62 protein-coding genes and 4 pseudogenes (1 of these 66 running past the window's edge) are annotated in these 54,794 nt (G+C 62.5%); 39 read left to right on the forward strand and 27 right to left on the reverse strand.

The features are described from left to right. Positions 1-56: 56 nt before the first annotated feature. Together SM755_RS22385 and SM755_RS22390 are read right to left on the reverse strand one after the other, a co-directional pair. Complete coding sequence (locus tag SM755_RS22385) at positions 57-575, reverse strand: hypothetical protein (RefSeq protein WP_323174647.1); 519 nt, start codon at positions 573-575, stop codon at positions 57-59. Between the two features lie 669 nt (positions 576-1,244). Further along, entirely contained in the window at positions 1,245-1,697 is a 453-nt protein-coding gene (locus SM755_RS22390) for a ferritin-like domain-containing protein (RefSeq protein ID WP_008415522.1), read from the reverse strand. Positions 1,698-1,934: 237 nt separating this feature from the next. On the opposite strand from SM755_RS22390, the gene SM755_RS22395 reads away from it, so the two are divergent. Continuing rightward, on the forward strand, positions 1,935-2,957 hold the full coding sequence (locus tag SM755_RS22395; RefSeq protein WP_323174648.1) for a TFIIB-type zinc ribbon-containing protein: 1,023 nt from the start codon (positions 1,935-1,937) through the stop codon (positions 2,955-2,957). Then, positions 2,957-3,139 carry a transcription elongation factor subunit Spt4 gene (spt4, locus tag SM755_RS22400; RefSeq protein ID WP_008415524.1) on the forward strand — a complete coding sequence of 61 codons (183 nt, stop codon included), beginning with the start codon at positions 2,957-2,959 and terminating at the stop codon, positions 3,137-3,139. Before SM755_RS22395 ends, spt4 begins: the two co-directional genes overlap by 1 nt. A 73-nt stretch (positions 3,140-3,212) precedes the next feature. Here the strand turns inward: spt4 and SM755_RS24580 are convergent. The 5 genes and pseudogenes from SM755_RS24580 to SM755_RS22420 form a co-directional block, all read right to left on the reverse strand. Then, positions 3,213-3,293 (reverse strand): annotated as a pseudogene (locus tag SM755_RS24580) (DUF4396 domain-containing protein); the annotation flags it as partial. 93 nt (positions 3,294-3,386) lie between these two features. Next, positions 3,387-3,521 (reverse strand): hypothetical protein, encoded by a 135-nt coding sequence (locus SM755_RS22405; protein ID WP_323174649.1) that lies wholly within the window; start codon positions 3,519-3,521, stop codon positions 3,387-3,389. Positions 3,522-4,226: 705 nt separating this feature from the next. Continuing rightward, on the reverse strand, positions 4,227-4,472 hold the full coding sequence (locus SM755_RS22410) for a HalOD1 output domain-containing protein (RefSeq protein WP_323174650.1): 246 nt from the start codon (positions 4,470-4,472) through the stop codon (positions 4,227-4,229). 3 nt (positions 4,473-4,475) lie between these two features. Continuing rightward, a complete protein-coding gene (locus SM755_RS22415) occupies positions 4,476-5,066 on the reverse strand; it encodes a DsrE/DsrF/DrsH-like family protein (protein ID WP_006111092.1) in 591 nt (196 codons plus the stop codon). After that, complete coding sequence (locus SM755_RS22420) at positions 5,066-5,311, reverse strand: sulfurtransferase TusA family protein (protein WP_006111093.1); 246 nt, start codon at positions 5,309-5,311, stop codon at positions 5,066-5,068. The genes SM755_RS22415 and SM755_RS22420 overlap by 1 nt, the downstream gene beginning before the upstream one ends. A 242-nt stretch (positions 5,312-5,553) precedes the next feature. Between SM755_RS22420 and SM755_RS22425 the strand changes: the two genes are divergently transcribed. Genes SM755_RS22425 through SM755_RS22440 form a run of 4 tightly spaced genes read left to right on the forward strand, consistent with a single transcriptional unit; the run spans position 5,554 to position 8,954 of the window. After that, complete coding sequence (locus tag SM755_RS22425) at positions 5,554-6,747, forward strand: MBL fold metallo-hydrolase (RefSeq protein ID WP_323174651.1); 1,194 nt, start codon at positions 5,554-5,556, stop codon at positions 6,745-6,747. A gap of 20 nt (positions 6,748-6,767) precedes the next feature. Next, positions 6,768-7,265 carry a YeeE/YedE family protein gene (locus SM755_RS22430; protein WP_323174716.1) on the forward strand — a complete coding sequence of 166 codons (498 nt, stop codon included), beginning with the start codon at positions 6,768-6,770 and terminating at the stop codon, positions 7,263-7,265. Between the two features lies 1 nt (position 7,266). Continuing rightward, positions 7,267-7,728 (forward strand): DUF6691 family protein, encoded by a 462-nt coding sequence (locus SM755_RS22435; RefSeq protein WP_049904790.1) that lies wholly within the window; start codon positions 7,267-7,269, stop codon positions 7,726-7,728. A 53-nt stretch (positions 7,729-7,781) separates the two neighbouring features. After that, entirely contained in the window at positions 7,782-8,954 is a 1,173-nt protein-coding gene (locus SM755_RS22440; protein WP_323174652.1) for an inorganic phosphate transporter, read from the forward strand. A 93-nt stretch (positions 8,955-9,047) separates the two neighbouring features. Here SM755_RS22440 and SM755_RS22445 read toward each other — a convergent pair whose 3' ends face one another. Continuing rightward, positions 9,048-9,392: a DUF393 domain-containing protein gene (locus SM755_RS22445; RefSeq protein ID WP_323174653.1), complete on the reverse strand. Its 345-nt coding sequence runs from the start codon at positions 9,390-9,392 to the stop codon at positions 9,048-9,050. Between the two features lie 92 nt (positions 9,393-9,484). Here SM755_RS22445 and SM755_RS22450 point away from each other — a divergent pair, with 92 nt between their 5' ends. Then, positions 9,485-9,757 carry a hypothetical protein gene (locus SM755_RS22450; protein ID WP_006667144.1) on the forward strand — a complete coding sequence of 91 codons (273 nt, stop codon included), beginning with the start codon at positions 9,485-9,487 and terminating at the stop codon, positions 9,755-9,757. A gap of 41 nt (positions 9,758-9,798) precedes the next feature. Here SM755_RS22450 and SM755_RS22455 read toward each other — a convergent pair whose 3' ends face one another. Next, positions 9,799-10,338, reverse strand: a complete 540-nt coding sequence (locus SM755_RS22455) for a DUF1684 domain-containing protein (protein ID WP_006667145.1) — start codon at positions 10,336-10,338, stop codon at positions 9,799-9,801. Positions 10,339-10,454: 116 nt separating this feature from the next. Continuing rightward, positions 10,455-10,895: a thioredoxin gene (gene trxA, locus SM755_RS22460; protein WP_049903979.1), complete on the reverse strand. Its 441-nt coding sequence runs from the start codon at positions 10,893-10,895 to the stop codon at positions 10,455-10,457. 528 nt (positions 10,896-11,423) lie between these two features. Between trxA (SM755_RS22460) and SM755_RS22465 the strand changes: the two genes are divergently transcribed. Then, positions 11,424-11,705 (forward strand): DUF1641 domain-containing protein, encoded by a 282-nt coding sequence (locus SM755_RS22465; RefSeq protein WP_006667147.1) that lies wholly within the window; start codon positions 11,424-11,426, stop codon positions 11,703-11,705. Between the two features lie 747 nt (positions 11,706-12,452). On the opposite strand, the gene SM755_RS22470 is transcribed toward SM755_RS22465, so the two are convergent. Further along, the gene (locus SM755_RS22470; protein WP_006667148.1) at positions 12,453-13,298 is read right to left on the reverse strand and encodes a universal stress protein; all 846 of its coding nucleotides are present in this window, start codon (positions 13,296-13,298) and stop codon (positions 12,453-12,455) included. Positions 13,299-13,662: 364 nt separating this feature from the next. On the opposite strand from SM755_RS22470, the gene SM755_RS22475 reads away from it, so the two are divergent. The 7 genes from SM755_RS22475 to SM755_RS22505 all read left to right on the forward strand — a co-directional run bounded on the left by SM755_RS22475 (position 13,663) and on the right by SM755_RS22505 (position 21,274). After that, on the forward strand, positions 13,663-13,809 hold the full coding sequence (locus SM755_RS22475; protein ID WP_006667149.1) for a hypothetical protein: 147 nt from the start codon (positions 13,663-13,665) through the stop codon (positions 13,807-13,809). Next, positions 13,810-14,847 (forward strand): sulfite exporter TauE/SafE family protein, encoded by a 1,038-nt coding sequence (locus SM755_RS22480; RefSeq protein ID WP_006667150.1) that lies wholly within the window; start codon positions 13,810-13,812, stop codon positions 14,845-14,847. 103 nt (positions 14,848-14,950) lie between these two features. Beyond that, positions 14,951-15,355 (forward strand): helix-turn-helix domain-containing protein, encoded by a 405-nt coding sequence (locus SM755_RS22485; RefSeq protein WP_006667151.1) that lies wholly within the window; start codon positions 14,951-14,953, stop codon positions 15,353-15,355. 178 nt (positions 15,356-15,533) lie between these two features. Then, a complete protein-coding gene (locus SM755_RS22490) occupies positions 15,534-16,667 on the forward strand; it encodes an MBL fold metallo-hydrolase (RefSeq protein ID WP_323174654.1) in 1,134 nt (377 codons plus the stop codon). A gap of 127 nt (positions 16,668-16,794) precedes the next feature. Then, positions 16,795-17,739 carry a ZIP family metal transporter gene (locus tag SM755_RS22495; RefSeq protein ID WP_006667153.1) on the forward strand — a complete coding sequence of 315 codons (945 nt, stop codon included), beginning with the start codon at positions 16,795-16,797 and terminating at the stop codon, positions 17,737-17,739. Between the two features lie 79 nt (positions 17,740-17,818). Next, entirely contained in the window at positions 17,819-19,315 is a 1,497-nt protein-coding gene (locus SM755_RS22500; RefSeq protein WP_323174655.1) for a dihydrolipoyl dehydrogenase, read from the forward strand. A gap of 174 nt (positions 19,316-19,489) precedes the next feature. Then, on the forward strand, positions 19,490-21,274 hold the full coding sequence (locus SM755_RS22505; RefSeq protein WP_323174656.1) for a carbamoyltransferase C-terminal domain-containing protein: 1,785 nt from the start codon (positions 19,490-19,492) through the stop codon (positions 21,272-21,274). 38 nt (positions 21,275-21,312) lie between these two features. Here the strand turns inward: SM755_RS22505 and SM755_RS22510 are convergent, their stop codons facing one another. Continuing rightward, entirely contained in the window at positions 21,313-21,681 is a 369-nt protein-coding gene (locus SM755_RS22510) for a thioredoxin family protein (RefSeq protein WP_323174657.1), read from the reverse strand. Positions 21,682-21,809: 128 nt separating this feature from the next. Between SM755_RS22510 and SM755_RS22515 the strand changes: the two genes are divergently transcribed. Continuing rightward, entirely contained in the window at positions 21,810-22,301 is a 492-nt protein-coding gene (locus SM755_RS22515) for a nucleoside deaminase (protein WP_323174658.1), read from the forward strand. Positions 22,302-22,637: 336 nt separating this feature from the next. Continuing rightward, positions 22,638-23,561 carry a sulfite exporter TauE/SafE family protein gene (locus tag SM755_RS22520; RefSeq protein WP_323174659.1) on the forward strand — a complete coding sequence of 308 codons (924 nt, stop codon included), beginning with the start codon at positions 22,638-22,640 and terminating at the stop codon, positions 23,559-23,561. Here the strand turns inward: SM755_RS22520 and SM755_RS22525 are convergent. From SM755_RS22525 to SM755_RS22560, 8 genes are all read right to left on the reverse strand, one after another. Continuing rightward, complete coding sequence (locus SM755_RS22525) at positions 23,558-24,223, reverse strand: cytochrome c biogenesis protein CcdA (protein WP_323174660.1); 666 nt, start codon at positions 24,221-24,223, stop codon at positions 23,558-23,560. The genes SM755_RS22520 and SM755_RS22525 overlap by 4 nt on opposite strands. After that, positions 24,220-24,798, reverse strand: a complete 579-nt coding sequence (locus SM755_RS22530) for a TlpA disulfide reductase family protein (protein WP_323174661.1) — start codon at positions 24,796-24,798, stop codon at positions 24,220-24,222. The genes SM755_RS22525 and SM755_RS22530 overlap by 4 nt, the downstream gene beginning before the upstream one ends. Further along, positions 24,799-25,485: an SCO family protein gene (locus SM755_RS22535; RefSeq protein WP_323174662.1), complete on the reverse strand. Its 687-nt coding sequence runs from the start codon at positions 25,483-25,485 to the stop codon at positions 24,799-24,801. Between the two features lie 112 nt (positions 25,486-25,597). Continuing rightward, positions 25,598-25,861, reverse strand: coding sequence for a hypothetical protein (locus tag SM755_RS22540; RefSeq protein WP_006667163.1), 264 nt, complete (start codon positions 25,859-25,861; stop codon positions 25,598-25,600). Continuing rightward, positions 25,861-26,223 carry a helix-turn-helix domain-containing protein gene (locus tag SM755_RS22545; RefSeq protein WP_323174663.1) on the reverse strand — a complete coding sequence of 121 codons (363 nt, stop codon included), beginning with the start codon at positions 26,221-26,223 and terminating at the stop codon, positions 25,861-25,863. Before SM755_RS22545 ends, SM755_RS22540 begins: the two co-directional genes overlap by 1 nt. A 100-nt stretch (positions 26,224-26,323) precedes the next feature. Then, positions 26,324-26,788: a response regulator gene (locus tag SM755_RS22550; protein ID WP_323174664.1), complete on the reverse strand. Its 465-nt coding sequence runs from the start codon at positions 26,786-26,788 to the stop codon at positions 26,324-26,326. An 80-nt stretch (positions 26,789-26,868) separates the two neighbouring features. Further along, positions 26,869-27,363: a hypothetical protein gene (locus tag SM755_RS22555; protein WP_323174665.1), complete on the reverse strand. Its 495-nt coding sequence runs from the start codon at positions 27,361-27,363 to the stop codon at positions 26,869-26,871. Beyond that, on the reverse strand, positions 27,360-27,908 hold the full coding sequence (locus SM755_RS22560; RefSeq protein WP_323174666.1) for a hypothetical protein: 549 nt from the start codon (positions 27,906-27,908) through the stop codon (positions 27,360-27,362). Before SM755_RS22560 ends, SM755_RS22555 begins: the two co-directional genes overlap by 4 nt. Positions 27,909-28,024: 116 nt before the next feature. Between SM755_RS22560 and SM755_RS22565 the strand changes: the two genes are divergently transcribed. After that, positions 28,025-29,920 (forward strand): polysaccharide deacetylase, encoded by a 1,896-nt coding sequence (locus SM755_RS22565; protein WP_323174667.1) that lies wholly within the window; start codon positions 28,025-28,027, stop codon positions 29,918-29,920. Here the strand turns inward: SM755_RS22565 and SM755_RS22570 are convergent. Continuing rightward, positions 29,871-30,707, reverse strand: a complete 837-nt coding sequence (locus SM755_RS22570) for an HAD family hydrolase (protein WP_323174668.1) — start codon at positions 30,705-30,707, stop codon at positions 29,871-29,873. The genes SM755_RS22565 and SM755_RS22570 overlap by 50 nt on opposite strands. A 587-nt stretch (positions 30,708-31,294) precedes the next feature. Here SM755_RS22570 and SM755_RS22575 point away from each other — a divergent pair. Further along, a complete protein-coding gene (locus SM755_RS22575) occupies positions 31,295-33,082 on the forward strand; it encodes a bifunctional metallophosphatase/5'-nucleotidase (RefSeq protein ID WP_323174669.1) in 1,788 nt (595 codons plus the stop codon). 171 nt (positions 33,083-33,253) lie between these two features. On the opposite strand, the gene SM755_RS22580 is transcribed toward SM755_RS22575, so the two are convergent. Continuing rightward, on the reverse strand, positions 33,254-34,111 hold the full coding sequence (locus SM755_RS22580; RefSeq protein ID WP_323174670.1) for an MBL fold metallo-hydrolase: 858 nt from the start codon (positions 34,109-34,111) through the stop codon (positions 33,254-33,256). A 272-nt stretch (positions 34,112-34,383) separates the two neighbouring features. Between SM755_RS22580 and SM755_RS22585 the strand changes: the two genes are divergently transcribed. After that, entirely contained in the window at positions 34,384-35,109 is a 726-nt protein-coding gene (locus SM755_RS22585) for a DsbA family protein (protein ID WP_323174671.1), read from the forward strand. A 157-nt stretch (positions 35,110-35,266) separates the two neighbouring features. Next, positions 35,267-35,809 (forward strand): DUF2243 domain-containing protein, encoded by a 543-nt coding sequence (locus tag SM755_RS22590; RefSeq protein ID WP_323174672.1) that lies wholly within the window; start codon positions 35,267-35,269, stop codon positions 35,807-35,809. Positions 35,810-35,846: 37 nt separating this feature from the next. Here SM755_RS22590 and SM755_RS24585 read toward each other — a convergent pair. The 3 genes and pseudogenes from SM755_RS24585 to SM755_RS22605 form a co-directional block, all read right to left on the reverse strand. Then, positions 35,847-35,954 (reverse strand): annotated as a pseudogene (locus tag SM755_RS24585) (multicopper oxidase domain-containing protein); the annotation flags it as partial. A gap of 22 nt (positions 35,955-35,976) precedes the next feature. Continuing rightward, the gene (locus SM755_RS22600; RefSeq protein ID WP_323174674.1) at positions 35,977-36,534 is read right to left on the reverse strand and encodes a class I SAM-dependent methyltransferase; all 558 of its coding nucleotides are present in this window, start codon (positions 36,532-36,534) and stop codon (positions 35,977-35,979) included. 2 nt (positions 36,535-36,536) lie between these two features. After that, a complete protein-coding gene (locus SM755_RS22605) occupies positions 36,537-36,974 on the reverse strand; it encodes a DUF302 domain-containing protein (protein WP_323174675.1) in 438 nt (145 codons plus the stop codon). 116 nt (positions 36,975-37,090) lie between these two features. On the opposite strand from SM755_RS22605, the gene SM755_RS22610 reads away from it, so the two are divergent. The 6 genes from SM755_RS22610 (at position 37,091) to SM755_RS22635 (ending at position 42,273) form a co-directional block, all read left to right on the forward strand. After that, a complete protein-coding gene (locus SM755_RS22610; protein ID WP_323174676.1) occupies positions 37,091-37,303 on the forward strand; it encodes a hypothetical protein in 213 nt (70 codons plus the stop codon). A 204-nt stretch (positions 37,304-37,507) separates the two neighbouring features. After that, positions 37,508-38,854: an FAD-dependent oxidoreductase gene (locus SM755_RS22615; RefSeq protein ID WP_323174677.1), complete on the forward strand. Its 1,347-nt coding sequence runs from the start codon at positions 37,508-37,510 to the stop codon at positions 38,852-38,854. Positions 38,855-38,861: 7 nt separating this feature from the next. Next, complete coding sequence (locus SM755_RS22620) at positions 38,862-40,166, forward strand: ArgE/DapE family deacylase (RefSeq protein WP_323174678.1); 1,305 nt, start codon at positions 38,862-38,864, stop codon at positions 40,164-40,166. A 25-nt stretch (positions 40,167-40,191) separates the two neighbouring features. After that, positions 40,192-40,404: a YgaP-like transmembrane domain gene (locus SM755_RS22625; RefSeq protein ID WP_323174679.1), complete on the forward strand. Its 213-nt coding sequence runs from the start codon at positions 40,192-40,194 to the stop codon at positions 40,402-40,404. A gap of 7 nt (positions 40,405-40,411) precedes the next feature. Next, positions 40,412-41,041, forward strand: coding sequence for a class I SAM-dependent methyltransferase (locus SM755_RS22630; protein ID WP_323174680.1), 630 nt, complete (start codon positions 40,412-40,414; stop codon positions 41,039-41,041). A 98-nt stretch (positions 41,042-41,139) separates the two neighbouring features. After that, positions 41,140-42,273: an aminotransferase class V-fold PLP-dependent enzyme gene (locus tag SM755_RS22635; RefSeq protein ID WP_323174681.1), complete on the forward strand. Its 1,134-nt coding sequence runs from the start codon at positions 41,140-41,142 to the stop codon at positions 42,271-42,273. Positions 42,274-42,306: 33 nt separating this feature from the next. Here SM755_RS22635 and SM755_RS22640 read toward each other — a convergent pair whose 3' ends face one another. Further along, positions 42,307-43,041 (reverse strand): helix-turn-helix domain-containing protein, encoded by a 735-nt coding sequence (locus SM755_RS22640; RefSeq protein ID WP_323174682.1) that lies wholly within the window; start codon positions 43,039-43,041, stop codon positions 42,307-42,309. Between the two features lie 86 nt (positions 43,042-43,127). Between SM755_RS22640 and SM755_RS22645 the strand changes: the two genes are divergently transcribed. The 5 genes from SM755_RS22645 to SM755_RS22665 all read left to right on the forward strand — a co-directional run bounded on the left by SM755_RS22645 (position 43,128) and on the right by SM755_RS22665 (position 47,668). Then, a complete protein-coding gene (locus tag SM755_RS22645) occupies positions 43,128-44,237 on the forward strand; it encodes an MBL fold metallo-hydrolase (protein WP_323174683.1) in 1,110 nt (369 codons plus the stop codon). 3 nt (positions 44,238-44,240) lie between these two features. After that, positions 44,241-45,536, forward strand: coding sequence for an MFS transporter (locus tag SM755_RS22650; RefSeq protein ID WP_323174684.1), 1,296 nt, complete (start codon positions 44,241-44,243; stop codon positions 45,534-45,536). A 186-nt stretch (positions 45,537-45,722) separates the two neighbouring features. Then, positions 45,723-46,871: a rhodanese-like domain-containing protein gene (locus SM755_RS22655; RefSeq protein WP_323174685.1), complete on the forward strand. Its 1,149-nt coding sequence runs from the start codon at positions 45,723-45,725 to the stop codon at positions 46,869-46,871. Positions 46,872-47,001: 130 nt separating this feature from the next. Further along, positions 47,002-47,253: a hypothetical protein gene (locus SM755_RS22660; protein ID WP_323174686.1), complete on the forward strand. Its 252-nt coding sequence runs from the start codon at positions 47,002-47,004 to the stop codon at positions 47,251-47,253. Positions 47,254-47,290: 37 nt separating this feature from the next. After that, positions 47,291-47,668: a universal stress protein gene (locus tag SM755_RS22665; protein WP_323174687.1), complete on the forward strand. Its 378-nt coding sequence runs from the start codon at positions 47,291-47,293 to the stop codon at positions 47,666-47,668. A gap of 100 nt (positions 47,669-47,768) precedes the next feature. On the opposite strand, the gene SM755_RS22670 is transcribed toward SM755_RS22665, so the two are convergent. Next, positions 47,769-48,152 (reverse strand): DUF302 domain-containing protein, encoded by a 384-nt coding sequence (locus tag SM755_RS22670; RefSeq protein ID WP_323174688.1) that lies wholly within the window; start codon positions 48,150-48,152, stop codon positions 47,769-47,771. 109 nt (positions 48,153-48,261) lie between these two features. Between SM755_RS22670 and SM755_RS22675 the strand changes: the two genes are divergently transcribed. From SM755_RS22675 to SM755_RS22705, 7 genes and pseudogenes are all read left to right on the forward strand, one after another. Continuing rightward, on the forward strand, positions 48,262-48,924 hold the full coding sequence (locus tag SM755_RS22675; protein ID WP_323174689.1) for a methyltransferase domain-containing protein: 663 nt from the start codon (positions 48,262-48,264) through the stop codon (positions 48,922-48,924). Between the two features lie 223 nt (positions 48,925-49,147). Next, on the forward strand, positions 49,148-49,507 hold the full coding sequence (gene trxA, locus SM755_RS22680) for a thioredoxin (RefSeq protein WP_013881878.1): 360 nt from the start codon (positions 49,148-49,150) through the stop codon (positions 49,505-49,507). Beyond that, positions 49,504-50,547, forward strand: a complete 1,044-nt coding sequence (locus SM755_RS22685; RefSeq protein ID WP_323174690.1) for an FAD-dependent oxidoreductase — start codon at positions 49,504-49,506, stop codon at positions 50,545-50,547. The genes trxA (SM755_RS22680) and SM755_RS22685 overlap by 4 nt, the downstream gene beginning before the upstream one ends. Before the next feature lie 161 nt (positions 50,548-50,708). After that, positions 50,709-51,728: an NAD(P)/FAD-dependent oxidoreductase gene (locus SM755_RS22690; protein WP_323174691.1), complete on the forward strand. Its 1,020-nt coding sequence runs from the start codon at positions 50,709-50,711 to the stop codon at positions 51,726-51,728. 113 nt (positions 51,729-51,841) lie between these two features. Next, positions 51,842-53,008: an ISH3 family transposase gene (locus SM755_RS22695; protein WP_323174692.1), complete on the forward strand. Its 1,167-nt coding sequence runs from the start codon at positions 51,842-51,844 to the stop codon at positions 53,006-53,008. Positions 53,009-53,201: 193 nt separating this feature from the next. After that, positions 53,202-53,676, forward strand: a pseudogene (locus SM755_RS22700) (transposase); the annotation flags it as partial. Positions 53,677-53,816: 140 nt separating this feature from the next. Beyond that, positions 53,817-54,794 (forward strand): annotated as a pseudogene (locus SM755_RS22705) (transposase); its annotated part runs 204 nt beyond the window's last position; the annotation flags it as partial.

The raw sequence follows: 54,794 nt of genomic DNA on the forward strand, positions 1-54,794 counted from the left end.
TCATCGGCGGTTTCCCGCTTCATCTTCCAAATTCTACCGGTCGAAACCGACGCTGTCTAGTGATTCACCAAAGCCAAGGTGAGGAACTCGGAGAGAGTTCCGAACCGTCCGCGGTGTTTCTCGTAGGTCTGGAAGAACCGCTCGATCTTCCCATTCGACTGCGGTCGGCCGACTTTGCAGAGCGTGTGGTCGATGTCATTATCGTGGAGAAAGCGTTCAAACTCGTGATCGAGACACGGTCGATCATCTCGACGAGGATTGACGAACTCCGATCCGTGGTCGGTGATGACCTCCTGGATCGGGACAGTTTGGCTCGCCGAACTGCTGTCGGTCGCGATCGTATTAAAGACACCCCGCGAGGCGTCGTCTTCGACCGCCAGCACCTGCTGGCCACGGTTATTGCGGTACCAGTCCAGATGGACCGTCACCGCCGCATGCTCGCGTTCGAAGCGCACCCACGGCCGCTTGCGGCCCTGCTTGGTAGGATTCTCGGTCACGTGGTCGTGCTCCTGAAGGATCTCGTGAACGCGCTTGTTGGCGACCGAGAGACCGTCTCTGACGCGGAGTACGTGCACGATGACGACTGCGCCAGCGCCGAGGCGCTGACGTACGTCGAGTACGCGGTCTTCGAGATCGTCGGGATACTCTGCGTAGGGTCTGCGTCCTGGCGTCTCCAGCTGTGGAATCTCACCGCTTTCACGGTAGCTTTGGCGAGTTGCTGCACACGCCGCCGACTGACCTCGAACTGCTCAGCAACCACCGCAGTGTCCACGCCGTGATCAACAACTCGCTTACAGATCCGGGTGGCGTCATCCTCAGCAAGTTTCATCTCACCTGGTTGATCGGCGGGCAAATAGAGCCGACGAAATCTTTGGCGGACACTACATGCGGTCGCCAACGGACCAGTAGTATGGATAAAGCCGAAGGTGGCGAGGTGACTCGGTTTTGCAAACGAACCAATCCTGTTCACCGAACACGGCGTGACGACGGCCATCGAAGCAATACTGCTGTGAGAACATTGAAACGCCCTATTCTCCGGATTATACTGTCGGACAGAGTCGCGTACGGATTAGAATGGAATATCTATCTGCTGTCCGGTGATTCACCGGCGTCTGATATTCAATCACCTCTGTCCGACAGTATAGAACGCTCTCGACCGATCCCGTGAACCAGACCGAGATACCGTCTCCGCTCGACCACAGAAGTACACAGTTACGACCCAGAAGGCGTGACAGAGACGTCGTTTAATCGTAGCCTTTCCGGAAGCTGCGAAACTCGCTCCGATGGGATTCCTCGTCGCTGAGGATATCAATAGCGAGGTCTTCGGTGACCGGGTCGTCCGCCTCTCTGGCAGCTTCCATGAGCGACCGGTACGTATCGATTGCGTCTTCTTCGTATTCGATCACCCCGTCGATGACCGAGAGTACGTCGGCCGTGTCTTCCGGTGGTTGGAGTGCCTCTTGTTCCGGCTCAAATTCGAATGAAGCCGGGGGCTGGGCATCGAGTTCCTTTAGTCGCTTCCCGATTCGCTCAGCGTGAATGAGTTCTTCCTGCTTCGCGTCGGCTCGGAGGCTCTCTTTGACCTCTTCTGCGCTGACCCCATCGAGGACGGTCGCGTTCGTCAGGTAGTTCATTACGGTCTCGATCTCGTCGTTGTAGGCGCTTCGGAGCAGCTCTATCACCTGTTCGTTTGTCATATGATCCCGCTACTCAATGCAGAGTATTAGAGATATGGGTTCCTTTCGATTGGGGTCTGGAGCGCGAGCTGCTCCACCACAACGCCCGTAATCGACGAGCATGACGCATCTATAGGCCAATTTTCGTCGACTTCAGACGAGGATTTAAATAGCTTCGGTTCCTATCTACTGATGTAGCAATTCGTTGTATCGCCGTCGCAATCAACCCAGTGAGCATGCGCTCACTCGTACGTCATCTTGGAAGGCAACACAACCCGCATCCGTACGCACGAATCGAACGAACAAACCACTGAAGACACACGCGAAGAAACCACTGACGAAACCGAACGCGTCTGCCCCGAGTGCGGTGGCCGACTCGTGAACGACGCCGAGCACGGCGAAACCACCTGCGCCGAGTGTGGTCTCGTTGTCAAGGAGGACGAGATCGATCACGGCCCCGAGTGGCGCGCGTTCGACTCGGCCGAACGCGATCGAAAGAAACGCACCGGCGCACCCACCACGAAGCTGATGCACGACAAGGGGCTGTCGAGCCAGATCGGCTGGCAGAACAAGGACGCCTACGGCAACGCCCTGAGTTCGCGCAAGCGCCAGCAGATGAGTCGCCTCCGCACGTGGGACGAGCGCTTTCGCACTCGCAACTCGAAGGAACGCAATCTCAAACAGGCGCTCGCCGAAATCGAGCGCATGGGGAGCGCGCTCGGCGTCCCGGAGGATGTCCGCGAGACCGCGAGCGTCATCTACCGACGGGCGCTCTCGGAGGATCTCCTGCCAGGGCGCTCCATCGAGGGCGTCACGACCGCCGCGCTGTACGCCGCGATTCGCCAGATGGGACTTCCCCGAAGCGTCGAGGAGGTCGGAGCGGTGTCGCGCGTGGACGAGATGGAGTTCAAGCGCGCCTACCGCTACATCAATCAGGAACTCAGCCTCGAAGTCGGGCCGCCGGCTCCCGACCAGTACCTGCCGCGGTTCGCGTCCGACCTCGATGTGAACGACGAGACCGAAGGCCGTGCTCGTGAACTCATTCAAACGGTGATGGAAGAAGGAGCACACTCCGGCAAGAGTCCCGTCGGCCTCGCCGCCGCTGCGCTGTACGCTGCTGGTATCCTGACGAACGATGGACTGACGCAGGACGAAGTCAGCGAGGTGGTCGGCGTCAGCACCGTCACGATCCGGAATCGATATCAAGAGCTGCTCGAAGTCGAAGGGAAGCGTCAGCAGGCTGAACAGCGAGAATACACCGAGACGGAGGCAGCAGTCTAATGACGGATCGACTGGCCTGCCGGGAGTGTCACAGTCTCCACGAGGCGAGCGTGCAAGCCTGTCCCGTCTGTGGCTCGTCAAGCCTCAGCGATGACTGGGCGGGCTGTGTCATCGTTGCCCACCCGAACCAAAGCGATGTCGCAGGGGCGATGATCGTCACCCAGCCGGGACATATGCCCTAAAGGTTATAACAGCGCGAAAATCGGCTTCTTATGACGCCATGCTTGCCGGATTTGCCATCCCTTCTTTCACACCTCACTTGATGAGGAGGACGTTGACAGGGTACGCTGCGATCACCCCCATCGAAAGCGAAAATACGAGCGCACTCCAGAAGAGCTGAAGGCAGGCAGGTGGTTTTCTCATGCATGATGGATATCGGAATCAATTGATGATCTAAATTCCACATAGGACTATGCATAATGAATCGACCTAGCCGAGTTCAGTTGTACTCACAGTTACAACTCGGCTGAGCATGAAAACGTCCAGTTGATCTCTCGAGAGCAAGCGCTCGAGATCCTCCGTAGTACCGATGAACTGGCCCTCGAACCCGAGGACGCGACCCATGCACTTACTCGGTTGCTCGAACGAGGTTATTTCTATGAGGTTGACGGTGAACTTCGCGTGACCATGCCGGAAAACTGACTTCGTCGGCTTTAGTACACTAGTAGCTACTCGTATATTTTATCAGGGTCAAAGATTTTCTCGCCGACTGTTCGCGTCACGCCTCGGCGCTCAAGGTCGACGTGTAGGAACGTCTAACCCAGTAAGCGCGAACCATCTCGCTAATACTCACGAATGCTCCACTGCGAACACCGAGACGACAACTGCCCCAAACTGGCCGCGAAATGGATGCTTATGTACTTCCGCGAGATCGGATCGCTGAATGAGGAGTACTACTGCGAGGATCACGCCCTTGAGCGACTGCTTTATCTCGAATACGATGACTTGGTGAACGTGTGGGCGCTCGACGACCACAATACGGGTGGCTGGTCCGGTTTCGATCCATCCGTTTCGTGTACGCCATCTAGAGTGTGTCTGACGTTGGTTTTCGATCGATTTATATATAGTGGACACAACCTCGGAGGATAATTTTGATGCGCGGCTTTGTTTCCCCTTAGCCAGAAGAGAAACTGACAGCAAGTAGGAGTACGAGTCGCTCAGTAACTAATCGATTCCAGACCCTCTACGTCGCGTGATTCAACCGAAGGGAGTAGTAGTGCATGAAAATGACAATAGCCGAGGGTCGTGGAAGCGAATCCCAAACTCTTCTTACGACAGTTTGATGGTCCCATCCGAAGATATTGTTACGTCATACCCTCGGTACCGGAACGAAACGTGTCCCCTTCGGACCGAGTCGTCAGCAGCGGTCGGTTCAAACAATCGGTCCAGCGCAGCAGGATCCACAACGTCGTTGAGCGGTGGCTCGAGGGTAATCGGGGAGACATCTTCCGCGTCGGCAATCGCTTCAAGGACGCGTAGGCTCGGCTTTGAGCGCGTTGACTCGGTGGCAGTCATGGATTAGACGAGGAGCTGAATGTCGGATTCAGCCATGTGTTGCAGCGCGGTGGCCGCACCGACGCCGGTGGTGACGCCGTCGTAGAAGTCGTCCTCATCATAGTCCATCAGTTCGATCGTCATCTGACACGCCTGCAGATCGACGCCGCTCTCGAGCGAGAGGTCGATCAGTTCCTCGATGGTGGCAGTCCCGTTGTCGTCAATCTTCTTCTGCATCATCTTCGTGGCCATCTTGTCCATGCCTGGCAGAGCAGCGACGGCGTTCGGGACCGGCATATTCGGGTTGCCGACGGCGCTCAACTTGAGGTCCTTCGACTTCTCCTCGTGGAGGATATCGAGCCCCCAAAACGTGTGGAAGACGACAACCTCCCAGCCGAAGGCGGCCGCAGTGCTCGCGAGGATTAACGGTGGATACGCCATGTCGAAGCTCCCCTGTGTCGCGACGATGGTCATCTTCTTCTGATCGTCGCCAGTGTCCACCGCTGCCATCGATTCTTCCAATTCCTCGACGCGCTCGCGCAGCGCCTGTAACTCGGCGGCGTCGACGTCCGAATCGGCGTCGTCGACTGCCGTCGTTGGGTTATCCGTGCTCATTATTCCGTTTTCTTCACGTAGTGAGTGTACAAATCGTCCTCCTCGACCTGCTCGAGGAGTTCGACGCCGTCGGTGCCGTCGGCCCACCCCTGAATGTCGCTCATGCTGCCCGAGTCAGTCGCGACGACCTCGAGGACGTCGCCGGCCTCGAGATCGTCGATCGATTGCTTGGTCTTCACGATGGGCATCGGGCACGACTGTCCTTTCACGTCTAGCGTCTCCGTGGTCTGGTATTCCGAACTCATAGTTTCGTTCTGGCCCCGTATTGGAGCTATCATACAATATTGGATGCTCCCATATAAGGCCTCCGGTTATTGCACAATACACGAACACCCCCAATCCTGAGGAGGGCAAAATAACTAGTTAGTACCTTGCATACGCGCATATAGAAATCTAGAGGCTGTATTGGGCTAGCTTGTATTGTAGATAATAGGAAATACTACACAAACCCTTAAGTGCCAGTAGCCGATACTGGGAACTGTACAACATGGACGATATGGATCTTCCAATGCCGGACGTCGAGATCGAATCGGTCAGTCCAGACGAATTGAAGGGGCAAATCGACGCGGGCGAGGACGTCACGCTCCTCGATACCCGTATGGAATCGGAGTACAACGAGTGGAAGATCGACGGAGAGACCGTTGAATCGATCAACATCCCGTACTTCGAGTTCCTGGACGACGAAATTGACGACGATGTCCTTGCACAGATTCCCGATAGCCACGAAATCACGGTTCTCTGTGCGAAGGGTGGATCGAGCGAGTACGTCGCCGCACAGTTGAGAGAGCGCGGCTACGACGTTGACCACCTCGAGGACGGGATGAACGGCTGGGCGCGCATCTACGAGCGCGTCGAGGTCGAGCGCTACGACGGTGCGGGGACGCTCTACCAGTACCAGCGTCCCTCGAGCGGCTGTCTCGGCTACCTCATCGTTGACGGTGACGAGGCGGCCTTGATTGACCCACTGCGTGCATTCACCGACCGCTATCTCCAAGATGCGAACGAACTGGACGCCGACCTGAAGTACGCAATCGACACGCACATCCACGCGGATCACATCTCGGGCATCCGCGACCTCGCCGATGAGGGCGTCGAGGGCGTCATCCCCAAGGCGGCGGTCGACCGCGGTATCACCTACGCCGACGAGATGACTCTCGCAGCAGACGGCGACGAGTTCGAAGTCGGTGCTGCCACGATCGAAACCGTCTACACGCCCGGACATACCTCCGGGATGACCTCGTACCTGATCGACGACTCGCTGCTTGCGACTGGCGACGGCCTGTTCGTCGAGAGTGTTGCCCGCCCTGACTTAGAGGAGGGCGACGAGGGCGCAGAAGACGCCGCACGCCAACTCTACGAGTCGCTTCAGGAGCGCGTGCTGACCCTGCCTAACGACACGCTCGTCGGCGGGGCTCACTTCAGTGACTCCGCCGATCCCGCCGACGATGGCACCTACACGGCACCGATCGGCCAGCTCGAGGCGGAGATGGACGCACTGACGATGGACGAAGACGAGTTCGTCGAGCTGATCCTCTCGGATATGCCGCCCCGTCCGGCCAACTACGAGGATATCATCCTCACGAACCTCGGACAGCAGGAGGCCGACGACGAGGAGGCGTTCGAACTCGAGCTCGGCCCGAACAACTGCGCGGCCAGCCAAGAATCGCTGGCGGGTGACTGATCACCGTGCTCGAGATCGCAATGATCGCCGAACTCGCCGCCCCGGGTCAGGTAGTGTCCGCCGAGCTGTTCCCTAATGGCATCTCTCGGTACGCTATCGGTGGACTGCTCGTCGGCCTCGGCGCGGTCGTCATCTACCTCGGGACAGGGATCGCCGCGGGCGCGAGTACGTTCCTCGAGTCGACGCTGTCGTACGTTTCGGATCAGTCGCGGTTCAAGCAGTACCGCGGCTCCCGGGACTGGCGCGTCGTCTTCACGCTCGGAATTATTCTGGGAGCGGCGGTCTACGCCGTCTTCTGGCAGGGCGGGACGTGGACAACCGACGTCCAGCCTTGGCGGTTGCTGCTCGGTGGCGTCCTCGTCGGGATCGGGACGCGCGTCGGGAAGGGTTGCACGTCGGGCCACGGCGTCTGCGGCGTCGGCTCGGCCTCGAAAACGTCGATCGTCGGCGTGATCACGTTCCTGATGGTCGCGATCGTGACCGCCCAAATCGTCCAAGCGATGGGGGTGAGTCCGTAACATGAGCAGAAATCGACATCCCCTGTTCATGCCGCTGATCCTTGTCGGCGGCCTGATCTTCGGCTTCGGACTGGCGTACAGCCACATGGCCCGGCCGGAAGTCGTGCTGGACTTCCTCCAGTTCGACGACCTCGGCCTGCCGTTCGTCATGTTTGGCGCCGCGATCGTCTCCGGGATCGCCTTCGCGATCATGCCCCGGATTCGCGACAGCGCACCGCTGACGGGCGACGTGTACCGTCGACGGCTGAAATCGTTCGATCGAAACGTCCTGATCGGCGGCGGGATCTTCGGTGTCGGCTGGGGGCTCTCGGGGATCTGCCCTGGCGCGGCCTACGCCAGCCTCGGGATCGGAAACGTCGCCATCCTGTGGGCGCTCGTCGGCATGTTCGCCGGCGCCTACCTGCAGGGGGTTTGGCGCAGCAAGCGCGCCGCGGCTGACTCCGGTCCAGCGAGTGCTGACTAACACCGTTCGAATTTCGCACCTCGAGAACTGAAACAGAGGATTTTCGTACACTAATGGAACCCACAACGATATTCCTGTTCGCAGCGGCCGCGGTCGCGAGCCTCTTCATGGCGTGGGTCATCGGCGCCGGCTCGAGCGGCGCGACCCCGTTCGCCCCGGCCGTCGGCGCGAACGCGATTCCGACGATGCGCGCGGCGTTTCTCGTCGGCATTCTCGGCTTCGCTGGCGCGGTGACGCAGGGCGGAAGCGTCTCCGAAGCCGTCGGTAGCGGCCTCGTCGACGGGATTAGCCTCCCGGTCAGCGGCGTCATCGTCGTCCTGCTGATCGGTGCCGGGCTGATGGCGATCGGGATCTACACGGGGTATCCGATCGCGACCGCATTCACCGTGACCGGGTCGGTTGTCGGTGTCGGCCTCGCACTCGGCGGCGATCCGGCCTGGGGGAAGTACGCCGAAATCGGCGCGGTCTGGGTCCTTACACCGTTCGTCGGCGGGGGCATCGCATACGGTATCGCGAGTGTTCTTCCGCGACCGGACGTTCCCGAGGACGTCAGCGTTCCCTTCCTCGCTGGAATCGTCGGCGCGGTCGTCGCGAACCTCGAGTTCGCATTCCTCGCATCGGTTGGCGGAACGCTCGCCGCCGGCGGCGCCACCGCGATTCCGTTCGACGGTACCGCCGCCACGGTCGCAGTCTCGCTGGGTTTCGGAGCCGTCACTGCGGCCGTCGTCCGCTGGGACGTCAGTCGCGACGAGGCCGGCGGTCTGCGCCGGTTCCTCCTCTCGCTGGGCGCGCTCGTGGCGTTCTCGGCGGGCGCGAGTCAGGTCGGTCTGGCTGTCGGACCGCTGTTCCCGCTACTCGAGGAGCTGCCGACGGTGTCGCCGATCGTGGTCCTGCTCGGCGGCGGCGTCGGAATCCTCGTTGGCTCGTGGACGGGCGCCCCGCGAATGATCAAGTCGATCTCCCAGGAGTACGCGTCGCTGGGGCCGCGTCGCTCGATCGCGACGCTCGTCCCTTCATTTCTCATCGCACAGAGCGCGGTTCTGCTGGGAGTCCCGGTCTCGTTCAACGAGATCATCGTGAGTGCGATCGTCGGCAGCGGGGCCGCGGTCGCCGGCGGAGCCGGCATCAGCCCCCGAAAGCTGGGACTCACCGTCGCCGCCTGGATCGGATCGTTCATACTCGCGTTCGGTCTCGGCTACGGGTCGATGCTTCTTCTGGACCTCTGAAGCTGCAGGACGCGTTCGGCCCTTCTTCGATCACCGTCCGTTTTCGATCGAATCTCGGTCGGAATAGCGGGTTGCCTATACGCTTTCGAGAAGCTATGGTAGCAATCGGCCGATCGACGGCCGGTTCGATGCGACGACGCGATAGACGAACTCGCGGACGGGTGCATATCCAGGAACGCGACGAAACAGCGGAAAAAGCTGCGATGGCAGAAGGCCGGTCCGTTCGTAGGCGCGTTCCATCGCTGCCCCACAGGAGTAGGTCGTCTCGTCGGTAACCAGATGCGCACACGCCTCGTAGTCGAGCGGCAAGCGCGCTCGCAGGTCGTCCGTGAGTTCCGAAAAGCCGACGATGTCAATCGCCGCGCGGCGGTCCACGAACCGCGCTGCACGAGTACAGACCCCGCAATCGTCGTCGTAGACGAGCGTCGGTGGTGACATTCTCGAGCCGAAGGCGTGGATACCGATGAGGTTCTCAAGCCACTAAACTCTCAACCCCAACGACTACCCTTACGCTTCTCGTTTGGGTTCTCATGCCATCGGAGTCGGCCGACGTTCGCGTGTGGCTGGTCGAGCGCGATTACGACAATCGAGACCTCATCATCCTCACCTATGCGACTCCCGACGGAACTCGAACCTTCCGAAAGGAACTCGCAGCGCAGGCGGTCGACCTGGACACGGTCACTGCCGCAAAGGACGTCGCTCCCGATGATCTCGCGACCGTCGAGGACCCAGACGTCCGCGACCGGTACGCCGACGAAGCAGCGCGAATGGCGGACGAACACGACCCAGCAGACACGATCTAACTCCAGGGACGAACCGGTCGTCCCGTGTGGTCGAACGGAACTCAGTGATATGCCTTTTCGCCGGCCTCGATCGGGACCTCGAGCCAGTTTTCCGTCGGCGGGAGCGGGCACTCGTACCGATCCGAGTACGCGCACGTCGGATTGTAGGCCTCGTTGAAGTCGAGGATCCAGTTTCCGTCGTTCGTACGGTGGGCGTCGTCCTCGAGGTCGAGGTACCGACCGGCGCCGTAGGTCTCGTCGCCGCTGGTCGCGTCCCGGAACGGGACCCAGAGCCGTTCGTCGTCCGGATCCCCCTTGTAGGCCTGCAGCGCGACGTCTTCGCCGTCGACGGTGAACCGGAACTCGCCCCACCGAAGGTACTCCCGCTCGCCGTCGGTGCTCGTCCCCACGGTGACCGGTTCGGTGTCGTCGTACTCGTGCAGCGGCAGTTCGAACCGGTAGTCCTCGTCGATCGGGTAGTACTCGAGGCCGTCGAACGACTCGCGCTCGTCCGGCGGAATCGGCGAGTGCGGATCGCCGCCGAAGTACCGGTCTTTCTCCTCGCGTTGCGTTTCGATCGCGCGTCTCCAGTCAGTGGACATAATTGAATTGAAAGCGGTCGCGGTGTGGTCACGGCACAGTCACGCCGTCGGTCCATCCCAGGACAACCGGTCGCGGCCGAGTCCCGCCGCTCGGCGTGAGTACGGAACTCGAGGTGTTACGCGTGTTGCTCAATCAGGCCCTGCAGCGTCCCGTGGTCCTGGGCACCGACCATGCGCTCGACCGGCTGGCCGTCGGCGTAGAGTACCAGCGTAGGGACCCCACGGGCGCCCAGTTGCTGGGCGATTCGCTGGTGTCGATCGACGTCAACCTTCGCGACCGCAGCGTCGGTCTCCGCGGCGAGCGCTTCGATCGTCGGCTCCATCATCTGACAGGGGCCACACCAGTCAGCGTAGCAGTCCACGAGGACGAGGTCATGCTCCGTGACGACTTCGTCGAGGTGACTCTGGCCCGTGATCGCGATCGGCTCGTCGGGTGCGTCGCTCGCCTCGACGGCGTCAGCTGCGTCGAGGCTCCCACCGTTCTCGAGGCGTTCCTGCAGCTCTCGCTTCTTCCGTTCGCGGATCCTTTGTCGTTCGTCGTCGATGGACTCGCTCATGGTCGACGGTACGGTCTCCATGACCATAATGATTTTGTGTATTTAGGACAATATTGGGGCGGCAAAGCGTCTGGGGTTCCTCGCCGCGGCGACGTGACCAACTGGTCGATGCTCGCGGTGGCCGTCCCGAGCAGCCCCGAACGGAGTGGGATACTCCTCCTCCTCCCGATATGAATCCTATTGGGGACGGTTGCCCAATCCGATCGATCACTACGGATCCGTTACGGCCCGGTTCGGTGAGCGGGAACCCGCTCGAGGCCGGTCGCCTGAATATATATTTATCACCTATTCGTGCACAAATGGTTTTCGATAGTGGGATTAATATACAATACTACTCTCCGAGTGTGATCGAACGATGACCGATCCACACGAAACGATCGGACGGCATGCGAGCCGAGCGACGGGCTGGCGACGCCCGAGGCCGCGCGACTCGGCGAGGCGACCGGCGAGAACGCCGACGATCTGGCCGACGCGATCGAGGGACTCGCCCGCCTGCAGCGGTCGGGGACGCTCGACGACCTGCTAGCGATGGCGGACCTGCTCGCACCTGCCTCAAACGCGATGGACGACGACATGGTTACGGGCCTCGCGTCGACCGGAACGCGCCTCGGCGAGGTGGCCAACACCGCGACCGACGACGACGTGGCCCGAACAAACGAGTCGCTGCTCGAGGCAGTCGGTGAGGCCGGTTCCGAACCGACGGAACCCGTCGGTCCGATTGGCGTCGCGAGGGCGCTGCGCGATCCGGACGTCAAAACCGGGATGGGATTTCTGCTCTCGCTCGCGAAGACGATGGGCAAGACGATCTGATCCCCGGCTGATTGGTCGTATAGTTCCAGTGAGGGAATTTCGCCGAAGGACACGATCACATCTGCTCCTAACCGAACTTTTGTGCTGCGGGCCGGCGAAGCTGGCTCGCGACAAAATATTTAAACCGTACACATCCATCTCCTCTGCGTCGGGTGTTACAATGGTTGTAGATATGTCTGGGCTAAGGGATTTGTCGCGGAAAATGCTTCGTAGGGAAGAGTTTTGGAAGTTATCTGTCCTCAGATGTCGTCCCTTAAAGCATCCATGCAAAGGGCAGGCTAATGACTATGTCGTTGACTACCAAACTCCCATCTGACCTGCCTTCCGTGCGGTCCCATGATTCGAAGGCAGGTCTCACCCCTCTCGAAGGGTATGAACAGACCCACAATACCCTTCACTTTGGTTGCTCTTTCAGTAACCGGAAATAATATCGGGTTGTTATAAATAATCCTATGTAAGCGGCGACGTCGCTTTGTGTCGATATCGGACACTCGTCAATACGGTCAACGACGGATATTTCCGCGGGAATTCGTCGACGAACATATCCTTGAGTCGGTAAAGGCGTCGTACGACGATCACACGCATTCTCGACGAACCCCGACTCTTCGAGGTCGTGAGAGCCGATGGGATGATAGGTGAGTATTCCGACCTTGATCGATTCCTCGAGACGGCGACGCGATGCGAGACGGATGGTTCTCAAATCCACTTCAAGTCGGATCCGATTGGCTATGTCGATTCGCTGCTAGGTCACACCGTCCGGTCTGGTGGAGCGAGCATGACGTTTCCGTTCGCCCGCGCAACGACGTCTTCGGAGACGCTCCCGAGCAACAGTCGACGGAGCCGGCTGTGTCCACGCGAGCCGATGAGAATTGTCGTCGGTTCGTACTCGTTCTCGGCGGCGAGGATTTCGTCCGCCGGATCGCCCTGCCGGACTGCGGTCCGCGTCTCGATCTCCCAGTCCTCAAGCTTGGTCGCCAACTCCGCCAGTCGCGCTTCGGGGTCAGCGCCCGCTGGAAGCGCCGGATCCTTCGCCGTTTCAACGTGGACCAGCGTCACCTCCCGCGTCGCGTGACGGAGGTACGAGAACGCCTCGAAGGCTCGTTCGGCGTTCTCTGAGAAGTCCGTCGCGAACAGCATCCGCCGAAACAAGTGTTCGCGGACGACGGATGGCTTATCCGCTCCGCGTTCGATCCGGTTGACCAGCAGTGGGACGACCGTCGTCCGCGCGAGGTTGCGTGCAGTCGATCCGATAACGCGGTTCTCGAGCGGACTCTTTCCCCGCGAGCCGACGACCGTGAGGCTGGCGCCGACCGCTTCGGCGACCCCGTTGATGCGCCGGTGGGGCGTGCCGCGGACCACGTGCGCCTCGACGTCGAAGCCCGCGTCTTCGATGACGCGGCGGTATCGCTCGAGCGCCCGCTCGCGTCGCTCCTCGAAGTCGAGGCCGGGCATACCCGCGTGAACGTTCGACGGGATCACGGTCACGAGGTGGATCTCTTCGACGCCGATCCGGCCGAGGCATTCGAGACAGGTCTCGCTCTCGATCGTCGCCTCGCTGGCGGCGGAGAGGTCGGTCGCACAGATCGCTTTCATACGACTCGTAGGGCCGATGGCATGATATTGTTTCCGGTTACCAATACTGTTACCGGCCGATCGGTTGCGGACAGTGCGGACTGCGACCCGGACACCGGCGACCGTCAGCCGGGAAGACGTCACCAGAGTGATCGTTAGAACCGCTCGAGGCGAGCGCCCCGACCGCGCGCGAACTCTGCAGACGCCTCGCCGCCCGAACCGAATATCCTCGTAAGTTATTCGAATATCTTCGTAGGATAGCCGTGAGATTGATTGCAGTAATATTGTGTGCTATTCCCAAAAGCGTTATAGCCGTCCTCCGGGTAGACGATACCGAGCAGAAACCCATGAGATACACACAACCGAACGGTGGTGGTCGATCGCGATGATCGACTTCACCGCATCTTCGTCAGCAGTACAGTCAGGCGCCCTCGTCGGCGCCGTCCTCCTCGAGGCGGTCGTCCTCTACGTCGGGTACGGCGCACTCGAGCGAGTCGCAACGCCAATCGTCGAGAAAATCACACGCGCATAGATGGAGCCATTCGGAATCGCACTGACGACGCTGGCACTGTTCGTGAGCTTCGGCTTCATGGTCGGCGTGCTGTTCGGCTTCTTCGGGATGGGCGGCTCGTTCCTCGTCACGCCCGCGTTACTCGTGATGGGGTATCCCGCCAGAGTCGCCGTCGGGAGCGGCATGGCCTTCGTGTTCGGGACGGCCACGATCGCGACGTTGAAACACCGCGACCTCGGTCAGGTCGACTACAAACTCGGCGGGTTAATGATCGTCGGGACGACGAGCGGCATCGAGGTGGGTAGTCGAGTGGTGTACTACCTCGAGGAACTGGGACTCGCCAGCGGTGCCATCGGCGTCACGTACGTCGTCCTGTTGGGTGCGGTCGGGCTGTTCGTCACCCGAAACGCGCTCGTAAACGACGATGGAGACGATTCGGATGACAACCACCACGAGTCCGACGAGGAGTTCGACCCGGACGCGATTCCACCCCTCGCGAAGCGGATTCAGTCCTACCGCATCCCGCCGATGATGACGGTCGCCGGCGGAATCCAGGTCTCGCTCTGGTTGATACTGGCCGTCGCGTTCGCCACGGGTCTGCTGTCGGGCTTCCTGGGTGTCGGTGGTGGTTTCATCAAGATGCCCGCGATGGTCTACCTCATCGGTGTCCCGGTTCCCGTCGCGGTCGGGACCGACCTCTTTGAGATCGTCTTCTCGGGTGGATTCGGCGCGTTCACCTACGGGCTCAACGGCGGCGTCGACCTCTCGATCGTCGCGCCGCTGCTTGTGGGGAGCGCGCTCGGCGCCCGGATCGGATCGGCCGCGACCAGCGTCGTCGACGAAGACGATATCAAGATCTACTTTGGACTGATGCTGGTCGGTGGCTCGATCGCCGTTGCGTTCCGTCAGGCGGGCGACTACCTCGGGATGGACGCACTGAATACGGTCAGCTTCGCGCTGATCCTGCTCTCGGCGTTCATGGTCAGCGGGGCCGTGATCTACAGCACGATCAGAACGATGCGCGCGGAGGCCAGGGCGTCCGCACCGTCAGCGGACTGAGAACGCCCTACGCCGCTCGCTGGGCCCCGCTCGCGGCTCATTGGGATTGTACAATATTCACACAACCCTTATACCGGTGCAGTCCCTACCGGATAGTAGTACAATGGCTAATTCGATGGCGGAGCAACTACAGCAGGACATGGAGTGTGAAGGGCTGCTGGAGTGTATCCACGGGCTCAAGCAACTCGACAAGGACTGTTTCCGCGTGATGGTCGAGAGCGAGGAAGCGCTGACGATCGACGAGGTCGCCGACCAAGTCGACCGCGAGCGCTCGACTGCGTACCGATCGATCCAGCGATTGCTCCAGAGCGGCTTCATCCAGAAGGAGCAGATCAACTACGAGCAGGGCGGCTACTACCACGTCTACTACCCGACGGATCCGACTCAGATCGCGAACGACATGCAGCGGATGTTAAACGACTGGTACGCGAAGATGGGCCAGCTCATCCAGGAGTTCGAGGACAAGTACGAACACGCCGAGGCCGGCACCGAAGTCCCCGCCCAGTAACGGTTCGGACGTCGGTAACCTCGAGGTGACTCTCGCGTCTCTACTCCGGAATACGTTTCGACAGCGCTCCCGTTTCAGCGTCTCTTCTCACGTCCATCCCTCAGTTCCAACGGGAACATTAATCGGCGCACAGTCCGGCAACGAACTTAAGAGATAGTATCGTGTATAATTGGGTGTTATGAGCAATACCGACTTGAGTCCGGCGGAGGTCGCACGGCGCATCGACGAAGACGATGCGTCGAACCTCTTCGTCCTCGACGTCAGGAACGAGGACGACTACGAGGAGTGGCGGATCGACGGGAGCACGAACGTCCCGATCTACAACGAACTGCTGGAGTACGACTACTCCACGCTCGAGGAGCACCTCGACGAACTCCCGAAGGATACGGAGATCGCGGTCGTCTGCGTTGCCGGTATCACGTCCGCGCGAGCGGCGGAGTTCCTCCGCGAACACGGGTTCGACGCGAGATCGATCGACGACGGCATGAATGGCTGGGGTCGCGTCCACCGCCAGTACGATCTCGAGGACGCAGACGGCGTCGAAGGGGTCGTACAGGTCGTCCGTCCCGGGACGGGCTGTGTCTCGTATCTCACCCACGACGGCGAGGCGGCCGTCGTCGTCGACCCGAGTCAGTACATCGATCAGTACCTAAACGTGGCCGACGAGCGCGACCTCGAGATCGTCGGCGTCGCGGACAGCCACGCTCACGCCGACCACGTCTCGGGCGCCCGCCGACTCGCCGGCGAACTCGACGTCCCGTACTACCTCCACGGGGACGACGCCGGCGACCTCGAGAACGTCACGACACTCGAGGACGGCGAGACGATTCCCGTCGGCGACCGCGACCTCGAGGTGCTCCACACGCCGGGACACACCCCAGGCAGCGTCTCGTTCCGGTTCGGTGACGCGCTCCTCTCCGGAGACACGCTGTTCCTCCGCAGCGTCGGCCGTCCCGACCTCGAGGACGGCGATGAGGAGGCCATCCGGGAGGCCTCGAGTCAGCTCTTCGACAGCCTCGAGCGGCTGACGGACCTCGCGGACGAGACCGTCGTCCTTCCGGGCCACTTCAGCGACGAATCGGTCCGCCCGCTCGCGACCGAACTCGGTGAACTTCGGGAGGAGACGACCAACGAACTCCTGAGTTACGTCGAGGACGGCGACGAGAGCGCGTTCGTCGAGACCATCGTCGAGAGCCTCGCAGACGAACCGGCCAACTACAACGAGATCAAGCAGATCAACTGGGGCAAGGAGCAGCCGGACGCCGACGTCGAGGCGCTCGAGCTGGGCCCGAACAACTGCGCTGCCAACTAACGTCGTCGATACCGACGGGGCGCACAGCAGGCGACTTCAAACGCTCTCGATCGCGTTCGCTTTATGCTAGCCGAAATATATTCCCAGTTTTAAAAAGATACTTTGGTGCCATGCTCATACGATAAGTATGTCACTCGCGGAAAACCTCGTCATCGTGTTGGTCGCGGGATTGATCACCGCGCTGGCGACGGGAATCGGCGCATTGCCGTTCTTCTTCGTCGAGGACTTCAGCGACCGATGGAACGTGGGGCTGTGGGGGATCGCGTCGGGAATTATGGTGACGGTCTCCGTGCTCGGCCTCGTCGACGAGGGGCTTGCGTACGCCTCGAGCGGGTTTCCGACGCTGATGGTCGGCGGCCTGTTCGCGGGCGTCGCGCTGGTCGAGGTCTCCGACAGAGTGCTCGGTCGCGTCGATCTCGGCGGGAGCGCGGATCACCGACGCGAACGCGACCGCGACGATGAGCACGAACACGGTCGCGAGGCGACCGAACTCGACGAGGTACGGGCCAACGGCGCCGGTCACGGATACGGGCACGGCCACGACGGTCCGCCGATCGAGGCGGCGGCGTTCGCCGAGGGAGACCTGAAGAAACTCGTCCTCATTCTCGGCATCCTCACGGTCCACAGCTTTCCCGAGGGCGTGGCGGTCGGCGTCTCGTTCGCCGAACTCGGACTGGGGGGCGGCGTGTCGATACTCGGGGTTTCGATTCCGCTGCTCGCGGTGTTCATGACGATCGCCATCTCGATCCACAACGTCCCGGAAGGGACCGCCATCGCCATTCCGATGCGGGCGATGGGGCTGTCTAACTGGCGGATGGTCGGGGCGGCGGTCTTCTCGAGTCTCCCCCAACCCATCGGTGCGGTCATCGCGTTCGCGTTCGTCTCGTGGGCCGAGGCGTTCCTGCCGTTCGGCTTCGGATTCGCCGCCGGCGCGATGGTTTACCTCGTCGCGACGGAGTTCATCCCCGAGGCGCTGGAGACCGGCGCGGACTTGCCCAATCGCGGGCGCCGCGAGCTTCTCGTCGGATTCGCCGCAGGCGCCGTGGCGATGTTGCCCGTCGTGCTCGTCTGAACCGTCTTTTCCGCTCTCATCGACGACGAATCGATTCGTCGGTGTGGGTTTAATCGGATTGGCCGTGGACGATCGATGCATGGACGCAGGCACTGCGGAATTCGACTTCCTCGTTATCGGCTCGGGATCGGGACTCGACGTGGCGAGCGCCCTCGCGAACCGCGGCCAATCGGTTGCGGTCGTCGAGAAGGGACCGCTCGGCGGGACCTGTCTCAACCGCGGCTGTATTCCGTCGAAACAACTGCTGTACCACGCGGAGGTGATGGAGACCGTCGAGCGCGCAGACGAGTTCGGCATCCACGCCGACGTGACCGGCGTCGACTTCGCCGACATCATTCGCGAGGTGAACGACGACGTCTCGAGCAGTTCCGACTCGATCCACCACGGGTTACGCACGTCGGCTCAGCACACGCTGCTCGAAGGAGAGGGCCGGCTCATCGACGATCGAACGGTCGAGGTCGTTGACGGCCTCGATGCCGGCAAGAGGGCCCGGGCCGACACCGTCCTCGTGGCAGCGGGGACGCGGCCGGCGATTCCGCTGATCGACGGCATCGAGACCGTTGACTACCTCACCAGCCGGGAGGCGCTCCAGTTAGAAACGCCGCCGGACGACCTCGTGATCGTCGGCGGCGGCTACATCGCGGCCGAACTGGCGCACTTCTTCGGGACGTTCGGCAGCGACGTGACGATCGTGGGCCGTCGGCGATACCTCCTCCCGACGGCCGACGAGGACGTCGCCGCCGCGTTCACCGAGCGCTACGCCGATCGGTTCGACGTCTACACGGGCTACGAGGCCGTCGCGGTCTCGGAGTCCGGCGGTGAGGTGGCCGTCGAGGCTCGGTCGTATCCGCCCGCGTGGGACGACGCGTCCGGACGCGGGGCCGAGGGTGCGGGCGACGACCTAACCGTGACCGGCGATACCCTGCTCGTTGCGGCGGGCCGGCGACCGAACTCCGATCTCCTGAACCTCGAGGCCACCGGCGTCGAGACCGACGAGCGGGGATTCGTCGAGACCGACGAGTACCTGCGCACGACGGCCGACGGGATCTGGGCTCTCGGGGACATCGTCGGCGAATACCTGCTGAAACACAACGCGAACCACGAGGCGCGAACCGTCGTCCGGAACCTGCTCGGCGACGACCTCGAACCGGTCAACTACACCGCGATGCCGTTCGCCGTCTTCGGGTCGCCGGAGGTCGCCGGCGTCGGCACGCGGGAACAAGAACTCCGCGAAACGGATCGGGAGTACGCTACGGCGACCTACCGATACGAGGACACGGCTCGCGGCAAGGCGATGAAAGCGGAGGGGATCGTGAAGGTCATCATCGAACCGGACGGCGAGATCCTCGGCTGTCACATCGTCGGCCCCGACGCGTCGAACCTGATCGAAGAGGTCGTCGTCGCGATGAAGGCGGGCACGGGAACCGTCTGGGACATCCGCGAGTCGGTCCACGTCCATCCCGCGCTGTCGGAGGTGGTCGATCGGGCGTTCTCCGGACAGTTCACGCGCCGCGGCGCGGGCGCACACGAGCATCACCATCATCACGACCACGAGCACGGTCACAGCCACGAGTAACGAGAGCGGCGTTCGCTCGATGGTTCCGTTCCCCCTCGGAAACGAATCGCGCTCGGATGCGATGGATCGAGCGGCCGCGCGGTGACGTCGCCGACGATTTGCTGACCCAGCAAATCGTCAGCGTCGTTTTGCCGTCTCCCGGATTCGGATTACGGTACGTTACTTTCACGAGCCATGACTGACTATCGACTTGCGTTCAAACCCGCGATCGGACTCTACGGCCAGCACGATCCGAGCGCCGTCCTCTTCGAAGACGGGACGCCCGTCTTCGGCGTCGAAGAGGAGCGATACACGCGGGAGAAACACGCGACGGACACCTTCCCCGAACGCGCGATTCGAGCCTGTCTCGATCACCGCGACCTGACGCTTTCGGATATTGATCGAGTCCTCCTCCCGTACGAGCCGCGACTGCGAAGCGAGATCGCCTCTCACTACGTCACCGACGCGCTCCGGGCGCCCGGCGTCGCGCGGAAACTCTCCGCGCTCGAGAACGCGCTCGTCACGCAGGTCCGGAGTCGGGTCGTCCCGACCCGACAGATCGAGCACCGCCTCGAGTCGATCGGCGCGCCGGTGCCGCCGATCGAGACGATTCCCCACCACCGCTGTCACGCCGCGAGTGCGTTCCACCCGTCGGGGTTCGACGAGGGTATCGTCCTCACGGTCGACGCGAAAGGCGAGTATGATTCGACGGTCGTCTGGCGCGCCGACGAGGACGGGCTGACGCGGGCGCACACGTACGAACACCCGAACAGTCTCGGCCTCTTTTTCGCGGTCGTCACGGAGTACCTCGGCTACCGGATGTTCAACGGCGAGGGGAAGGTGATGGGGCTGGCACCCTACGGCGAGGACAATCCCGAGATCGAGGACGTCCTGCGCGAGTTGATCGACACGGGCGCCGACTACGACGTCACCGAACTGACGAAGCGCTGGGGAACCGGTCACGGCGTCGAAACGCTCGAGGACGCGTTCGGCCGCCCGTGGTCGGAGACGCCCGGCGAGTTCGACCAGTGGGAGAAGGACCTGGCACACACCGCCCAGAAGCTACTCGAGGAGACGGTCGTCGACATCGCGGAGACGGCCGTCGAACGACTGGACACGTCGAACGTCGCGCTCGCGGGCGGCGTCGCGCTGAACTGCAAACTGAACAAGCGCATTCGCGAGTCGCCAGTGGTCGACGACGTCTTCGTCCAGCCGGTGGCCCACGACGCGGGGCTCGCGCTCGGTGCGGGGTGGGCTCAGCAGCGGCCGGCGGCCGTCGATCGCCAGACCGATGTCTACCTCGGCACCGAGTACGAGACCGACGAGATCCGATCGATTCTCGAGACGAACAAACTCGCGTACGCACAGCCGGACGACCTCGAACGGTACGTGGCCGAACGGCTCGCCGACGGCGACCTGGTGGGCTGGTTCCAAGGACGCATGGAGATGGGGCCGCGGGCGCTCGGGGCCAGGAGCATCCTCGCCGATCCCCGTACCGCCGCGTCCCGCGATCGAGTCAACCGCTTCGTCAAACACCGCGAGGAGTGGCGCCCGTTCGCGCCGTCGATGCTCGAGTCGGCCGCCGAGGAGTACCTGATCGACGGCGGTTCGGCACCGTTCATGATCGACGCCTACGACGTTCGGCCCGAGAAGACCGCGGATCTCGAGGCCGTCCTGCACCCGGCCGACGACTCGACGCGTCCACAGACCGTCCGCGAGGACCAGCACCCGCGCTACCACCGACTCATCTCCGAGTTCGCCGACCTCACCGGCGTCCCCGTCGTGTTGAACACCTCGTTCAACGATCACGCCGAACCGATCGTCCGAACGCCGACGCAGGCGATCAAGGACTTCTACGGGATGGGACTCGACGTGCTCGTGCTCGAGGATCTCGTGCTCGAAAAGGAAGCGACAAAGACCGATCGCGATTCGAAACTGGCGTTCGAAGAGCGCGACGTAGCGGCTGCGGGTCCGCAATAACACCGCGATCCACTACGCTCGGATCGCGAGCGACGTCCTTAGCGCGTTGCGTGCGTCTCGAGCGCGTCCACGAGCGTTTCGGCGGGCTGGAAGCCGTCGTCGAAGCGGACGACCTCCTCGTCGTCTCGCAGGACGACGAGCGTCGGGACGCTCTGGACGTCGAACTCGGCGGCGAGCTCGGGGACGAGACCGGCGTTCACCGTCGCCACGACGCCCGGAGCGCTGCGAGCGACGACGCCGAGTACCGGCTCCATCGACCCGCAGATGCCACAGCCGGACGTGACGAACTCGAGCAGGACGAGGTCGTGGCTCGCGATCAGGTCCTCGTAGTCGTCGACGTCGTTCAACTGAACGGGTTTTCGCGGCGGCTGGCCGTCGGTCGGCTCCGAAGCGGTCGTTTCGGTCATTATCGTCGATAGGGCTCGAGCGCATTTGAGTGTTTTGTGTGGATTGTACAATATTCTCCGTTCGCGGTCGATCGGCGGACGCGATGACGGCTCTCTAGTCGGTCTCACGCGTCGTTGCACCACGGTTTATGGGGCTACTCGAATCACGTACGGACGTGTCCGCACCCACCGTCGACGATTTCGATCACGAGACGCACATGCGACGGGCCGTCGAACTTGCTCGCGAGGCTGCCGACCGCGGTGACCGCCCGTTCGGAACCGTGCTTGTCCGTGACGATACGGTCATCATGGCCGATTCGAATCGGGTGATCACGGAGAACGACATCCGTCGCCATCCGGAACTCCACCTCGCGTATCGGGCGTGTCGCGAGCTCGAGCCGGACGATCGCGCCGAGACCGTCATGTACACGAGCACGGAACCGTGTCCGATGTGCGCCGGCGGGATGGTCGAAGCCGGGTTCGAACGGGTCGTCTACGGCGTGGGCAGTGACGAACTCGCGGAGTTCACCGGCCGCGAGCCGTCAGTCCGATCGAGGAAGATTCTCGACGGCGTCAGCGATGTTACCGGCCCAGTACTGAACGAGGAGTGTCGTCGGCTCCACCGCGAGTTTGACTGGTAACGCCGACAGGATCCGACTGCGGCGGTGATGATTCGAAACGCCCGCTGAATACGACTGCTACACCGATCGAGCGACCGCGATCGAATGAAACGTCGTGTACGAACTGCTATCACGTCACTGTGGCGCATACCGGCCGCTATTACTGCTATCTGTGACGTATCCGTTTTACGATCTAATCCACTCGAGTGACGTGAACGGTCCTCAATCGCCGATACTCCGACGTACGGGTGACTCGAGCCGGGATGATTCTCGCCGAATCACGTACTGAAATACGGGCGCCGCCACAAGGGCATCGAAACGGCGACGTCGCGTCGCCCCTCCTCTCGTTCGAACTACATGAGTGCCCCCGAATCCAGAGTCGACGTCGAACAGTTCCTCACCAACCTCCTCGAGTTTCGCTACCGCGAGGTGACGATGGTCGGCGCGACGCTGGTCGTCCTCGTCGCCTCGATCGCGTTCTTCCCCGGGTTCGAGAACGTCGGAGACGGCGTCCAGTCCGATCTCTCGATCGGCTTGCTCGCCGTGCTGAGCCTGGTCGCGATCGTCGCCGGCGTCGTGAAGGGGATGACTGGCTTCGGCTACTCGCTCATCATGACGCCGATCTTCGCCACGGTAATCGATCCGACCGTCGCCGTCGTCGTCCTGGCGATTCCGCCGTGGATGCTCAACATGTTCCAGATCGCCGAAACCGGGACGGGACGAGCGTTCGTTCGCGAGGAGTGGTCGCTCCTGTTGCTCGCTGTCATCGGGACTGTCATCGGCGTCGCGGCGCTGGCGACGTTCAGCGCCAGCCCGATCGTCGCGTTCGTGATCGGCCTCGTCCTCCTCGGCTACGTGGCCTTCCAGGTCGTCCAGAACTTCGTCACGGTCGAGGAGGCACATCACCCGTTCGCCCTCGGCGCCGCCGGGTTCTCTCAGGGATTCCTTCTCGCGTTCGCCAATCTCGGACCGCTACTTCCGGCGTACTTCCACACCTTCGAACGGGACACGGAGCGATACATCGGCGGATTGGCGATGGTACTCGGGACGATCTTTACGGTCCGGATCGTGCAGATGGCGCTGTTCACCGACCTCCTGACGACCTACCGGCTCTGGCTCGGTTCGGTCATCGCAGTGGTCACGATCGTCGGCCTGCTGCTGGGCACGTACCTCCGACGCCTCGAGTTCGACGAGCGGACGTTCAACTGGTTCGTCGTCGGACTCCTGTTCGTGATCTCGCTCAACATCTTCCGAAACACCGTGCCGGCGCTGTTCTTTTAGTAAACGATCAGCGCCAGATAGAGCTGTCCGATCCCCGCGAGGAGCATCACGCCGCCGGCGAGTCGCTTCAGGTGTTCCGAGTAGGCCGCGAACCGACCCGCGCTCGCGACCAGCCCCATCCCGGTCGCGACCGTCACCGCGATCATCAGGACGACGACGCTACCGACGTAGGTCGCGAGGACGAGCGCCGCTGCATCGGTCGGCAGGGACAGTGAACGGGCGACGACCGCGAGGAAGACCGGTGCGACGCATCCGGCTCCCGCGAGCGCGTATCCCGCACCGAAGACCCCGAATCCGAGGACGCTCGAGCGCCGCTTGGGAAGCGGAATCGACAGCGAGGGGGCGCGACCGGCGAGAACGAGTGCGCCGAAGATCACTAGCAGTCCGCCGATGAGCGACTCGAAAATCGTGAGATTCGACAGCGTCGATCGACCGAGCCAGAACGTCGCGCCAATGAGGGCCGCGAACGTCCCCAGGACGCCGAGACCGGCGACGACGCCCCGGAGAGTCGCCCCGCCGAGCGACGCGTCCTTCCCGTCCGTTCGACTCACGTAGAACCCGACGTATCCCGGCAACAGCGGATACGCGCAGGGGCTGAAGAAGGTCGCGACGCCGGCGGTGAGCGCGAAGCCGACCGTCGACAGGTCCGTTGCCTCGATCACGCGTCGGCCTCCGCCTCGAGCGCTCGTTCGATTCCCGCCACGAGCTCGTCGGCGGTCTTGACGCCGGAATCGGACCACTGGACGCGCCCGTCCGCGTCGATCACAACGGCGGAGGGATAGCCGCCCGCGAGGTACCGCGCGGTCAGTTCGGCGGTCGGATCCAGCCCGAGGAGCCAGTTGCCGCCGTGTTCGTCCCACCAGCCGACCAGCACCTCCTCAGTCACGGACGAGCCGACCGCCTCGCTCGTGACCGAGAGGAACAGCACGTCGTCGCCGATCCGGTCGTTGGCTTCGGCGAGCGCCGGCATCTGTTCGATACACGGCGGACACCACGTGCCGAAGAAATCGACGAACGTCGCCCGGTCGGACGCCGGAACGCGAACCTCGCCGGCCTCGCTCCCCGGCGCGTCGACCGTTTCGATCGTGAGCGGATCGGGAGCCGTCGATGCCGAGCCGTTCGAGTTCTCCGGGTCGTCGGTTCCGTCGAACGACGGCGGGCCGCGAATCGCCAGCACGCCCGCGGTCCCAATGACGCTCAGGCTTCCGATGCCGGCGAGGACGTCCCGTCGCCGCATCTACGCGGTCACCACCGTTTCGAAGTCTTCGACCACCTTCGACGTCGCGATGGTCGCCCCGTCCGGATACACGCGTTCGACCAGCCCACGTTCGTTGACGAGGAAGATGTACGAGAAATGTGGGAACATGTATTCTAAGTTCTCGTACTCGTCGGCGTCGCGCTTCTCGATCGGGAGTCCGTAGCGGTCGTCGACGATCGATTTCGCGTCCTCGTAGCGTTCGGGCCGCAAGAAGTGCCAGTTTCCGGCCTCGAGGCCGACGCCCTGCTGGGCGGCGTACGTTCGCAACGCGTCTTCGGTGTCGCGTTCGGGGTCGAACGTCATCGCGAGGAACGCGGCGCCGTCGCCGTACCCCTCTTGGGCCGCGACCTCCTGTGCGCGTCGCAACCGCAGTATCAGCGCGGGACAGACGCCGTCGGGACACGACGTGTAGAAGAACGTCACCAGCATCGCCCGCTCACCCTCGAACTGGTCGGTCGAAACGGTCTCACCGGTCAGGGGATCCGGAACGCTCGTCGCGGGAAATTCGTCGCCGTAACTCGGATGCGTCGCCTCGCTCAGATCGTTCTCCGGCGGCTCGAGGACCAGTCCGTCGTCGCTCCCCCCGCGGGAGAGGACGTCCAGACAACCCGCAGTAGCGGCGACGCTCGAGGCGGCGAGCGACCGGAGATACAGCCGTCGGTTCATAGGTGGGCGTTTCGGCGCCACGCCTATATCCGGGACGGCGATTCCCCGAGTCGGAAAAAGTACCAGCGGTGAAGGAAAAACGGGACGGCGGTGGGCCCGAGGGGACGCGGAATCACTTCGTCAGCGAGATGAGAACGAGCACCATCCCGCTCGAGACGATGGCCGCCTGTACGAGTGCGGCGGACGCGATGGTCGTTCCGAACACATGGTAGATGAGTCCCTCGCAGATCGCGCCGGCGCCGATGAAGATGAACCCACCCGAGACGTACAGCATCGGCGTCTGTCCGCTCCGGCGATAGCCGTGGTACGCCAGATACGCGACGACGAGACTCAGGACGAGCGTGATCAGTTTGGCGAGCAGAAAGGACGCTTCCATCACTCGTCACCTCGGAGTCCGCTCCAGAGCGCCGTGAAGTTGTCTGCGAGTTCGTCGCGGGTCTCCATCGTCAGCGAGAGTTGACCGTCGGTGATGTCGACGTGGAGCTCCTCGAGCGCCGTCTGGAACTCGCTCCGATGGGAGCCGTCCGAGTCGACGGTTCGACGTTCCTCGATGAGGCCGTGTTCCTGCAGCGTCGAGACGCGGCGGTAGATCGTCGTGAGCGAGGCGTCACACTCCTCGCTGAGGGTTTTCGCGGTCTTCGGCCCGTCTCGATCTGCGGCGAGGAGGATCTTCCGCGCGTAGTCGTCTGCGAGGATCTGGAAGATTTCCGCCGAGTTCGAGGAGCCTCCGTGTTGCACACGATATACCCCGTCGTTAGGCGACAAATAGGCCACGATTTGCTGATCCAGCAAATCACCGAGATCGTCTTGTATTCGGGACTCTGAGGGCCGTCGGTACCTACCGATCTTCCGCACTCGTTCCGTCCCTCGGCGGTAACCAGACGGTATCGATCCAGCACGTCTCGATCGTCCGGACGACATCGACGAACTCGTCTCGATCGCTCGGCTTTCGGACGTACGCGTTCGCGAGATGTGCGTACGACTGTGCGATCACGTCCTCGTCGATGCGGTCGGAAAACACGAGCACGGGGATCCCCCGCCAGTCGGGATCGGTGTCGAATCGATCGAGGCGCGTTTGCCAGTCCATCCCCGGAAGGTCGATGTCGAGTACGACGAGATTCGGCCGGACGCAGTCGGGCTCTTCCACACACCGTCGCAGAAAATCGAGCGCTTCGGTTCCGCTGGAGACGATCGAAACGCCGTTCGCGGTCGTCTTGTTCTCGAGCGCGTCGAGAAAGAGCCGAGCGTCGTCGACGTTCGAATCGATTACGAGCGGGTACGCCTGGGGTCGGTCCGTTCTCATGGAGGTCTGGGGACGTTTACAGGATATTGTGTGTATGTGTGCTTAAAGTACAATGATCTGTCGTCTCAGGGAGAGACCGGTCACGGTGCACAGGTCGGACACGACCGACTGTGGCGAACGTAGATCAACCCCGCTAGCAGTGCCACGGAGAGCAGGCCAAGGAGGGGCCGGAGCGGATCGAAGTACGTCATGAGCGCGGACGAACTGAACAGGGCGAGCAGGACGACGTTACAGATCGGACAGCCGACCGCCAGAAATCCGCCGACGAGACCGCCGAGCATCCAGCGGTCCTCGCCCGTCGCGTCGTCGGTACCGCTTCCCTCGGCGTCTTCGAAGTCGGGATCGACCACCTCGGTCGCCAGCCGCTGGGCGACGTAGACGCCCGCCAGCAGCGCGGTCAGCGTCAGGAACAGGTAGTCGACGGGCGTCCGCGGGACCATCCGGACGTACAGCGGATTCGGGATGAGGCCGGTGACGAGTCCGAACAGCAGGAACACGCCGGCGCCGGCCACCCCACCCGAGGCCATTGCGCGCCGATCCGACCGGATCGATCGGAGGACGTCACGCGCCGTCATTTCGTCCCCTCCGTCGCGATGGCACACCGTTCGGGATGACCCGCCCGTCCGAGAAAGAACAGCAACAGCGCGAGACCGCCGACGCGAAGCAGCGCGCCATCGTACGGGAGTGCCGCGAGCCCTCCGGCGAACCCGAGAAAGCCGAGGAGACCGGCGCCACAGCTCGCACACCCCGATGCGAGGAGTCCGGGGACGACCCCGGAGAGGTCGATGAGACTCGAGAGACCGACGATTCGCAGTTGTGCGACGACGTTGACGACCGCGATCCCCGACAGTAGCGCGTAGAGAACGATGATCCCGAGCCCGGTCCAGCCGTCGGTGCGGTACACCGTCTCCGTGAGCGAAACGACGACGTACTCGAACCAGTGGAGACCGTCACCGAGCATCTGGAGCGAGAACTCCGGCATCGTACTCACGATCAGGAGGGCGTAGGTGGCGACCGTCACGAGCACCAGACCGATCGTTCCTCGCCACGTCTCGAACGGGTACGAGGCCGCTTCGAAGAGGTTCGTCAGGTACCCCCTGAGCGAGTCGCGCGTAAACATTCGGTCGAACCGACGCGGGGACGACTAAAATCTCCAACTCCGATTTGCTGGCTCAGCAAAACGGAATTGGCTTATCTACACAATAATGACGGGGGTAGCATGAAACCTCTCGATCGATGGTAACCGAACGTGACGCGGACGGTGGTCGGTCTCGACGGCAACTACTGACCGCACTCGGGGTTGCATCGACGACGATCGCCGGCTGTACGGACATGCTGTCGGACGGCAACTCCTCAGGGACCAACGACGGACCCGATTTCGCCGAAAGCAAAGGCGCCGACCAGTGGCCCGGGATCGACGCGGGCCTCGTGCTCTCGGACTTCGAGGACCTCGAGGAGTGGACCTCCCGGTCCGACTCCGCCGAGATCGCGCCGGCACCCGACGAAGCGCGGATCGGATCGCAGGCGGCGGTCATCGAGAGCGACGAGGGGACGGCCGGCGCTGAGTTCCGGTTCCCTGATAAACTCGACCTCACGGGGTGGGACGTGTCGCTGGCGGTCAAGCCCGAGTCGGTCGATCGAATCGCCGTCGAGTTCCTCGCGCCGACGCGGAGCGAGCGCCTCACGAGCGTTCGACCCGTTCCGGACGAGTTCGACGGCTGGTTCCGGCTGGACTGTGGCTACCAGCAGAAACCGGGAGACGATCCCGATCTCTCGAACGTCACCGGGATCAACGTCATCGCACACGGCCCCGACAGCGGGCCGACCAGACTACTGGTCGACGACCTTCGGCAGACCGAATCGGCCGCCAACGGCGCGGTGATCCTCGCGTTTCAGGGCGGACATCAGTCGCACTACGACGTTGCGGCCGAGATGCTCGCGGAGCGCGACTGGGCGGCGGCGGTTCCGGTCACCCCCGAGCGGATCGGCGAGGCGGGACGGATGGGACTCGACGAACTCCGGGACCTCCGCGACCGCGGGTGGGACGTCTGTTCGCTTCCGACGGTATCGACGCCCCTTCCGGAACAGCCCGCGGATCGCCAGCGGCAGGTTCTCGAGAGCGCTCGAGACGCGCTCGCGAGCGAGGGCTTCGAAGATGGGGCACGCCACCTGTTCGTTCCGGACGGTCGGATGAACGCGGACACCTACGACGTCGCCCGCGACGTTCACGAATCGGCGTTCCTGTACAGCGCCGGGACGACCGCCGTTCCGCCGACCGACCCGCACGTGATTCCGTACATCTGGGGGCCCGCGCTTCACACCGGCGTTCGGCGCCACACTAATCTCTCCGATCAGTACGGGTTGTTGACCGTCGTGCGCGTCCCCCGGATCGTCGACGAGGACGACGTGGGCGTCGACGAGAACCGGATGTCGCTCGACGACTTCGGACTGCTCCTCGATCACCTCGAGCACCGCGGTCTCGACGTCGTCACGCCCTCGGACCTCGTCGACGGGGAGTTCGAGCGCGCCGGCAGCGACGACGAAACCGCGCACTGGGAGCGGCCCAACGGCGTCGTCCTCGAGGCGGGGCGGTCCCACGCGTTCGAGGGCTCCGGAGCGGAGACCACGCCGACGTTCGACCTCGACGACGGCGTCGTCGTCGCTGACGTCTCTCACGACGGGGCGGCGATCGCCGTCGACGTGACCGACGTCGACGGACGCGGCCGCAGCGAGAACCTGCTGACGACGTCCGGGAACGCGACCGGCGAGTCGATCGCGTCCGTCGAGAGCGGGACGTACGAACTCGAGGTCGACGCCGACGGCGCGTGGTCGATCGAGCTCTCCCAGCCGTCGGTCCGCGCCGACGACCTCTCGGAGCTCCCGGTGCAGGCGTCCGGGACGGGCTCGGCGTTCGTCGGTCCGCTGTGGACCGAGGGCGACGTCAGGATCGAGGCGACCCACGACGGCGACGGCCAGTTCGTCGTCGACGGCCACGGCGGCGACGGCAGTCGCGAGATACTCGTCCACCGGACCGGGTCGTTCGACAACTCGCGGTCGTACAAGGCGGGCGGCGTGGTCTGGCTCAACGTCGAGGCCGACGGCGACTGGACGCTCGAGATCGTCGACTCGTAACGATCGCGCGAGGCAGTAGGCTCGATCCCTGTCTGCCGCGAGGGTCTCGGACCGCGTCACTGCGTCTCGTTCCGGCGTCCGATTCCGAGGAGCAGCCGGTGCTCGAGAGCCGCAGGAGAGCACCGATTTCGCCGATCGGCTCGATTCGGTACGTCGGCTCGTATCCCCCCGTCTCGGCGCAGTCCGAGAGCCAGACGGACTCGAGTCCGGCGGCGGACGCGCCGGCGACGTCCGTCTCGAGGGAATTACCTACGTGGATCGCCGTCGTCGGCGTCGCGTCGAGAGCGCGGACCGCTCGCTCGAACCGTTCCGGCTCCGGTTTCGGCGGCGCGTCGTGACCGGCGACGACCGTATCGATCCACCGCTCGAGGCCGACGGCGTCGATCTTTCGGTGCTGTGCGTCCCGTGTTCCGTTGGTAACGACGGCCAGTCGGTGCTCCCGGCCGAGTTCCTTCAGTGCGCGAGCGGCCCCCGGCAGTAGTTCGACGTTCGACTGGTCGCGCTCGTCGCTGAACGCCGCCGCGACGACTCGACCGAGCCGTCGCGCGTAACCGTTCTCCGCGGCGAGTACGGCGAAGCAGTCGGATCGGAGGTCGTCCATCGAATCATTTCGCTCGGCGAACTCGTCGTAGCGGGCGTAGTACTCGTCGGCGGAAAAGAGCGGGTCGACGCCCGCGCGTTCGAAGGCCACCTCGAGGACCGTTCCGGGAGACCGTTCGTATCGAAGGAGCGTTCCGTCGAGATCCAGGGTAACCGCCTCGATCGCACCCGGCGAATCGGTTCTCATCTCGATTCGTCTGTGGTGTTCGTCTAGTGAGACCGGTAAAACCGTTTCCGAATCGGGCTCCGCTCTATCGACCGACTCAGTTGTATTATACCATATTGTATATAATGCAAAAGACTCATGTGCGACGATCCGTATTGCTAATCCGAGTGCGGAGTGTACCGAAGGGGAACACACCGCGCTCTGTCAGAGGCATATCACCCACCGTTCCGGTCCGGAGACGAGGATCGAACGCTCGGACGGTGCACGAATCGACGGCGGCCGATTGACCGATCGCTACCGCCGATTGGGCATCTCTTTGACACCCGGAATCCGGCGGTTCACGTGTAGTATACGATCGCTGCGATTGTCGTTCGATTCCACACGGACCGTTTTTCGTCCGATCCGTGTATCGTTCAGTGACCCAGTGACATCCTCGCCCGTCGTGAACGGCGGGGCTTCCTATAAGGGACGTCTTACGACGCGAATCGCCACGGTCGCCGACAGGTACCGACTCGAAAATCAGACCCGAGAGCGATGGTCGACGGCGGGGCGAGTAATGCAGGGAAACGACTTGAGCGCCCGCTCGCGTACGACCCGGTAGAATCAGCATGGACCTCGATCCGGAGTACATCGGTGCGTGGAAACGACTCGACGGGTCGGACGGAACCGATCCGGACGGAGAGACCGACCTCGTCTGTCTCCACGTCAGCGACCTGCACGGCCAACTCGCCCCCGAACATCACGTTTACTACGACAATCCCGAATCGCGTCCGGACTTCGACTTCGGCGATGACGACCGGATCCTCCGACGCGGCGGCGGGATCCCGCTTCTGGCGGCGAAACTCGAGGAGATTCGCTCTGCCGCCGACGAGACGCTCACGCTGATGAGCGGCGACACGTTCCACGGGAGCGCCGAGACGACGTACACGGAGGGCCGCGCGATGCTTGAGCCGGTGAACACGCACGTCGAACCCGACGTGTACGTCCCCGGAAACTGGGACTTCGGAAACGAGGGCGCCGAGGACGGCAGCGTCCGGGAGCTGATGGACGAACTCGAGGCGCGGGTACTGGCGAACAACCTCTACGGATCGGACGCCGACGAGTTGCTGTTCGAGCCCTATACGATCGAACGCGCGGGAGACCTCGATATCGGAATCGTCGGGATGACGAACGTCTACGTCGATCGGATGGCACCGGCGTTCCACGAGGGGAAGTACCGATTCGGAAAACATCCCACACTGCTCGATGAAGCCGCTCGAGACGCGTGCGACGACGGCGCCGACGTCGTCCTCGCGGTCACCGAGATCGGACTCCAATGGGCGGTACAGGCGGCGAAAGATCTCGAGGATATCGACGTCCTGTTCAGCGCACACACGCACGAATACACCCACGATCCGATCCTGATCGACGAGACGGAGACGCTCGTCGTCGAGTCAGGGACCGGCGACGGACTCGGTCGCGTGGACCTCCGCGTCGAAGACGACGGCGTCGCATTTCGCCACATCCTCTATTGTCTCGCTGAAGACCACGGCTACACGCCTGACCCCGATCCGGCGGCCGAACGGACGGTCGAGCGCGTTCGATCATCGTTCTTCGGCGACGACGTCCGCTTCGAGCGTGGGGACGGCTCCCTCGAGCGGCCGCTGGATACGGTCGTCGGTCGGACAGAGACATCGCTCGACCGCCAGTCGTTCCTCGAGAGCGGGTGGAACGTCCTGTTCGCCGACGCGCTGCGAGAGTACTTCGGGACCGAACTGGCGGTCACTCACGGCTTTCGCTACGGACCGGCGATTCCCGCGGGCGAGATCACGCTCGAGCACCTGTACCGAGCGTTCCCGATGACCTCGCCGGTAGCTCGCGGCGAGGCGTACGGGCAGCAACTGCTGAATCACATGGAGGCCTTCCTCGAGGACAACTTCACGCCGTACGTCTACCAGCAGGAGGACGGCCGCGTCCGGAACTACTCGTCGAACGTCGAGGCGATCGTCGATCCGACCGCGAAACGCGAGCGCCGGCTCGTCGATCTCGTCGTCGACGGGGAATCGGTCGATCCCGAAGCGCGCTACTCGGTCGCGACGTTCACCCGGCCCGGCGATCCCGAACGGGACCTCGGTAACTGCGGCTTCCCCTTCCGGGACGTCCGCGTCGAGGACGGCGTCGTTCCGACCGACGTCATCGTCGACTACCTCGAGGAGCATTCGCCGATCGAGTACGGGGAAACGGAATTCGTCCGGACGCCTGACGACGGCGGAGCCGTACAGAACACGCCCGGCGACGGTCCGTACCCGTACGTCCAGCCCGGCGTCGATTACGCCGACGGCGAGGCGTACTGTGAGACGCGATTGATTCCGACCGGGAATCGGTTTCCGGAGGCCGGCCGGAATCGGTTCCGATAGCAGTAGCTGGCAACACCGTTCAGTCGTTCGAATTGCGGGATAACACTCGTGACTCTGGAGATAACGTGGAATATGCGCCTCAGTTGCCCCCATATCGACTTCCCCCGTTACGACTGTTAGCTACGTATTCAACAGTCCCTACGTCGCTATTAAACCTCGAATTTTGAACCGTTATGGTGAGAGAGTTCGTCCATCTTCAGCCACGATCACGTCTCCGTCAAATACTGACTCGGCGTCTCGTCGCATCGATTCGAGATCGCGGTACGGCATGATGTGTGTGAGAACAAGTGTCTGGACCCCAGCGTCCTGGGCGATTTCACCCGCGTCAGTGGCATCACAGTGATTGCCCGTCAACGTGGACGTGTTCAAGTCCCGTTCTCCTTCTGCATGCTGGTGCCAGACGAACTGTTCGTCCTCATCAGGTACGCGGTCTTCGTCGACCGGGGCGGTGTTGCAATCCTGAACGAGGACGTCTGCATCGGCGGCGAACTCGGCGAGCGACGGGATCTTCCGCGTATCGCCGGAGAAGACGAACGACGAATCCGTGTCGTGTTCCTCGAAGCGGTACGCGTACGTCTCGATGGAGTGTTCGACCGGGAGTGCGTCGACGTCCCAGCCATCCATCCGACGATTGAAGCCCTGTGTCACGAGTTCAGTTTCGATGTTCGAGATGCCATCGGTCGGGTATATGTCTTTGCGGTACTCTATGTCCTCCGCGTAGACGTCGTACAGTGCGTCGACGAGGCGGTCGGTGCCGTCGGGTCCGTAGACGGTGAGCGATTCTCGGCCGCCCTCGGTCCAGCTCGTGAACGCGAAGTGGAAGAACGACGCGTTGTGGTCCATGTGGTGGTGGGTGAAGAACATCGTCTCGATCTCTCCGAAGGGAATCCCCGCATCCATGAGGCCGTAGACTGTCTTCGGCCCACAGTCGATCAGCACGCGCTCGTCGGCGATGTCGACGACGATACTCGTGGCACCACGCTCGGGAATCGGGACGGGACTTCCAGTACCGACGAGGGTAATCTCCATGGTCGTTCTACGGGATAAACCCGTTTGTAGGTTCGTACCGTTGCGCGGATTCCGCGTTCGTTAGAGACACTCGACGGTCCGGACCGTTCGACGGACACTACCTCCGCTGCAGTCGGTCACGCTTCGCCGGGACGACCCCCATCGATGGGTAACTCGTATTCGGACGATCGCGTAGCGGGGACGTCGATCCCGCGCCGAGAGCCGATTTGCTAGGTCAGCAAATCGGCGATTCCGTTACGGACGCGGGCCGGAAACGTTCGCGGCAACAGCCAATGTCGATCGATCAGCCATCCCGTCGCGCTTTCCTCGCCGGCTCAGTCGTGACGGTCGGCGCCGGCGGCGCGTACGTTCTCACGCGATCCGACGAGACCGCCCACGACATCTCCCCCTCGATTCACTCGAGCGACGAGACGACCGCGTTCGGCGTCGATCTCGCCGGAAAGCCGATCGTGGGCTCACCCGATGCGCCGCTCGAGATCTACTACTGGACGGACTTCCAGTGTCCGTTCTGCGAACGATTCGAGCGGGAGACGTTCCCCGATCTGATCCGGAACTACGTCGAACCGGGCGACGTTCGCGTCGTGTTGATCGCGCTCCCGTACTTCGGCGCGGACTCGATGACCGCCGCGGTGGCGAGCAAGTGCGTCTGGGAGCAGGTCCGCGACGACGACCCGTTCGCCTACTGGGACTGGCACGCCGCTGTGTTCGACGAACAGGGCGAGAAGAATTCGGGCTGGGCGTCGACCGAGAACCTCCTCGAGTACACCCGCTCCGTCGACGCCGTCGACGCGGACGCCCTCGAGTCGTGTCTCGAGGACCGACGGCCGGAACTCGAGGACGCGGTCGAGACCGACGCGGATCGAGCGCGCTCGATCGGCGTGACGGGGACGCCGACGTTCATCGTCTTCGATCCGGACTCCGAGGCCGCCGGATCGCTCGTCGGTGCACAGCCACTGGAACGGTTCGACAAGGCGATCGATCGGATCAAGAACGCGTAACTGCACGAGTGTCTCGAGGCTGCCCGGTACTTCGAATGAGATGGCCTGCCGGACTGACTCGGAGCGGCGACCCCGATCGCCGGCAGCGACGGTTCCGTCGGATAGCGCTTGCACCAGACAGCAGTGTTTGCTTTTCTCTCAGCCGCGAAGATCCGGTATGGCCAGCGACGGAGAGACGTGGATCGGGTTACACGAGCGAGTGAAACCGCTCGTTCGAGCGGGTATCGTCCTCGGAATCGGTCTTGGAGGTTTCTTCGACGGAATCGTGCTCCACCAGCTCCTGCAGTGGCATCACATGCTGTCGGCCCGGACGGATCCGACGGTCCTTGCAGGCCTGCGGCTGAACGTGGTCGCCGACGGCCTCTTCCACGTCGGCACCTACCTCTTCACGATTGCGGGGATCGTCCTCCTGGTTCGCGCGTGGCGACGGACCGACGTTCCTCCCTCGGGACGAGCGCTCGTCGGGTCGACGATCGTGGGCTGGGGCGTCTTCAATCTCCTCGAGGGACTCGTGAACCACCACCTTCTCGGGATCCACCACGTCTGGCCGGCGGGGCCGGGGAGCGTCCTCCTCTGGGACGTCGGTTTTCTCCTTTCAGGCGTGGTCTTCATCGTCGGCGGGTACGCCCTGATCCGGCTCGACGAGCGGGTTGTCTCCGGAACTCGAGGCGAGCCCGCCACGGACGACCGCCCCGCGTGATCGGGTAATCGGCTACCGATCGCGCCGACGGTGTCGTTCACTCGTATTCGAACGCGCGGGCCGTCCCCCGTTCGAGGTGGTAGACGGTGTGGCAGTGGAACAGCCAGTCGCCAGGATCGCCCGCCAAGAAGTCGAAGGTCAACCGCCCCGCGGGAATGCGAGTCCGATTACTCGAGCGTCGCGATGAGCAGGAACGTCTCGGGTCGAACGGCTTCGTGCTCGATAGTGAACCCGGCATCACGAAGGGCATCTATCGCCTCGTCGGCGCTGTACCGTTCGTCGACTGGCGGCCCGTCCTCGCCGGAGCCGGTCGCCGCCCAGTCGATGATCACGAGTCGGCCCTCCGGAGAGAGGACCCGCCGGATCTCGGCGATCGCCTCATCGCTCGCGAACTCGTGGTAGGTCATCGTCGAGAACGCGGCGTCGAGTGCGTCGTCGAACGGCAGGTCACTCACGTCGCTGGTCACGAGGTCGACGTTCTCCGGGACGCCCTTCTCACGGTAGTACTCGTGCATCTCCTCCTGAACGTCGACCGCGAAGACCTCGCCGGCGTGGGGCGCGACGTCGTCGGTGAAGAAGCCGGTCCCGCTACCGAGGTCGGCGACGGTGTCGTTCGGCGAGAGCGACAGCGCCCACAGCAGTTCCTCGGCCGAGACGAACCGGTATCGCTGCCCGGCGTCCTCTAACTTGTCCGCTCGCTCGGCATCGAACGTGTGGTATCCCATGGTTACAGTTCCTCGAAGGCGGTATCGACGAGTTCGCCGGTCTCGGCGACGATCTCCGCCATCTCGTCGTCGTCCGGTGCGATCCCGACGAGTCGCGAGATGCGCATGATCGAGACGTGGTAGACGCGCTGTCGACCGGGCTCTTCCTCCCAGACGACGACGTTACACGGGAACAGCGCACCGAGTTTCCCGTCGGTGGCTTCGAGCGCTCGGTCGGCCACTGCCGGGTTACACGCACCAAGCACGTAGTAGGGATCGCGATCAGCGTCGACCTTCTCATTGAGCAACTCCGATGGGGAGAACTCGACGGGGACGCCGAATCCGGCGTCGGTGAACACCTCGCGAACGTGTTCGATCGCCTTCTCGTGGTCCATCTCGAGGGTCGTCTGTTTCGCACCGATATCGTTAGGATCGATCTTCGCGGGATCGATAGGTAGCATTGTTCGTGAGTAGTATTGGGACGCATACGAAAGTCACTTCGGATCTCACCGTTACCGTTTCGCCGACCCGGAAAATCGGCCGAACACATAACCGTCTCGTTTACGGAAATTCACCCATGGATTCGGACGCTGCCTCTCGACGGTCGCTCCTGGGCGTCGCGGGGCTTGCGAGTCTCTGCTGCGTCGGACCCGGAACGATGGCGGTCACCGGTGGTACTACCGTCGGACTGGTCGCAGGTCTCGTAGAGGGACTCGTCGTACTCACCGTGCTCGGTATCCTCGCGCTGTTGTTCCGACTGCGGTCCGGCTGCTCGGCTTGCGATACGTGACTGCGCTAGACGGCCGTGGAGAACGTTCCGTCCGTCGTGTCGCCAGTCGACAACGACGCGAGGAACTGGCTGTATCGAGTTCGGCGAAACACGTCGAATAGCGTTTGTTGTCGGCCGGCGAAGCGTTCTTCATGGCCGTTTTTGAATGTGCAATATTGGGAATTGTGAGAAATACTTTAGGCGAGAGCGTGCCAATCTACACGTATGACCGATACGTTCGTCGTCATCGGCGGTGACGCCGCGGGAATGAGCGCCGCGAGCAAGGCGAAACGCGAGGACCCGGACCGGAACGTGATCGTCTTCGAGAAGGGCGAGTGGGTGTCCTACGCCGCCTGTGGGATGCCCTACTACGTCAAAGGCGAGGTCAACGAACTAGACGATCTCGTAGCCGTAACGCCCGAAGAGTTCAGAGAAGAGCGCGGCGTCGACCTGCGTACGGGCGCAGAGGTTGTCGACATCGACCGTGAGGCGAAACTGGTGACGGTCGAGACCGACGACGAAACGTACGAACAGCCCTACGACGACCTGCTCGTCGCGACCGGCGCGAGCGCGATCGAACCGCCGTTCGAGGGGCTCGACCTCGAGGGTGTATTCACCATTCACGACATGGACGAAGCCGACGCCATCGAGGACTACGTCACTGCCCACGGACCCGAGACGGCCGCGATCGTCGGCGGGGGCTACGTCGGCATCGAGATGGCCGAGGCGCTGTCGGCCCGCGGAATCGACGTGCACCTCTACGAAATGCTGCCTCACGTCCTCCAGCCGTTCGGCGAGGCCGTCGCCGAGGTCGTCGAGGATCACCTCCGCGAGCAGGGGATCGAGCTGCACCTCGAGACCCCTGTGTCGGGCTTCGACGGCGCCGAGCGGGTCGAAACCGTCGAACTCGAGGGCGAGACCGTCCCCGCGGACGTCGCGATCGTCGGCGTCGGGGTGACACCGAACACTGACCTCGCCGAGCGCGCGGGCATCGAACTCGGACCGACTGGCGCGATCGCGACGGACGAGTACGGACGCACGAACGCCGAGCACGTCTACGCGGCGGGTGACTGCGCCGAAGCAATCAACGTTGTGACCGGGAAACCGGATCACGTCCCGCTGGCGCTGACCGCCAACCGCGCGGGCCGAGCGATCGGACAGACCGTCACCGGCGCTCCCACGCCGACCGGCGGTACCGCCGGCACCGCGATCGTGAAGGCGTTCGACCTCGGGGCCGCCCGAACGGGGATCGTCGACGAGGATCTGGCCCGCGAGGCTGGATTCGATCCCGTTTCCGTGACGGTTTCGGCTTCGACCCGCGCTCACTACTATCCCGACGGCGCGGAGCTCACTGTTACGCTGGTCGCCGATCGTGAGAGCGGGAAGCTGCTCGGCGGCACCGTCGTCGGTCGCGAGGGTGCGAAGCGTATCGACACGGTCGCGACGGCGCTGACGAGCGGAATGACCGTCTCCGAACTGCGGGACGCGGACCTGGCGTACGCGCCGCCCTTCAGCCCCGTCTGGGATCCGATCCTCACGGCGGCGAAGGTCCTCAACGGGAAACTCGAGTGACGAGCCGATGACCGACGACTCCGACGACCTCGAAGCCTACGTCGCCGACCACCGCGCGAACCTGATCGACCTCGCGCTCGAGTTGTTGGCAATCGACACGGCGAATCCGCCCGGCGACACGCGCAAGATCGTCGCCTTCCTCGAGGAGTACCTGTCGACGCTTCCGGTCGACGTCGAGCGGTTCGCAGTCGATCCGGCGAAGCCGAACCTGCTCGTGACGCTGCCGGGCGCGAGCGATCGAACGCTCCTGTACAACGGGCACCTCGATACGGTACCCTTCGACGCCGACGCGTGGTCGTACGATCCGCTCGGCGAGCGCGTCGACGACCGGGTCTACGGGCGCGGCGCGACGGACATGAAGGGTGCGATCGCCGCGATGCTGTTCGCAATCCGCGCGTTCACTGAGACCGACACCGAACCGCCCGTCGACCTCGCGTTCGCGTTCGTCAGCGATGAGGAGGTCGGCGGCGACGCAGGGCTCCCCGCGTTGCTCGAGGCCGACCGGCTCGACGCCGACGCCTGCGTCATCGGCGAGCCGACCTGCGAGAGCGACCGCCACTCCGTAACGGTCGCCGATCGGGGCAGCATCTGGCTGACACTCGAGGCGACTGGCGAGAGCGCGCACGGCTCGCGGCCGGTACTGGGCGAAAACGCGATCGACCGGCTCTCCGACGCAGTCACGACGCTACGAGAACGGTTCGGCGTGCGGCGGCTCGAACTCGAACCCGCGCTCGAGCCGGTCGTCGACGAATCGATCGCGTTCTACGAGCCGATGATGGGCGCCGAGACCGCCCGCGAACTGTTCGAAACGCTGACGATCAACCTCGGCGTCCTCGAGGGCGGGGACGCGATCAATAGCGTTCCGCGGGTCGCCCGGGCGGAGATCGATATTCGATTGACCGCCAGCGTCCGGACATCCGACATCCTCTCAGAGATCCGAGAGTGTGTCGCCGACTGCGAGGGAATCACAGTCGCCGACGTCTCCTGGAGCGTCGGCACTGCCGAACCGATCGACAGTCCGCTCGTCGAGGCCGTCGCCTCGAGCGCCGAAGCAACGACCAGCGAACGGGTGTACCGCCGAAGCGCGACCGGCGGTGGCGACGCGAAGAAACTTCGCAACGCCGGCGTCCCGACAGTGGAGTTCGCGCTCGGGACAGATACCGTCCACGCGGTCGACGAGTACACGACCGTCAACGCGCTCGTCGGAAACGCGACGGTGTACGCGCGCCTGCCCGAAGTATGGGCGTCCGCAGTCGACGGGACGGATCCGTCCGATCCCCGTGCCTCAGCGTGGGATTCGGGAAACGCTTAACCCACGATAGTTCTTATTTGTGGGTATGAAGCACAATATTGGATGGAAAGATCGGATCGCCCGCGCGGTCGGCGGTGCGGGACTGGCTGCCATCGCTATTGCAGCGCTCAGCGGCGCGCTTGATGTCGGAACAACGCTCAGTGCCGTCGCGCTGTTGATTGGTGGCATCCTCCTCGGGACGGCGCTGACTCAAACCTGCCTCCTGTACCGAATTCTGGGATTCGACACTGCCGCATAACCAAACCATGGATACAGAACGATTCCAGAACACGGGACAACCCGATTGGGACTGGTGGGGAAGACTGTGGCCGACGCCGGGGGCGACACTCCGCCGCCTGGGAGTCGCCCCTGATCAGACGGTCGCGGAGGTCGCCTGCGGGAATGGCTACTTCGCGCTCCCCGCGGCCCAGATCACGGATCCCAACCCAGTCTACGCGCTTGACCTCAAGGAATCCCTACTCGAGGAGTGTACGCGCCTCGCCGAGCGACAAGAGATAGAGAACGTCGTTCCCGTTCACGGCGACGCGCGACGGATGGCCCAACTGCTCCCGGAGCGAGTCGACGTTGTCCTGGTCGCGAACACGTTCCACGGCGTCGATGACAAACGGACGTTCGTCGAAGAGGCAGCAGAATCACTCCGACCGGGCGGACGGTTCGTCGTCGTTAACTGGCACGATCGGCCGCGCGAGACGACCACCGTCGCGGGCGAGCCGCGGGGACCGCCGACCGACCTGCGGTTGTCGCCCGACGACGCAGCGGCCGCCGTGCTAGAGTACGAGACGTTTTCCCTCGAGAAACAGATCGAACTTCCGCCCTATTATTACGGGCTACTATTCGAACGGACGGCAGGTGAGTCGACAACCGAGGGCCAGTGACTGGTATCCGTCGCCCGATGCTGAAATGTGCATTCGGCCGCCGGGGCAGTATTTCATAGTGAACCCAAGATTATTACTATCTGATTCCGTAGAGAGGTATGCAACCGAGTACGACGATGACGCCAACCGAACTCAGGGCGGATATCCCTGCCCTGCAGGAGGGTACCTATCTCAACTTCGGCGCTCACGGCCCGAGTCCGAAATACGTCGTCGATGCCGCCGACGAGTTCGTCCGCGAGCACGAGTACGAGTCGTCGGTCGGGGACCATCCCTACGAGACGGCGTTTCGAGCCTTCGACCGCACTCGAGAGCGAGTCGCGTCGTTCGTCGGCGCGGATCCGGACGAAATCGCTCTCACTGAGAGCACGACGGCTGGGATCAACGCCGTCGCCAACGCGATCGACTGGCAGCCCGGCGACGTCGTTGTGCGGACGGGCCTCGAGCACCCCGCCGGAATCCTCCCGTGGCAACGCCTCGAGCGAGAAGGCGTCGAGGTCCGAGTCGTCGAGACCGAAGCTGGTCGCGTCGATCTCGAGCGCTTCGCCGAGGCCGTCTCGGATGCCAGACTCGTCTGCTTCAGCGCGGTCACGTGGACCCATGGGACACGGCTGCCGGTGACGGAACTGGTCGATATCGCCCACGACGCGGGTGTGCTCGCGCTCGTCGACGCCGTGCAGGTCCCCGGACAGCTGTCGATGGACGTCCGAGAGTGGGGCGCTGACGCGGTCGCCGCCGCCGGACACAAGTGGCTGCTGGGATTGTGGGGCGGCGGCTTTCTCTACGTCGACCGCGATGTCGCCGAAGGCCTTGAGCCGCGGACGGTCGGCTATCGAAGCGTCGAGACGCCGTCCGCCGATCCCTACGAGTACGCGACCGGCGCACGTCGGTTCGAGGTCGGGTCAGCGAACCCGGCACCCCACGTCGCGCTTCGGGAAGCAATCGACGTGATCGACGAAGTTGGGATCGACCGGATCGAAGACCGTGTCCACCGTCTCGCTGGGCGGCTGGCCGACGGCGTCCCCGACGACCGCCTGCTCAGCCCGTCGCCACCGGAATCGGGACTCGTAACGATCGACGTCGACGATCCAGAGGCGACGGTCGAGCGACTGGCCGCCGCCGGGGTCGTCATCCGGCCGCTCCCGTCGCCGAACGCAATCCGCGCGTCCGTCCATGCGGTCAATACCGCTGCCGACGTTGACCGACTGCTTGAGGGACTGTACGGTGAGTGGTAGGAACCATTTCTACAGGAAGTGTCGAACATGCGATCAGTTGGCGCTCCGTTCGGCCCGTCCTGGCTGATCGATTCCCAGCGGATCCGCTGCCGTTCCCGACGTCACCAACCGCAAATACGTACCGGCGTTCGCCATGAGCTTGTTCTCCGCCTTTCGGAGGTGCTCCTCGTAGGTCGACCGGGCCACGGACGTCTGTGACGCCAGCTCCCGAAGCGACGTCCCTCGCGGCTGTTCGTAGTAGCCGTTTTCCAGCGCCAACTCCAGCGACGCCAGCTGTCGATCAGTGAGTCCATCGAACAACTGATCCACCGGTGCCAGCATACTGTGCGGAATCCCTTGCTCCGTGATGGCCGTCTTCGCGAGTAGTTCGATGTCTCGATCCGCTTCGAGATCCCGAAACAGCGCCTGTACGTCGGCTTCGTCGAATGAGATCACCGTGTAATGCTCCCACCCCTGTCGGTGAATCGTCGGCGGCTGATAGAGGCAGTTGTGGTCCTCGAAACGCTCGAGGATCGACCCCTCGAGCGGGCAGAGACAGGACTGGGTGACGACGTGGAGTCCCGAATCGCCGATCGACTCGTGGAGGACCGTTCCGATTCCGTCGATCTCTTCCAACAGGCCATCGGTCGGCGCCTCTGTGGAGGTGATCTCGAGTACCTGACAGTCACTCAGATACCACTCTCGTATCGTGAGGTCGGGATGCCGTTCCGAAATCTCTCGGTACGGGCACTCGTGTTTCAGCCGAAACGACGCCTCGTACAGACTCATACAGCATTGTTCGTTCTCGCAGTGATTAACGGTGCCGGTCATGTCCCGCACCACCGCTATTCCGATACCGTCCGTACAGGCAATCGATGACGGTAACCAGTCCGACGGAACTCAGCGATCGGTTACACGACGACGAGGACGTGCTCGTGCTCGATATCCGTCACCGAGACGACTACGAGGAGTGGCACGTTTCCGACAGCATCAACGTCGACGTCTACGACGAACTGACCGACGATCCGGAGACGGCGAAAGAGCCTCTCGCGGACCTCCCGGACGACCGCGAGATCGTCACAGTCTGCGCCGCGGGAGTCGTCTCGCAGACCGCGACGGACGTCCTGCAAGGAATGGGCTACGACGCCAAGACGCTGGCCGACGGGATGACCGGCTGGAGTCGGGTTCACCGGAGCGCGTCCGTCCCGGCCGACCTCGACGGAACGCTCGTCCAAGTCGCCCGGCCGGGTAAGGGGTGTCTCTCTCACGTCCTGATTTCGGACGGTGACGCCCCCGTGTTCGACCCCTCACACTACCTCGAGGAGTACGAGGCGATCGTCGACGAGTACGACGCCGAACTCGTCGCCGTCTTCGATACGCACGCCCACGCCGACCACGTCTCCGGCGGTACGGAACTCGCCGAGCGCCACGACGTCCCGTACTACCTTCACCCGAAGGACGCGCTCGCGATCGACGTGACTCCGATCGAGGATGGAGCGACGATCGAGATCGGAACGGTCGCCGTCGAGGCGATTCACACGCCCGGGCACAGCGAGGGCAGCGTCTCGTTCGATCTCGAGGGCGAAACGTTGCTCACGAGCGATACGCTCTTCCACGAGAGCGTCGGTCGCGTCGAACTCGGCGTCGAAGCTGGGCTCGAGGATACCGACGTCGAGGAGAACGCCGCGACGCTCTACGAGAGCCTCCAGCGCCTATTGGGGCGCCCGGACGACGCAGTCGTCCTCCCGGCGCACGATCCCGGATCGCCCGAACCGCCGGTGACCGCGACGCTCGCGGAGGTCCGAGAGCGAAACGAGGACCTTAGGCGCGATCGCGAAGCGTTCGTCGAGACGCTCGCTTCGGATATCCCGGAGCATCCGCCGAACTTCGAGCGCGTCAAGCGGGCGAACGTCGGGCAGGAGGACGTTCCCGACGAGGAGCTATCCGAACTGGAACTGGGTCCCAACCGCTGTGCCGCCGAGTAATCCATGAGCGAGGGAACAGAACTGAAACAGGGCATCCGCGAACACCTCGGGCAGTTCTCGCTGCACGTCCTGCTGGTGTTCGCAACCGGGCTGACGATCGGTTCGGAGCGTACCGTCGTTCCCGTCCTCGGCGAGGACGTGCTCGGCGTCGAGTCGTTCTTCGTCATCGGCTCGTTCGTAGTCTCCTTCGGCTTCGTCAAGGCGTTGCTCAACCTCTACGCCGGCAAGTGGGGCGAAGAGTACGGGCGCAAGCCGGTGCTCGTTCTCGGCTGGATCACCGCACTGCCGATTCCGGTGATCCTGATCTTCGCGCCCAGTTGGGGTTGGATCACCGTCGGGAACATCTTACTGGGGATCAATCAGGCGCTGACCTGGAGCATGGCAATCAACGCCAAGATCGACCTCGCCGGTCCTGAGCAGCGCGGGCTCGCCGTCGGTATCGATGAGGCGTTCGGCTACACCGGTGTCGCCGCGGGCGCGTGGATCACGGGTGTTATCGCCGGCCAGTGGAGCCTCCGGCCGGAGCCGTTCGTCTTCCTGGCCGCCGTGGTGGTGCTGGCGTTCCTCATCTCAGTCTTTCTCATCAAGGAGACCGTCCAGTTCACACAACTCGAGGGCGACGACGACCACCACGACGCGAACCTCCTGTTCAAGGAGGTACTGAAGCGAGCGACCTACGGCGACAGGACGCTGTTCGCAGCGGCCCAGGCCGGCCACGTCGAGAACTTCGTGGACACGCTGTTCTGGATCGGGGTGCCGCTCTATCTCACGAGTCAGGGGCTCGCGATCGAAGCCGTCGGTGTCGTCGTCGGCGTCCACAGCGCCATGTACTTCCTCCAGATCGGTACCGGTGGTCTTGCGGACCGCATCGGGCGCCGACCTCCGGTCGTTGCAGGTATGTTCCTCGCTGGCGCGGGTGTCCTCGGCATGGTGTTCGTCAAGGGCTACCTCCCCTGGGCGATCCTGTCTGCCCTCTCCGGGCTCGGAATGGCCTTGCTCTACCCGAACCTGATGACCGTTCCCAGTGACGCGGCCCATCCGACCTGGCGGTCGGCCGGTATGGGCGTCTACCGGATGTGGCGCGACGCCGGCTACGGCGTCGGTGCGATCCTGATCGGCCTCTCGATGGAGTTCGTGAGCGCCGAAGCCGCGTTCTACCTGACCGCCGTCTTGATGTTCCTCTCGGGTACTGTCGTCTATCTCTGGATGGAGGAGACCCATCCCGAGTTCGGTACCCACGAACCACCGGCGCCGGCTCCGGCCTCGGAGACGATCCATGGCACGACATCTGAAGACTGAGCCGGCCATTTCTGCAGACGGACGCTCGAAGACTGCTGTTCGACGACCTCGATCGAACGAGTCTCTCTGCGTTGCAGCTTCGGTCTCCGTTACGTCGATCGACGCCAGTATTACTGGTCGAGGATGTCCATGCAGGGATAGGAACTATCGGCGGCTCGTTCCAAATAATATTGTGAGGAAATTCCAATGGTGAACCAGATTTCACCCGAGCAACTCGCAGAGATGATCGATTCGAACGAGTCGTTTACGCTCGTCGATACGCGCCCCGAAGACAGTTACGAGGGCTGGCGGATCCACGGCGCGGAGAACGTCCCGTTCGGCCCAGACGAAGAACTGAGCGACGAGCAACTCGAGCAACTCGAGAACACCCGCGATGGCGACTCGATCGTCGCGATCTGCGGGAAGGGACTCACGTCGACGCCGTTCAGCTTCGAACTCGAGCAACACGGGTACGACGACGTGTCTGTCGTCAAAGGCGGCATGGAGGATTGGAGCAAGGTCTACGAGATCGTTCCTGTCGAGACCGAAAACGACGACCTCGTCGTCCTGCAACTGCAGCGACGGGCGAAGGGCTGTCTCGGCTACGTCGTCGGCTCGAGAGACGCCGAGGCGGCCGTCGTCGTCGATCCGACGCGACAGACGGACCAGTTCAAAATCGTCGCCGAGGAGGCCGGGCTGACGATCGAACGCGTCCTCGACACTCACGTCCACGCCGACCACATCTCGGGTGGATCGAAACTGGCGACGGAGCTGGACGTCCCCTACCATCTCGGGGAGAATGCGAGCGAGCGGGGCGTCGAGTACGACTACGAACCCCTCGCCGACGGCGAGACGATCGAACTCGGCGAGATTGAGATCGAAACGCTGCACACGCCGGGGCACACGACCGAGATGGTCAACTACCTCGTCGACGGCGAGGCGCTGCTGACCGGCGACACGCTGTTCGTCGAGTCCGTCGGCCGGACGGAGCTTCAATTCGGCGACGAAGATGCGGCGCGAGGAGCCGAACTGCTCTATGAATCGATTCACGACACTATCCTCGAGTTACCGGAGCAGACGCGGATCCTTCCGGGCCACGTGTCGGTCACGGAGGACAACCGATACGAGGTCGGCTCGCCCGGCGAACTGATCGGCGCTCGACTGGGCGACCTCCGCGACGACCTCGACCTGCTGGGACTGGACGAGGACGAGTTCGTGGACCGGTTGGTCGATAACGCGCCCGACAAGCCGCCGAACTACGAGCGCGTGATCGAGATCAACACGGGTTCGGAGCCGCCCGAGGACGAGTCCGAGGCGACGGAACTCGAACTGGGGCCGAACAACTGTGCAGCGTAGCCCGTCCGCGCTCGTTGTGCTTTGAACCCCATTTTCGTCCGTCGGATCATCGGCAGTCGGACGAATCGTTGGCCGCTGCCTCTAGGGGGTCGACCGGAGCGCTTTCATCGATCTGGGTCGAACGCTCCGTATGGACGAGGGAAACGTCGTAATCGCGTGTCGTAACTGCGAGTTCCGCGAGTCGTTCGCGAACCTGGGTACCGCACGCACCGCACTCAGCGATCACGAGTCGGCGACGGACCACGGCGTCGACTGGCAGATCAATCGCGTTGCTGCCGGTGTCGAACGCGCCGGAGCGGACGCTAGCGTCTGTGGTGTTCCCGGCTGTGAGAGCCCCGACTCACCGCTTCTCGATTGGACGCAGTCCGATAGCGAGTCATAACGCCCGGACGACGGCGACGATCGAGAGCGTCTGGACGGTGACGCTCACCGTAGTCTTCGGAGAGTTTTCGGATGCGACCGTCATCGCGCTGTACGTCACCGAGGTCCCTGCTGGTCGGTGGGCCCAACTCGTGGGTCCCGAACTGCAAATTCCCGTTACCGAGCGAGCGCAGGAATACGCGGACAACGTCCTCGAGTCTGCGAGGGAGACTGCGTCGAAGTACGGCCGAAGTCTCGAAATGACCGTCGCCATAGGCGATCCGGATCACCGAATCGTTGCGACGGCCGAGGAAGAAGCGGTCGCCCTGATCGTCGTCGGAAGCAATGGACAGGAGGGAATCTCACGCGTCCTGCTCGGGACCGTCGCGGAAAAGGTCGGTCGCCGATCGCCCGTTCCCGTCTTCGTGGTCCGATAGACGGCAAATCGTCGGAACGCGCTGAAGAGTGTGAATAGAATAAGCGCACACAATGGCATCGACCGTATCTTCCCCCGATATATAAAATCAGGCAATCGGGCTACAGCGACTCGAGAACCCGTTCGAAGCGCTCGTACGCGTCGTCGCCGATCGGGTCGAGTTCGTCGTCGGCGGTAATGCCGATCAGGCGCTGCGGGTCGACTGCAGTGACGACTATGCCGTCATCATCGTCGTAGACGACGACGTTGCACGGAAGCAACGTCCCGAGTTCGAGATCGTGCTCGAGTCCTTGATGGGCCAACTGCGGATTGCACGCACCCAGGATTCTGTACTGTCGGAAGTCCTCGTCGAGTTTCTTTTGCAGCGTTTCCTGGACGTCGATATCGCAGAGCACGCCGAACCCCTCGTCCTCGAGGGCGTCGATCGTTTTCTCGACGACGTCGTCGAATTCGCCGTCGACTCGAGTACGGAGCGTATAGGCCATACTGTCCGACCCATTTCGAGAATAGTCGTAGTTGGGGTAGCAACAGCAAGCCCGCGGACGTGCATCAGTTCGGGGAAGACTGTAGTCCGTCCACGATGAAGAGATTACTATGGTTTCTCGTCGTACCGTACGAGTGATCGCCGCTTTGCTCGGACTCACGCTGCTCGCCGGACTCGGATACGCCCTCCGGTGGCGATCGAACCCGTCGCCGTGCCCGTACGCCCAGCGCCACGCGATCGACCTCCCGCGGCCGGTCATCACTCGCTCCCGACTGCGCGACGTACTCGAGCCCCAGCCCGGTGAGCGTATTCTCGAGGTCGGACCGGGAACCGGCTACTACACCGGGATGGTCGCACGGGCGATCGAATCGTCGGGGACACTGCACGCCGTGGACGTCCAATCAGAGATGGTCGAGCACCTCCGAACGCGAATGCGACAAGAGGGAACCCTGAACGTCGAACCGATTCGCGGCGATGCACGATCGCTTCCGTACCCGGACGACACGTTCGACGCCGCGTATCTGGTCTTAGTCCTCGGCGAGATTCCCGACCAGGAGCGGGCCCTCGACGAACTCGAGCGGGTCCTGAAACCCGACGGTCGACTCGTCGTCGGCGAGTCGCTCCCCGACCCGCACTTCGTCGGATTCGAAGGGTTGCGACGCCGAATCGAGCAACGGGGACTGACGTTTGATGCGCGCGTTGGAACGCGAGTCGGGTATTTCGCGCGCTTCGACGTGGGGACCGCGGACCGATCGATCGATCCCGTCGAATGATCGGTTGTTATCAGATAGTACAAAACTGTCTCGAGAAACCTCGAACGTGGAGCAGGAGTCCTCTCCCTCGTTCTCAGACTCCACGGGGACATTATAGCGGATATAGTGGGTTCCGACGGTTATCTCATCACGCCCGCAACGGGAATGACGATCGATCGAAACCATATGGTATTGCGCACTACACACAAAACCTTTAAACACTATCAGTCCATACGTAGTGGTGATGGCAACTGATGCACGCGACGACGTTTCGGCGGGATCGCTCAACGAACCGATCTACATCGACGGAAGAAGCCACCTCGAGGACGTCACGACGGCACACGACGTCGTCCTCGTGGACTTCTACGCCGACTGGTGTGGCCCCTGTCAGATGCTCAACCCCGTCCTCGAGCGGCTTGCGGACACGACTGAGGCCGTGATCGCCAAGGTCGACGTCGACGAACACCAGCAGCTCGCGGGGTCGTTCGGCGTTCGCGGCGTGCCGACGCTCGTCCTCTTCGCGGACGGCGAACAGGTCGAACAGCAGTCCGGCGCGCTGCCGGAAGACCGACTCCGTACCCTGATCGAGGGATACACCGAATGAACGAGGAAACTGACACGACCGCGGACGTTCGCGACGTGGTAATCGTCGGCTCCGGTGTCGCCGGCCTCTCGGCGGCCGTCTACGCCGCGCGGGCCGACCTCGAGCCGCTGGTGCTCGAGGGACCCGAACCCGGCGGCCAGCTGACGCTGACGACCGACGTCGAGAACTACCTCGGCTTCCCCGAGGGCGTCGGCGGGATGGAACTGATCCAGAACGGCAAGGAACAGGCCGAGCGCTTCGGCGCCGAGTTCACTCACGGCACCGTCGAAAACGCGACGCTCGAGGAGCGGCCGTTCGAGCTCGACCTCTCGAACGGCGATACTCTGCGAACGCGTGCGCTGATCGTCGCGAGCGGCGCGAGCGCTCGCTGGGTCGGCGCCGAGAACGAGGACGAGCTGATGGGGTACGGCCTCTCGACGTGTGCGACCTGCGACGGCGCGTTCCACCGCGGCGACGACGTCCTTGTCATCGGCGGCGGCGACTCGGCGATGGAAGAAGCGCTCTTCCTCGCGAAGTTCGCCGACAGCGTGACGGTCGTCCACCGCCGCGAGGAACTACGCGCCTCCGAGATCATGGCCGACCGCGCGCGCAATCACGAGGATATCGAGTTCCTCTGGAACACCGAACTCGAGGCGCTCCACGGCTCGCAGGAGGAGGGCGTCACCGGCGCGACGCTCGTCTCCCATCCCGACGGCTACCCCAGCGAGAGGGCTGCAAACGGCGTGGACGTGGACCGGGAGACCGTCGACGTCGGCGGCGTGTTCTACGCCATCGGCCACACGCCGAACACTGAGTTCCTCGAGGGGACCGCCGTCGACCGCGACGAACGTGGCTACCTCTACACCCGAACTGACGACGCCGGCCGTGCAACCACCGAGACGACGGTCGAGGGGGTCTTCGCCGCCGGTGACGTCGCCGATCCGCACTATCAACAGGCGATCACCGCCGCTGGAACCGGTAGCATGGCGGCACTCGACGGCGAAGCGTACCTCGAGACGCTCGAGCGGACGGCAGAGACCGCACTTGAGAGTCCTCTGTAGCTAAAAACATGGATTCTATGAGTTATTAGATTAAGGACGGCTGCTCAGTAAGTCTATAGAATTCAAGAACTAGAGCTCACTCGCTGGCTTTGTCACTGTTTCCACAATATCACGCCGATTTCGAACCACCATTTTATGTGTCGATATCGGACGAAGAGACGATGGCTACTGATTCAACTGTTCACGATTACGAAGTTCTCGTCGTCGGAGGCGGTCCGGCTGGAATGACCGCAGCGCTGTATACGACGCGACTCGGTCATCGAACGGCCGTCGTCGATCGAGGCGGTGGACGCGCAGCGATGATGCAAGAGGTCCACAATTTACTGGGTGTCACGGAGGAGATATCCGGGAACGAATTTCTCTCGGTTGGTAGAGACCAACTTCGGGAGTACGGGTGCGATGTTCACACTGATCTACTCGTCTCCTGTGATAGCAATGAGGATGGTTCGATCCGTCTCTGCGGGAATAATGCTGACTATCGCACAGAGTACGTTGTTCTCGCGACGGGATTCAACGATGTCCGCCCAGAACCGCCACTACCGCGGACCGGTCGTGGACTCCACTACTGCTTGCACTGTGATGCCTACATGTTCGTCGATGAACCCGTCTACGTCATGGGATACGGGGAGAGCGCTGCACACGTAGCTGCGATCATGCTGAACTTCACTGACGATGTTGATCTACTCACTCGCAATGATAGCCCTGAATGGAGCGACGAGACGGCAACGATGCTCTCGAACCATCCGATCGATATCATTCACGAGGACATCACTGGCGTTCAAAACGACAAAGATGGCTGGTTAGCAGCCCTCGAGTTCGAAGACGGCATGATTCGCGAGTACAAGGGTGGCTTCGCCATGTACGGTGCCGAGTACAACAACGGTCTGGCCCGTAATCTCGGCTGTAATGTCAACGATGATGGGACGGTCGTCGTCGATGATCACGGGCAGACAACCGTCGATCGCGTCTATGCAGTGGGAGACCTGACACCTGGGCACAATCAACTCCCGATTGCATTGGGGGAAGGAGCGAAGGCCGGTATTTCATTACATTTCGCGTTACGTGAATTTCCCCGTGATCTCGACATCATCGAGGAACAGGGTCCAGTCCGTTCCGATGAAGTTCCTGGGATTCCCGACGAACTTCTTGAGCAAGAAGTCGACTTCCACACATATGACTGAATGACTATATAATCGTTCTATAAGCACTATTATCGGATTGGGAGATATTAAATACATTTATATATTCAGTACTTCACAAAGCCGGTTAGTTAGAACGTCTGCTTGTTGAAGGTGTGTTCAAGACCCAACAAGCAGACAGTGAAATCCACGAGGACCAGCTCCTTAACTTCCTCGTCAACCAGCTTGACGAGGAAGTTGCTCTGAACCTTGCCAACAACGCTGAAATCGACGCAGAGGATATTTACGAGGTCCTCGTCGGCGCGACCGCCGACGGGACCTCGATTTCTACGCTCTGCAACTCCAGCGAGAACTCGCCATCAGCAAACGCGATTCTCTATCATCTCCGGACGAAGTTCGAGCCGGAATGGCTCGAACGAGTCGCAAACACGCTTCTTCGGCGAGATATTGTGGAACTGCTCCCCGAGCAGGTGGAGGTCTGCGCAGACCTCCACCTGCGGCCCTACTACGGTGACGAAGACAGCACAGACGCTCTCTACCACTCGGAAGCGAAGCGGGGAACCACTTCGTTCCACGCCTACGCCACACTCTACGCGCGTGTGAAAAACAAACGCTACACGCTGGCGGTGCGCCGTCTCGAAGACGGCGACACCGCCAGCAGCGTCCTCGCTGAGTTCCTCGGTGTTCTCGACGGCCTTGACACCGAAATCAAGGCCGTCTATCTTGATCGCGGATTCTACGACAGCAAGTGTCTCACGCTGCTACAGGCGCACAACTACGCCTACGTTGTCCCGATTATCCGGTGGGGTGAGGCGATTCAGCAGGAACTCTCGGAAGGGTGGAGTCGCATCATTCAACACGACTTGACAGGGAAACTCGACGGTCACAGCTGGACCGTCGAGTTTCCCGTCTACATCGACTGTACGTACCTGAACGGACGATATGACGAGCACGGCGTGGCGCGTCACGGCTACGCCGCTGACGCGCCGTTCATCGAGACACCACGCGACGCTCGATACCACTACAGCAAACGCTTCGGTATCGAGTCGAGCTATCGCTTGTCCGAGCAAGCGATAGCGACGACAACGACACGAGACGCAACGGTGAGATTGCTGTACGTCGTGGTGAGCCTGCTGTTACAGAACGCGTGGCGGTATCTCCACTACGAATACGTGGCGACGCCCCGCCGAGGCGGGCGTCGCCTCTGGTGGTGGCCATACAAAGAGTTCGTAAATATGGTTCGACGGGCCGTGTGGACGGCCCTCGCGGTGCGTCGGGCCGTCCCCGCGAACCGACCAGCTGATGACCGGTTCTACCGGTAGTCACTGACCGAGCAAGCGTCTTCGCAAGTGGCAACGCTGTCGCGTCGGCGGCTGACCGCCGCCGACAGCGACAGCTCCATCTTCGATCAGCGTTGCTCGACCGTTACTGACGACTCATCACAACAGAACAGGTGGCTCAGGTCAGGCTAACTGGCGATGCTTTGTGAGGTACTGATATTTGGTGGATGGGCACGACGCCATGTTTTTCCACCGTGAGAACGGCAGCAAGCACTACTGCCGCCGGACAAACTATCGCGTTCAAACACCGAAAGCGACCGCTCTCGTTGCCACGGCGATGCAAGCTGTCCTCGACGTTCACTGTACGACCGGGAAACCGCATGATACACAGTCCGGCTGGCGGGTCGCCTGCCGCAACACAGGCGATCTGCACAACCTCGCCAAAGGCTACGACTGGATGCAATTACGCGAAAACTCAGAGACGAGGGTATAGACCACTGATCAAGCATTGAATCTTCCGGCCCATCGACCCGCGCGTTGTGCGCATGGTCGATGGGCCTCGCTACCACCAGCGATCGATGTGTGAGGCCACCTTCTCAGCAATCAAGCGCACGCACGGCGTCGCTGTGCGTGCGCAAACCTGATATCGAGAATTTCGAGAATTCGTCGTGAAATGTGTCGTCAACATCAAGCGAGCGGTGACACAGTAAAATCAAGCATTGCATGGCGATTCACCAGAACCCGTCATTCCATTTCCAGAATACATCCTGAGTCAGCAAATTCATGAGGAACGTGACACGACAGATAAGATCCTCAATCACTTCTACCACCCCGATACAATCGTGAATCGATGGCTGACTCGCTGGATCCGTTCTCGGACCATGCCTGCCGAATGACTGATACCTATACGGGAATCGAAATTACTGAACAGCTTCAAGCAGGCAACTCGCTGCCATCGAGCATCGCTGAGAGTACGATTCGAACCGAATATCTCGATGACAGTTATCCAAAGTGGCACCCTGTCCCGGACTCGTTTCTCGGGATGGTTCGACTCCTCATCTACCGGGAAATCACGGGTGAGAGCTATCGAGCGCTGGCTCGGTATCAAGAACTTGCCGAACTATTCGGGCTGGATCACATCCCTGATAAATCTGTGCTGTCTCGAACATGGCGCAATCGCTTCAACGACGGCGTCCGAGAGTTCGTTCGGAGTGTTTCCCACTTCGTCGTCAAAGAGGTCCACGACCGGGAGTTCTCAGCTCCTGCTGTCCGGCCGAAAAGTGAGGTTATCGACGAGCAAAATCGTTCTCTCAAGGACGATGGGGCAGCTGGTCAAGGATTCACTGACGAACAAATCCACCGAACCACGCGCCTCGCACGGGACCACGGCTTCAACGAGTTCGATTCGGGTCGCGCCGCGAATGCTACGTATGGGGACACGCAGTTCTTCGAGTTGCAAACGTTCATGGGGATGGTCGGCTGTGGGACGCCACAGGGCGCAGCACGCTTCCAATATCGGCGTGGGACCGACTACGGTCCACACGGGGATACTCACCTCCGAGCAATCAAGCAATTTGATTTGGAGACACTCATCGACGGATTCAATGAGGCGACTGACCGGCTGGTTTCAGTCATCGCATCTGAAGCGTCGTTTCGCCGGCCGGTAGCAGCCGCGATCGACATCACGACCGTTCCATACTACGGCGACGTTGAGGGGATGTCGATGGTTAGCGGGACGAAAGAGCAGGAGCGTCGGGCGTTCAAATTCGCGACTTTGTCGATCATTGGGCAGAACATCCCGCTGGTACTCGGTGTAGAACCGGTTCGA

The sequence above is a fragment of the Natrialba sp. PRR66 genome, assembly GCF_034808065.1.
In the GTDB taxonomy this organism is placed as follows: Archaea; Halobacteriota; Halobacteria; order Halobacteriales; family Natrialbaceae; genus Natrialba; species Natrialba aegyptia.

Bases quoted from the DNA above. Each gene is read 5' to 3' on its own strand.
- SM755_RS22390 (WP_008415522.1), bottom strand. From the start codon at position 1,697: ATGACAAACGAACAGGTGATAGAGCTGCTCCGAAGCGCCTACAACGAC.
- SM755_RS22610 (WP_323174676.1), top strand. From the start codon at position 37,091: ATGGATTCGGACGCTGCCTCTCGACGGTCGCTCCTGGGCGTCGCGGGG.
- SM755_RS22615 (WP_323174677.1), top strand. From the start codon at position 37,508: ATGACCGATACGTTCGTCGTCATCGGCGGTGACGCCGCGGGAATGAGC.
- SM755_RS22475 (WP_006667149.1), top strand. From the start codon at position 13,663: ATGATCGACTTCACCGCATCTTCGTCAGCAGTACAGTCAGGCGCCCTC.
- spt4 (WP_008415524.1), top strand. From the start codon at position 2,957: ATGACGGATCGACTGGCCTGCCGGGAGTGTCACAGTCTCCACGAGGCG.
- SM755_RS22635 (WP_323174681.1), top strand. From the start codon at position 41,140: ATGCAACCGAGTACGACGATGACGCCAACCGAACTCAGGGCGGATATC.
- SM755_RS22495 (WP_006667153.1), top strand. From the start codon at position 16,795: ATGTCACTCGCGGAAAACCTCGTCATCGTGTTGGTCGCGGGATTGATC.
- SM755_RS22670 (WP_323174688.1), bottom strand. From the start codon at position 48,152: ATGGCCTATACGCTCCGTACTCGAGTCGACGGCGAATTCGACGACGTC.
- SM755_RS22540 (WP_006667163.1), bottom strand. From the start codon at position 25,861: ATGGAAGCGTCCTTTCTGCTCGCCAAACTGATCACGCTCGTCCTGAGT.
- SM755_RS22685 (WP_323174690.1), top strand. From the start codon at position 49,504: ATGAACGAGGAAACTGACACGACCGCGGACGTTCGCGACGTGGTAATC.
- SM755_RS22500 (WP_323174655.1), top strand. From the start codon at position 17,819: ATGGACGCAGGCACTGCGGAATTCGACTTCCTCGTTATCGGCTCGGGA.
- SM755_RS22560 (WP_323174666.1), bottom strand. From the start codon at position 27,908: ATGTTTACGCGCGACTCGCTCAGGGGGTACCTGACGAACCTCTTCGAA.
- SM755_RS22660 (WP_323174686.1), top strand. From the start codon at position 47,002: ATGGACGAGGGAAACGTCGTAATCGCGTGTCGTAACTGCGAGTTCCGC.
- SM755_RS22690 (WP_323174691.1), top strand. From the start codon at position 50,709: ATGGCTACTGATTCAACTGTTCACGATTACGAAGTTCTCGTCGTCGGA.
- SM755_RS22465 (WP_006667147.1), top strand. From the start codon at position 11,424: ATGGCGGACCTGCTCGCACCTGCCTCAAACGCGATGGACGACGACATG.
- SM755_RS22590 (WP_323174672.1), top strand. From the start codon at position 35,267: ATGGCCAGCGACGGAGAGACGTGGATCGGGTTACACGAGCGAGTGAAA.
- SM755_RS22470 (WP_006667148.1), bottom strand. From the start codon at position 13,298: ATGAAAGCGATCTGTGCGACCGACCTCTCCGCCGCCAGCGAGGCGACG.
- trxA (WP_049903979.1), bottom strand. From the start codon at position 10,895: ATGAGCGAGTCCATCGACGACGAACGACAAAGGATCCGCGAACGGAAG.
- SM755_RS22485 (WP_006667151.1), top strand. From the start codon at position 14,951: ATGGCTAATTCGATGGCGGAGCAACTACAGCAGGACATGGAGTGTGAA.
- SM755_RS22675 (WP_323174689.1), top strand. From the start codon at position 48,262: ATGGTTTCTCGTCGTACCGTACGAGTGATCGCCGCTTTGCTCGGACTC.
- SM755_RS22550 (WP_323174664.1), bottom strand. From the start codon at position 26,788: ATGAGAACGGACCGACCCCAGGCGTACCCGCTCGTAATCGATTCGAAC.
- SM755_RS22555 (WP_323174665.1), bottom strand. From the start codon at position 27,363: ATGACGGCGCGTGACGTCCTCCGATCGATCCGGTCGGATCGGCGCGCA.
- SM755_RS22510 (WP_323174657.1), bottom strand. From the start codon at position 21,681: ATGACCGAAACGACCGCTTCGGAGCCGACCGACGGCCAGCCGCCGCGA.
- SM755_RS22435 (WP_049904790.1), top strand. From the start codon at position 7,267: ATGAGCAGAAATCGACATCCCCTGTTCATGCCGCTGATCCTTGTCGGC.
- SM755_RS22445 (WP_323174653.1), bottom strand. From the start codon at position 9,392: ATGTCACCACCGACGCTCGTCTACGACGACGATTGCGGGGTCTGTACT.
- SM755_RS22480 (WP_006667150.1), top strand. From the start codon at position 13,810: ATGGAGCCATTCGGAATCGCACTGACGACGCTGGCACTGTTCGTGAGC.
- SM755_RS22530 (WP_323174661.1), bottom strand. From the start codon at position 24,798: ATGCGGCGACGGGACGTCCTCGCCGGCATCGGAAGCCTGAGCGTCATT.
- SM755_RS22520 (WP_323174659.1), top strand. From the start codon at position 22,638: ATGAGTGCCCCCGAATCCAGAGTCGACGTCGAACAGTTCCTCACCAAC.
- SM755_RS22410 (WP_323174650.1), bottom strand. From the start codon at position 4,472: ATGACTGCCACCGAGTCAACGCGCTCAAAGCCGAGCCTACGCGTCCTT.
- SM755_RS22605 (WP_323174675.1), bottom strand. From the start codon at position 36,974: ATGCTACCTATCGATCCCGCGAAGATCGATCCTAACGATATCGGTGCG.
- SM755_RS22505 (WP_323174656.1), top strand. From the start codon at position 19,490: ATGACTGACTATCGACTTGCGTTCAAACCCGCGATCGGACTCTACGGC.
- SM755_RS22450 (WP_006667144.1), top strand. From the start codon at position 9,485: ATGCCATCGGAGTCGGCCGACGTTCGCGTGTGGCTGGTCGAGCGCGAT.
- trxA (WP_013881878.1), top strand. From the start codon at position 49,148: ATGGCAACTGATGCACGCGACGACGTTTCGGCGGGATCGCTCAACGAA.
- SM755_RS22575 (WP_323174669.1), top strand. From the start codon at position 31,295: ATGGACCTCGATCCGGAGTACATCGGTGCGTGGAAACGACTCGACGGG.
- SM755_RS22570 (WP_323174668.1), bottom strand. From the start codon at position 30,707: ATGAGAACCGATTCGCCGGGTGCGATCGAGGCGGTTACCCTGGATCTC.
- SM755_RS22580 (WP_323174670.1), bottom strand. From the start codon at position 34,111: ATGGAGATTACCCTCGTCGGTACTGGAAGTCCCGTCCCGATTCCCGAG.
- SM755_RS22415 (WP_006111092.1), bottom strand. From the start codon at position 5,066: ATGAGCACGGATAACCCAACGACGGCAGTCGACGACGCCGATTCGGAC.
- SM755_RS22585 (WP_323174671.1), top strand. From the start codon at position 34,384: ATGTCGATCGATCAGCCATCCCGTCGCGCTTTCCTCGCCGGCTCAGTC.
- SM755_RS22405 (WP_323174649.1), bottom strand. From the start codon at position 3,521: ATGGGTCGCGTCCTCGGGTTCGAGGGCCAGTTCATCGGTACTACGGAG.
- SM755_RS22455 (WP_006667145.1), bottom strand. From the start codon at position 10,338: ATGTCCACTGACTGGAGACGCGCGATCGAAACGCAACGCGAGGAGAAA.
- SM755_RS22640 (WP_323174682.1), bottom strand. From the start codon at position 43,041: ATGAGTCTGTACGAGGCGTCGTTTCGGCTGAAACACGAGTGCCCGTAC.
- SM755_RS22625 (WP_323174679.1), top strand. From the start codon at position 40,192: ATGAAGCACAATATTGGATGGAAAGATCGGATCGCCCGCGCGGTCGGC.
- SM755_RS22620 (WP_323174678.1), top strand. From the start codon at position 38,862: ATGACCGACGACTCCGACGACCTCGAAGCCTACGTCGCCGACCACCGC.
- SM755_RS22565 (WP_323174667.1), top strand. From the start codon at position 28,025: ATGGTAACCGAACGTGACGCGGACGGTGGTCGGTCTCGACGGCAACTA.
- SM755_RS22645 (WP_323174683.1), top strand. From the start codon at position 43,128: ATGACGGTAACCAGTCCGACGGAACTCAGCGATCGGTTACACGACGAC.
- SM755_RS22490 (WP_323174654.1), top strand. From the start codon at position 15,534: ATGAGCAATACCGACTTGAGTCCGGCGGAGGTCGCACGGCGCATCGAC.
- SM755_RS22630 (WP_323174680.1), top strand. From the start codon at position 40,412: ATGGATACAGAACGATTCCAGAACACGGGACAACCCGATTGGGACTGG.
- SM755_RS22425 (WP_323174651.1), top strand. From the start codon at position 5,554: ATGGACGATATGGATCTTCCAATGCCGGACGTCGAGATCGAATCGGTC.
- SM755_RS22515 (WP_323174658.1), top strand. From the start codon at position 21,810: ATGGGGCTACTCGAATCACGTACGGACGTGTCCGCACCCACCGTCGAC.
- SM755_RS22650 (WP_323174684.1), top strand. From the start codon at position 44,241: ATGAGCGAGGGAACAGAACTGAAACAGGGCATCCGCGAACACCTCGGG.
- SM755_RS22430 (WP_323174716.1), top strand. From the start codon at position 6,768: ATGATCGCCGAACTCGCCGCCCCGGGTCAGGTAGTGTCCGCCGAGCTG.
- SM755_RS22655 (WP_323174685.1), top strand. From the start codon at position 45,723: ATGGTGAACCAGATTTCACCCGAGCAACTCGCAGAGATGATCGATTCG.
- SM755_RS22420 (WP_006111093.1), bottom strand. From the start codon at position 5,311: ATGAGTTCGGAATACCAGACCACGGAGACGCTAGACGTGAAAGGACAG.
- SM755_RS22440 (WP_323174652.1), top strand. From the start codon at position 7,782: ATGGAACCCACAACGATATTCCTGTTCGCAGCGGCCGCGGTCGCGAGC.
- SM755_RS22600 (WP_323174674.1), bottom strand. From the start codon at position 36,534: ATGGGATACCACACGTTCGATGCCGAGCGAGCGGACAAGTTAGAGGAC.
- SM755_RS22535 (WP_323174662.1), bottom strand. From the start codon at position 25,485: ATGAACCGACGGCTGTATCTCCGGTCGCTCGCCGCCTCGAGCGTCGCC.